The organism is Streptomyces beihaiensis, assembly GCF_026274175.1.
GTDB classification, from domain to species: Bacteria; Actinomycetota; Actinomycetes; order Streptomycetales; family Streptomycetaceae; genus Streptomyces; species Streptomyces beihaiensis.
This window is the reverse complement of the sequence record NZ_JAPHNL010000255.1, coordinates 1-50,148: the sequence shown is the minus strand read 5'-3', so window position 1 is coordinate 50,148 and position 50,148 is coordinate 1. Positions and strand designations below refer to the sequence as shown.

41 protein-coding genes, 2 tRNA genes and 2 pseudogenes are annotated in these 50,148 nt (G+C 71.8%); 20 read left to right on the top strand and 25 right to left on the bottom strand.

All coding sequences use genetic code 11. The features are described from left to right. The coding region (locus tag OFY01_RS20135) for an ABC transporter ATP-binding protein (RefSeq protein WP_266601864.1) at positions 1–1,960 on the bottom strand (1,960 nt) is incomplete at its 3' end. Positions 1,961–2,160: 200 nt separating this feature from the next. On the opposite strand from OFY01_RS20135, the gene OFY01_RS20130 reads away from it, so the two are divergent. The 3 genes from OFY01_RS20130 (at position 2,161) to OFY01_RS20120 (ending at position 5,634) form a co-directional block, all read left to right on the top strand. Then, entirely contained in the window at positions 2,161–4,443 is a 2,283-nt protein-coding gene (locus tag OFY01_RS20130) for a glycoside hydrolase family 3 N-terminal domain-containing protein (protein ID WP_266601860.1), read from the top strand. A 96-nt stretch (positions 4,444–4,539) separates the two neighbouring features. Beyond that, on the top strand, positions 4,540–5,349 hold the full coding sequence (locus tag OFY01_RS20125) for an SAM-dependent methyltransferase (RefSeq protein ID WP_266601858.1): 810 nt from the start codon (positions 4,540–4,542) through the stop codon (positions 5,347–5,349). A 108-nt stretch (positions 5,350–5,457) separates the two neighbouring features. Continuing rightward, the gene (locus tag OFY01_RS20120; protein WP_266601856.1) at positions 5,458–5,634 is read left to right on the top strand and encodes a hypothetical protein; all 177 of its coding nucleotides are present in this window, start codon (positions 5,458–5,460) and stop codon (positions 5,632–5,634) included. A 36-nt stretch (positions 5,635–5,670) separates the two neighbouring features. Here the strand turns inward: OFY01_RS20120 and OFY01_RS32650 are convergent, their stop codons facing one another. The 4 genes and pseudogenes from OFY01_RS32650 to OFY01_RS20105 form a co-directional block, all read right to left on the bottom strand. Further along, positions 5,671–5,748 carry a 50S ribosomal protein bL37 gene (locus tag OFY01_RS32650; protein ID WP_407700383.1) on the bottom strand — a complete coding sequence of 26 codons (78 nt, stop codon included), beginning with the start codon at positions 5,746–5,748 and terminating at the stop codon, positions 5,671–5,673. Positions 5,749–5,853: 105 nt separating this feature from the next. Beyond that, a pseudogene (locus OFY01_RS20115) lies at positions 5,854–6,760 on the bottom strand (YceI family protein). 404 nt (positions 6,761–7,164) lie between these two features. Next, positions 7,165–8,073 carry an aminoglycoside phosphotransferase family protein gene (locus OFY01_RS20110; protein WP_266601854.1) on the bottom strand — a complete coding sequence of 303 codons (909 nt, stop codon included), beginning with the start codon at positions 8,071–8,073 and terminating at the stop codon, positions 7,165–7,167. A gap of 96 nt (positions 8,074–8,169) precedes the next feature. Next, a tRNA-Pro gene (locus OFY01_RS20105) sits at positions 8,170–8,243 on the bottom strand. Positions 8,244–8,361: 118 nt separating this feature from the next. Between OFY01_RS20105 and OFY01_RS20100 the strand changes: the two genes are divergently transcribed. Both OFY01_RS20100 and OFY01_RS20095 read left to right on the top strand, forming a co-directional pair. Further along, a complete protein-coding gene (locus OFY01_RS20100) occupies positions 8,362–8,868 on the top strand; it encodes a DUF309 domain-containing protein (RefSeq protein WP_266601852.1) in 507 nt (168 codons plus the stop codon). A gap of 70 nt (positions 8,869–8,938) precedes the next feature. Next, positions 8,939–11,017, top strand: coding sequence for an MDR family MFS transporter (locus tag OFY01_RS20095; RefSeq protein WP_266601850.1), 2,079 nt, complete (start codon positions 8,939–8,941; stop codon positions 11,015–11,017). An 18-nt stretch (positions 11,018–11,035) separates the two neighbouring features. Here the strand turns inward: OFY01_RS20095 and OFY01_RS20090 are convergent, their stop codons facing one another. The 5 genes from OFY01_RS20090 to OFY01_RS20070 all read right to left on the bottom strand — a co-directional run bounded on the left by OFY01_RS20090 (position 11,036) and on the right by OFY01_RS20070 (position 17,297). Next, positions 11,036–11,800: a sulfite exporter TauE/SafE family protein gene (locus OFY01_RS20090; RefSeq protein ID WP_266601848.1), complete on the bottom strand. Its 765-nt coding sequence runs from the start codon at positions 11,798–11,800 to the stop codon at positions 11,036–11,038. A 23-nt stretch (positions 11,801–11,823) separates the two neighbouring features. Beyond that, entirely contained in the window at positions 11,824–13,341 is a 1,518-nt protein-coding gene (locus OFY01_RS20085; protein ID WP_266601846.1) for a long-chain-fatty-acid--CoA ligase, read from the bottom strand. 68 nt (positions 13,342–13,409) lie between these two features. Continuing rightward, on the bottom strand, positions 13,410–14,597 hold the full coding sequence (locus tag OFY01_RS20080; protein ID WP_266601844.1) for a thiolase family protein: 1,188 nt from the start codon (positions 14,595–14,597) through the stop codon (positions 13,410–13,412). A 310-nt stretch (positions 14,598–14,907) separates the two neighbouring features. After that, a complete protein-coding gene (locus OFY01_RS20075) occupies positions 14,908–15,546 on the bottom strand; it encodes a LuxR C-terminal-related transcriptional regulator (protein ID WP_266601862.1) in 639 nt (212 codons plus the stop codon). After that, positions 15,543–17,297, bottom strand: a complete 1,755-nt coding sequence (locus OFY01_RS20070; RefSeq protein WP_266601842.1) for a sensor histidine kinase — start codon at positions 17,295–17,297, stop codon at positions 15,543–15,545. The genes OFY01_RS20075 and OFY01_RS20070 overlap by 4 nt, the downstream gene beginning before the upstream one ends. 160 nt (positions 17,298–17,457) lie before the next feature. Between OFY01_RS20070 and OFY01_RS20065 the strand changes: the two genes are divergently transcribed. Continuing rightward, positions 17,458–18,306, top strand: coding sequence for a TetR/AcrR family transcriptional regulator (locus OFY01_RS20065; RefSeq protein WP_266601840.1), 849 nt, complete (start codon positions 17,458–17,460; stop codon positions 18,304–18,306). A 65-nt stretch (positions 18,307–18,371) separates the two neighbouring features. Here the strand turns inward: OFY01_RS20065 and OFY01_RS20060 are convergent, their stop codons facing one another. The 5 genes and pseudogenes from OFY01_RS20060 to OFY01_RS20040 all read right to left on the bottom strand — a co-directional run. Further along, a complete protein-coding gene (locus tag OFY01_RS20060; protein WP_266601838.1) occupies positions 18,372–19,304 on the bottom strand; it encodes a TauD/TfdA dioxygenase family protein in 933 nt (310 codons plus the stop codon). 309 nt (positions 19,305–19,613) lie between these two features. Further along, on the bottom strand, positions 19,614–21,077 hold the full coding sequence (locus OFY01_RS20055; RefSeq protein ID WP_266601836.1) for a glyceraldehyde-3-phosphate dehydrogenase: 1,464 nt from the start codon (positions 21,075–21,077) through the stop codon (positions 19,614–19,616). A 71-nt stretch (positions 21,078–21,148) separates the two neighbouring features. Further along, the gene (locus tag OFY01_RS20050) at positions 21,149–22,330 is read right to left on the bottom strand and encodes a GDSL-type esterase/lipase family protein (RefSeq protein ID WP_266601834.1); all 1,182 of its coding nucleotides are present in this window, start codon (positions 22,328–22,330) and stop codon (positions 21,149–21,151) included. Between the two features lie 57 nt (positions 22,331–22,387). Next, positions 22,388–22,984 carry a TetR/AcrR family transcriptional regulator gene (locus OFY01_RS20045; RefSeq protein ID WP_266601832.1) on the bottom strand — a complete coding sequence of 199 codons (597 nt, stop codon included), beginning with the start codon at positions 22,982–22,984 and terminating at the stop codon, positions 22,388–22,390. Between the two features lie 48 nt (positions 22,985–23,032). Beyond that, positions 23,033–23,658, bottom strand: a pseudogene (locus tag OFY01_RS20040) (glycoside hydrolase family 38 C-terminal domain-containing protein); the annotation flags it as partial. A 361-nt stretch (positions 23,659–24,019) separates the two neighbouring features. On the opposite strand from OFY01_RS20040, the gene OFY01_RS32645 reads away from it, so the two are divergent. Further along, positions 24,020–24,265: a type 1 periplasmic-binding domain-containing protein gene (locus tag OFY01_RS32645; RefSeq protein WP_407700382.1), complete on the top strand. Its 246-nt coding sequence runs from the start codon at positions 24,020–24,022 to the stop codon at positions 24,263–24,265. After that, the gene (locus OFY01_RS32640) at positions 24,232–24,609 is read left to right on the top strand and encodes a type 1 periplasmic-binding domain-containing protein (RefSeq protein WP_407700381.1); all 378 of its coding nucleotides are present in this window, start codon (positions 24,232–24,234) and stop codon (positions 24,607–24,609) included. The genes OFY01_RS32645 and OFY01_RS32640 overlap by 34 nt, the downstream gene beginning before the upstream one ends. Positions 24,610–24,615: 6 nt before the next feature. Here OFY01_RS32640 and OFY01_RS20030 read toward each other — a convergent pair. Then, positions 24,616–24,689: transfer RNA gene (locus OFY01_RS20030), tRNA-Pro, on the bottom strand. 160 nt (positions 24,690–24,849) lie between these two features. On the opposite strand from OFY01_RS20030, the gene OFY01_RS20025 reads away from it, so the two are divergent. Both OFY01_RS20025 and OFY01_RS20020 read left to right on the top strand, forming a co-directional pair. Beyond that, positions 24,850–25,554, top strand: coding sequence for a thiamine pyrophosphate-dependent enzyme (locus OFY01_RS20025; RefSeq protein ID WP_266601830.1), 705 nt, complete (start codon positions 24,850–24,852; stop codon positions 25,552–25,554). Positions 25,555–25,627: 73 nt separating this feature from the next. Next, positions 25,628–26,530: a transketolase family protein gene (locus OFY01_RS20020; protein WP_266601828.1), complete on the top strand. Its 903-nt coding sequence runs from the start codon at positions 25,628–25,630 to the stop codon at positions 26,528–26,530. A gap of 76 nt (positions 26,531–26,606) precedes the next feature. Here the strand turns inward: OFY01_RS20020 and OFY01_RS20015 are convergent, their stop codons facing one another. From OFY01_RS20015 to pulA, 3 genes are all read right to left on the bottom strand, one after another. Next, positions 26,607–26,966, bottom strand: a complete 360-nt coding sequence (locus tag OFY01_RS20015) for an MmcQ/YjbR family DNA-binding protein (RefSeq protein ID WP_266601826.1) — start codon at positions 26,964–26,966, stop codon at positions 26,607–26,609. Positions 26,967–27,034: 68 nt separating this feature from the next. Then, the gene (locus OFY01_RS20010) at positions 27,035–28,000 is read right to left on the bottom strand and encodes an alpha/beta fold hydrolase (RefSeq protein WP_266601824.1); all 966 of its coding nucleotides are present in this window, start codon (positions 27,998–28,000) and stop codon (positions 27,035–27,037) included. Between the two features lie 113 nt (positions 28,001–28,113). After that, the gene (gene pulA / locus OFY01_RS20005; RefSeq protein WP_323135536.1) at positions 28,114–30,813 is read right to left on the bottom strand and encodes a pullulanase-type alpha-1,6-glucosidase; all 2,700 of its coding nucleotides are present in this window, start codon (positions 30,811–30,813) and stop codon (positions 28,114–28,116) included. A gap of 239 nt (positions 30,814–31,052) precedes the next feature. Here pulA and OFY01_RS20000 point away from each other — a divergent pair, with 239 nt between their 5' ends. After that, positions 31,053–33,149: a carbohydrate-binding module family 20 domain-containing protein gene (locus OFY01_RS20000; RefSeq protein ID WP_266601822.1), complete on the top strand. Its 2,097-nt coding sequence runs from the start codon at positions 31,053–31,055 to the stop codon at positions 33,147–33,149. Between the two features lie 71 nt (positions 33,150–33,220). Here the strand turns inward: OFY01_RS20000 and OFY01_RS19995 are convergent, their stop codons facing one another. The 4 genes from OFY01_RS19995 to OFY01_RS19980 all read right to left on the bottom strand — a co-directional run bounded on the left by OFY01_RS19995 (position 33,221) and on the right by OFY01_RS19980 (position 38,266). Further along, on the bottom strand, positions 33,221–34,882 hold the full coding sequence (locus OFY01_RS19995) for a glycoside hydrolase family 13 protein (RefSeq protein ID WP_266601820.1): 1,662 nt from the start codon (positions 34,880–34,882) through the stop codon (positions 33,221–33,223). 82 nt (positions 34,883–34,964) lie between these two features. Beyond that, positions 34,965–35,879 carry a sugar ABC transporter permease gene (locus OFY01_RS19990; protein ID WP_266601818.1) on the bottom strand — a complete coding sequence of 305 codons (915 nt, stop codon included), beginning with the start codon at positions 35,877–35,879 and terminating at the stop codon, positions 34,965–34,967. Positions 35,880–35,897: 18 nt separating this feature from the next. After that, complete coding sequence (locus OFY01_RS19985) at positions 35,898–36,890, bottom strand: carbohydrate ABC transporter permease (protein WP_266601816.1); 993 nt, start codon at positions 36,888–36,890, stop codon at positions 35,898–35,900. A 101-nt stretch (positions 36,891–36,991) separates the two neighbouring features. Beyond that, positions 36,992–38,266, bottom strand: a complete 1,275-nt coding sequence (locus OFY01_RS19980; protein WP_266601814.1) for an extracellular solute-binding protein — start codon at positions 38,264–38,266, stop codon at positions 36,992–36,994. A 324-nt stretch (positions 38,267–38,590) separates the two neighbouring features. Here OFY01_RS19980 and OFY01_RS19975 point away from each other — a divergent pair, with 324 nt between their 5' ends. The 8 genes from OFY01_RS19975 (at position 38,591) to OFY01_RS19940 (ending at position 46,844) form a co-directional block, all read left to right on the top strand. Next, entirely contained in the window at positions 38,591–39,691 is a 1,101-nt protein-coding gene (locus tag OFY01_RS19975; RefSeq protein WP_266601812.1) for a LacI family DNA-binding transcriptional regulator, read from the top strand. 90 nt (positions 39,692–39,781) lie between these two features. Then, positions 39,782–40,270 (top strand): Lrp/AsnC family transcriptional regulator, encoded by a 489-nt coding sequence (locus OFY01_RS19970; RefSeq protein ID WP_266601810.1) that lies wholly within the window; start codon positions 39,782–39,784, stop codon positions 40,268–40,270. Positions 40,271–40,304: 34 nt separating this feature from the next. After that, positions 40,305–41,039, top strand: coding sequence for an HAD family hydrolase (locus OFY01_RS19965; RefSeq protein ID WP_266601809.1), 735 nt, complete (start codon positions 40,305–40,307; stop codon positions 41,037–41,039). 121 nt (positions 41,040–41,160) lie between these two features. Beyond that, positions 41,161–42,303 carry a Ppx/GppA phosphatase family protein gene (locus tag OFY01_RS19960; protein ID WP_266601807.1) on the top strand — a complete coding sequence of 381 codons (1,143 nt, stop codon included), beginning with the start codon at positions 41,161–41,163 and terminating at the stop codon, positions 42,301–42,303. A gap of 38 nt (positions 42,304–42,341) precedes the next feature. Further along, complete coding sequence (locus OFY01_RS19955; RefSeq protein WP_266601805.1) at positions 42,342–43,199, top strand: AAA family ATPase; 858 nt, start codon at positions 42,342–42,344, stop codon at positions 43,197–43,199. Then, the gene (locus OFY01_RS19950; RefSeq protein ID WP_266601803.1) at positions 43,196–44,611 is read left to right on the top strand and encodes a vWA domain-containing protein; all 1,416 of its coding nucleotides are present in this window, start codon (positions 43,196–43,198) and stop codon (positions 44,609–44,611) included. The genes OFY01_RS19955 and OFY01_RS19950 overlap by 4 nt, the downstream gene beginning before the upstream one ends. 141 nt (positions 44,612–44,752) lie before the next feature. Further along, entirely contained in the window at positions 44,753–46,126 is a 1,374-nt protein-coding gene (locus OFY01_RS19945) for a TrkH family potassium uptake protein (RefSeq protein ID WP_266601801.1), read from the top strand. Beyond that, entirely contained in the window at positions 46,119–46,844 is a 726-nt protein-coding gene (locus OFY01_RS19940) for a potassium channel family protein (RefSeq protein ID WP_266601799.1), read from the top strand. The genes OFY01_RS19945 and OFY01_RS19940 overlap by 8 nt, the downstream gene beginning before the upstream one ends. A gap of 136 nt (positions 46,845–46,980) precedes the next feature. Here OFY01_RS19940 and OFY01_RS19935 read toward each other — a convergent pair whose 3' ends face one another. Further along, the gene (locus tag OFY01_RS19935; RefSeq protein ID WP_266601797.1) at positions 46,981–47,772 is read right to left on the bottom strand and encodes a hypothetical protein; all 792 of its coding nucleotides are present in this window, start codon (positions 47,770–47,772) and stop codon (positions 46,981–46,983) included. Between the two features lie 213 nt (positions 47,773–47,985). Between OFY01_RS19935 and OFY01_RS19930 the strand changes: the two genes are divergently transcribed. After that, positions 47,986–48,501, top strand: a complete 516-nt coding sequence (locus OFY01_RS19930; RefSeq protein ID WP_266601795.1) for a hypothetical protein — start codon at positions 47,986–47,988, stop codon at positions 48,499–48,501. A gap of 49 nt (positions 48,502–48,550) precedes the next feature. Here the strand turns inward: OFY01_RS19930 and OFY01_RS19925 are convergent, their stop codons facing one another. Further along, entirely contained in the window at positions 48,551–49,825 is a 1,275-nt protein-coding gene (locus OFY01_RS19925) for a S53 family peptidase (RefSeq protein ID WP_266601793.1), read from the bottom strand. Between the last annotated feature and the right edge of the window lie 323 nt (positions 49,826–50,148).

Sequence of the window (50,148 nt, the reverse complement as noted above, 5' to 3'; positions counted from 1 at the left end):
CTCCCCCGGCAGCCCCGGCCGGCCCGGCAGCCCCGGCTGCCTCGACCGCGCCGGCCGCCCCGGCAGCCCCGCCCGCGGCGGCGACGGCCTGCGGCCCGTCCGCCGCGAACTGGGTGCGGTACAGCTCGGCGTAGCGGCCGCCCGCGTCGACCAGGTCCTCGTGGGTGCCGCGCTCGACGATGTGGCCGTCCTCGACGACCAGGATCTGGTCGGCGGAGCGGATCGTGGAGAGGCGGTGCGCGATGACGACGGCGGTGCGGCCTTCGAGGGCTTCGGTGAGCGCTTCCTGGACGGCGGCCTCGGACGTGTTGTCGAGGTGGGCGGTGGCCTCGTCGAGGATGACCACACGCTGGCGGGCCAGGAGGAGCCGGGCGATCGTCATGCGCTGGCGTTCACCGCCGGAGAGCCGGTAGCCGCGCTCGCCGACGACCGTGTCGAGGCCGTCCGGCAGGGAGCGGACCAGCGTGTCGAGGCGGGACCTGGTCAGGGCGTCCCACAGTTCGGCCTCGGTCGCGTCGGGGCGGGCCAGGAGCAGGTTGGCGCGGACGCTGTCGTGGAAGAGGTGTCCGTCCTGCGTGACCATGCCGAGCGTGGCGCGCAGCGAGGCGGCGCTCACGTCGCGCACGTCGACGCCGCCGATGCGCACGGCGCCGGCATCGGTGTCGTAGAGGCGCGGCAGCAGCTGCGCGATGGTCGACTTGCCCGCGCCCGACGAGCCGACCAGGGCGACGGTCTGGCCGGGTTCGGCGCGAAACGAGATGCCGTGCAGGACCTCGGTGCCGCCGCGGGTGTCGAGAGCGGCGACCTCCTCCAGGGAGGCGAGGGAGACCTTGTCGGCGGACGGGTAGCCGAAGCGTACGGCGTCGAACTCGACGGCGACCGGGCCGTCCGGCACCGCGCGGGCGTCCGGCCTCTCGGCGATCAGGGGCTCCAGGTCGAGGACCTCGAAGACCCGCTCGAAGCTGACCAGAGCGCTCATCACCTCGACCCGGGCACCCGCCAGGGAGGTCAGGGGCGCATACAGCCTCGTGAGCAGCAGGGCCAGGGAGACGACGGCGCCGGCCTTGAGGGTGCCGTCGAGTGCGAGGTAGCCGCCGAGGCCGTAGACGAGGGCGAGGGCGAGCGCGGAGACCAGGGTGAGGGCGGTGATGAAGCCGGACTGCACCATGGCCGTGCGCACCCCGATGTCGCGCACCCTGCGGGCGCGGGCGGCGAACTCGGCCGACTCGTCGTCGGGCCGTCCGAAGAGCTTGACGAGCGTGGCGCCGGGCGCCGAGAACCGCTCGGTCATCCGGGTGCCCATGGCCGCGTTGTGGGCGGCGGCCTCGCGCTGGAGGCGGGCCATGCGGGAACCCATGCGGCGGGCGGGGAGCACGAAGACCGGCAGCAGGAGCAGGGCGAGCAGGGTGATCTGCCAGGACAGGGTGAGCATGACGGCGAGGGTCAGCAGCAGCGTGACCACATTGCCGACGACGCCGGACAGGGTGTTGCTGAAGGCGCGCTGCGCGCCGATGACGTCGTTGTTGAGGCGGCTGACCAGGGCGCCGGTGCGGGTGCGGGTGAAGAAGGCGACGGGCATGCGCTGCACGTGGTCGAAGACGGCCGTGCGCAGGTCGAGGATGAGGCCCTCCCCGAGGTTGGCCGACAGCCAGCGGGCGAGGAGTCCGAGCCCCGCCTCGGCGAGGGCGATCAGGGCGATGAGGACGGCCAGGCGCACGACGGTCCCCTGGTCCTTGCCGCCCACGATGGCGTCGACGACGCGGCCGGCCAGGAGCGGGGTGGCCACGGCGAGCAGTGCGGTCAGGATGCTCAGCGCCACGAACTGGGCGATGCGGCGTCTGTGGGGGCGCGCGAAGGCGGCGATGCGGCGAAGGGTGGCGCGCGCGAAGGGGCGGCCGTTCGGGCCGCCGTTCTGCGCGTTCATGACGCTGTGCAGCTGCGTCCAGGCTGTGGTCTCCATGCTCATGTCCACCACGGTATGACCTCAACCAATGTTGAGGTGAAGAGCTGGGGCGCGGCACATCACGCGACGCCCGCGGGGCACGCGAGTGACGCCCCTGTCGCGCCGCTTGACCCTCTCATGCCCGAAACATAGCGTCGCTTCAATTCTTTCGCCCGACAGACAAGTTGTGGGCGCTTCGACCATCGGGAAGCGAAGACATGCCGGAGCTACCGAGGCGTACTCTGCTGTCCGCGATCGGCCTCACCGCCGCCGCGGGAGCGGCCACCACCAGGCACGCCACCGCCGCGTCCGCGGCGCGCGGGGCCTCCGTGCGGCCGTCCGCGGACGCCGACGGCAAGGTCAGGGCGCTGCTCGCGCGTATGACTCTCGAAGAGAAGCTGGGGCAGCTCCAGCAGCTGCCCTGGTCCTGGGACCTCAACCCGGGGTCGGGTTCCACCAGGGACGTCGAGGACGCTGCGCGGGCCGGACGGCTCGGTTCCGTGCTGAGCGTCTTCGGCGCGAAGACCACCAATGAGCTCCAGCGCATCGCCGTGGAGGAGTCACGGCTCGGCATCCCGCTGCTGTTCGGCCTCGACGTCATCCACGGCTTTTGGACCAACTTCCCCATCCCGCTCGCGCAGGCGTCGAGCTTCGACCCGCGAGTGGCCCGCACCGACGCCGAGACGTCGGCGCGTGAGGCCCGGTCCAACGGGGTGCACTGGGCGTTCGCCCCGATGATGGACGTCACGCGGGAGCCGCGCTGGGGCCGCGTCGCCGAGGGCAGCGGCGAGGACCCGTACCTGACCTCCCGCTTCGCCGCGGCGAAGATCGAGGGCTACCAGGGCTCCGGCTACGCGGACAAACGGACGCTCGCGGCCTGCGCCAAGCACTTCGTCGCCTACGGGGGCGCCGAGGGCGGCCGCGACTACAACACGGTGGACGTGTCCGAGTCGCGCCTGCGCAACCTCCACCTTCCGCCGTTCAAGGCCGCCGTGGAGGCGGGCGCCGCCACGGTGATGGCCTCGTTCAACACGATCAGCGGCGTCCCGGCGCACGCCAACGCCCACACCCTCACCGGCATCCTCAAGAAGGAGTGGGGCTTCGACGGGTTCGTCGTCAGCGACTACGCGGGCGTGCGGGAGCTGATCGCGCACGGCTTCGCCGAGGACGGCGCCGACGCGGCGCGACTGGCCCTGAACGCGGGCGTCGACATGGAGATGACCAGCACCGAACTGCGCACGCACGGCAGGAAGCTGCTGCGCGCCGGGCGGATCGACCGGCGCCGCGTCGACGACGCCGTCCGGCGGGTGCTGCGCCTCAAGCACGCGCTGGGGCTCTTCGACGACCCGTACGTCGACGAGGACAAGGCGATCGACGGCCCCACGGCGCGGTCGCGGGCGGCGGCCCGCACGGCGGCGGCGCGCTCGATGGTGCTGCTCAAGAACGACGACGGCCTGCTGCCGCTGAAGAGATCCGTCGGCTCGATCGCGGTGGTCGGCCCGTTCGGCGACTCGGGCGACCTGCTCGGCACCTGGGCGGTGCCGCAGTCGGCGCGCCGGTACCCGTCGGTCACGGTTCTCGACGCCGTCCGCGAGGCGGCGCCGGGCGCGAAGGTCACGTACGCGCGCGGTGTCGGCCCGCGAGGCAGGGACGTCACAGGCATCGGCGCGGCGGTCGCGGCGGCGAAGGCGGCGGACGTCACCGTGGCGGTCGTCGGCGAGCCGCCCGCGATGAGCGGCGAGGCGGCCTCGCGCAGCGACATCTCGCTGCCCGGCGCACAGGAGGAGCTGATCACGGCGCTCGCCGCCACCGGCAAGCCGTTCGTGGTGGTCCTCGTCAACGGCCGCCCCCTGACGATCGGCGGCTGGCTCGGCTCCGCGCCCGCGGTTCTGGAGGCATGGCACCCGGGGACGGAGGCCGGTCACGCCGTCGCCGACGTGCTGTTCGGCACGGTGAACCCCGGCGGCAAGCTTCCGGTGTCGTTCCCGCGGACCGTCGGCCAGATCCCCGTCCACTACAACCACGAGTCGACCGGCCGCCCCTACACCGCGGGCAACGCGTACACGTCGACGTACCTCGACCTCCCGCCCACCCCGCAGTTCCCCTTCGGGTTCGGGCTGAGCTACACGACGTTCGAGCTGGGCGCGCCGAAGCTGAGCCGCGGCAGCGTGGCCGCCCGCGCGCTCGGGCGAGGGGACACCGTCGAGGTGTCGGTGCCGGTGCGCAACACCGGTCCGCGGGAGGGCGACGAGGTGGTGCAGCTGTACGTGCGTGACGTGGCGGCGAGTATCACCCAGCCGGTGCGCCGCCTGCGCGGCTTTCGGCGCGTGACACTGAGGCCGGGGGACGCCACCACGGTCCGGCTGCCGCTCGGCAAGGACGACCTCGGTTTCTGGAGCAACGAGACGACTGGTGAATTCCGCCTGGAGAAGGGCACGTTCGAGCTGTATGTCGGCACCGACTCCACGGCGAAGGCGGAACTGACCCTGACCGTCACCTGATCACCGGCCGGACGGATCTCCTCGCGCGCCCCGCTCCGGTGCGGCAAGATGATCGGCAACCGGCTCGAACCCACCGCGTACATCAGGGAGTTGCCCATGACGGAGACGTCTTCCGCCGCGCCGCGCATCGACACCGGCAGGCCCCATCCGGCCCGGGTGTACGACTGGTTCCTCGGCGGCAAGGACAACTACCCGGTGGACGAGGAGCTCGGGCGCCAGATCATGGCGATGGAGCCGACCGCCAGGTACGGTGCGCGCCACAACCGTTGGTTCATGCAGCGGGCGACGCGGATGCTCGCGGCGCGCCGGGGCGTGCGTCAGTTCCTCGACATCGGCACCGGCATACCGACCGAGCCCAATCTCCACCGGATCGCGCAGGCCGCCGCGCCCGAGACGCGTGTGGTGTACGTCGACAACGACCCGATCGTCCTCGCCCACGCCCAGGCGCTGCTGCGCGGGACGCCGGAGGGGGCCACGCACTACGTGCAGGCGGACGCGCGTGATCCGCGCGCCGTCCTGGAGCAGGCGCGCGAGACCCTCGACTTCGATCGGCCCGTCGCGGTCTCGCTGATCGCGCTGCTCCACTTCATCCCGGACACGGACGGCGCGCCCGAGCTGATCAGCACCCTCGTGGACGCTCTGGCACCGGGCAGTTACCTCACGCTGTCGCAGCTCGCCTCGGACCACGACCCGGAGCGCACCCAGCGGGCCGTCGACATGTACGCGGCGGGCGGCGTGACGCTGGTGCCGCGCTCACGCGAGGAGACCGCCGCGTTCTTCGCCGGACTCGAACTGCTCGAACCCGGTCTGGTCTGGCTGCCCGAGTGGCATCCGGAGCTCGGCGTCGACGAGGAGCACGACGGCACGGCCGTCCCGCTGTACGGAGCCGTGGCCCGCAAGGTCTGACGGGCCGGCGGGGTGGCGGGTTGCTCGGGAATGGCGAACATCACACATGGCGATCCCCACGTGACGGACCGGAGCGGATTGTCGTACCGATCCCCTACCCTCGTTCACATGTCCTCCACCCCCACCCCGCGCGCAACCCGCTCCGCCGACGTGGTCAACGAGCAGATTCGTGACCTGTGGGCGCGCGCCGGCGGACAGTTGACGGCCGAGGACCGCGCGGAGTACGAGGCCCTGGTCACCGAGTGGGCGTCGGCCATCGATGAAGGAACCGCGCAGAGAGTCTGACCGGGACGGGAAGGCCCCGAGGGGCTCGGGCCGGACTCAGGTCTGGGGCCGCTTGCCGTGGTTCGCGGCGTTGTTGCGGCGGCTCTTCTTCTTGCGGCGTCGCTTCGAGGACATGGGACACCTCCTGGCAAAAGCGGACTTTCCCGACATCACTCCTGGTCACGATGGCACAGGAGCACGCGGGCCGCGATCCGGACGCCCCGCCCGGGGCGCCGCCCCCTACTTCGGCGGCGTGGGCGTGTCGTGAGTGCGGTGCATGGCCTGGACGTCCAGCTCCAGCTTCACCGTGGGCCCGACGACGGCGATGCCGCGCGCGAGCATGGTGCGCCAGTTGAGCGTTTAGTCCTCGCGGTGCAGCTCAGCCGTGGCGAGGGCGGCGCAGCGCAGCTCCTGCGCGTAGCCGCCGTTGACGACGCCGAGACAACCGGTGTCCAGGTCGACGGTGCGGCTGACGCCGTGCATGGTCAGAGCACCCTGCACGGTCCACTTCGAGCCGCCCCGGAAGAGGAACCTCTCGGAGGTGAAGCTGATCGTCGGATACCGCTCGACGTCGAGGAAGTCCAGCGAGCGCAGGTGATCGTCGCGGGTCTTGTTGCCGGTATCGATCGAGTCGGCGTCGATACGCACGTCGACCCGTGAGTCCGCCATGTCGGGCGCGATGCGGATGACGCCCTCGAAGCGGGTGAAGCGGCCGTGCACATGAGCCATGCCGACATGCTCGGCGATGAAGCGGTCGCCGTGTGCGGCGGGTCGAAGAGCCAGGTGCCGGGGCGCGGCAGCTCCGGGGCACGCCCGGTGTGCAGCTGCACGGAGGTGAGCGGAAGCGGCTCACCGGAGGCCACGTCGACGGTCTGCCGGTGCGGCTCGAGCCCGTCCGCCGCGATCATGACGCTGTACCGGCCGGGCGGCAGCGTCAGGAAGACCGGCCGTACGGGTCGGTCGTCGCCTTGACGGTCGGCCGCGCCGGGCTCCCGCACGGTCACGTCGGCACCCGCCATGGGCTGCCCCACCGGGTCGTAGACCGCACAGTGCAGCGTCCCGGCGCCGCTGGGCACCGGGTGGACCAGGCGCCCGCGCCCCGCGAGGCGGAACCGGACCGCTTCCGGCGGAACAGGGCGAGAGGCATGGTGGGCAGACCTTTCTGATGCTGATCCGGTGTGCTGCTTGCGGTGTGCTGCGTCCGGTGCCGCCGCCCACCCGGCCCGGCCACTTCACCGACGACGACACGGTGCGGGCCACCGAGCGCGTGGTGTGGGCGCGGGCGGGCGGCCGACGGCTCGTGGCGGCCTGCGGCCACGTGGTGGAGACAGAGCTGACCGAGCGTGAGCTCTCCGCGCTCGTCACCGTGCTGAACGGCGGCCGACCGGTGCCCGTGGCGGAACTCACCGCGTCGGCGCGGCGCTTGCTCGCCCGGGGCTCGCCGGGCTCCGCGCCGTCGAACGACGCTGAGGCGGCGGCGCGCCCGGGGGGTGTCCGGCGGATCTTGCCGGGGGCGCGGGATCACACCTGTCCGCGGCGTTGTTGCCGCGGTTACCGGCAGCGCCCCTGGGCGGCGTGCTCGGTCAGGACCTCCTCGATGACGCGGGCCGCGGTGTCGGCCATGAACCGGTTGGACTGCCGGTAGTACGCCAGCTCGTTGACGGCGATGGTCAGGGCCCAGCCGCGGCCGCGCGCCCAGGCCGCATCGTCGAGGTCGAGCCCCGCCCGGTACACGGCACGCTCCGGGGCGTCGAGCACGTACCAGGCCACGATCAGGTCGACGGCCGGGTCGCCCAGGCCCATGCAGCCGAAGTCGATGACGGCGCTGAGCCGCCCGTCGGCGACGAGCATGTTGCCGGGCTGGAGGTCGGCGTGGAGCCACACGTCGGGGCGGTCGCCGCGCGGGGCGGCCACGGCCGCGTCCCACACGGCCAGAGCGGTCTGCGTGTCGATCGTGCCGGCGAGTGAGCCGATCACCTCACGGGTGTCGGCGTCCCGCTCGACGAGCGGTCGGCCCCGGTACGACTCGGGCGCCCCCGCCGTGTCGACGCGCTGCAACGCGGTCACGAACGCCGCCAGGTCCTGTGCCAGCGCCGTGGGCCGCTCAAGGCGCCCGACCGTCGGGTTGACGCCGTCCAGCCACCGGTGGACCGCCCACGGCCAGGGGAAGCCGCGCCCCGGCGCGCCGACGGCGACCGGCTCGGGCACGGGCACCGGCACGCGCGGCGCGAGGAACGGCATCCAGCGGCGCTCTCGCTCCAGATCGGGAACGGAACCACGCACCCTGGGCAGCCGTACCACCCGCTCGTCCCCGAGCCGGAACAGGACGTTGGACGTGCCGTTGGAGTCGACGAGGGTGAGCGGAAGACCGGACCACTGCGGGAACTGGTCGTCGACCAGGGCGCGCACCAGCTTCTCGTCGATGTCAGGTTCGTCGTCGTGCAGCTTGCGGATGGCCATGGTCACCTCTGGCGTACGACAAGAGCCGCACCGTTCTTCCGGTGCGGCCCACGATCGACCTGCGACTTCGAAGCTTTCCTCTTCGACTTCGAAAAGTCGGGACGACAGGATTTGAACCTGCGACCCCTTGACCCCCAGTCAAGTGCGCTACCAAGCTGCGCCACGTCCCGTTGTCCACTGCCTTGCGGATCTCCGTCCGGCGGCGACAGGAAGAACAATACCCCAAGCTCACGGGTGGTTTGAAACCGCTTCGGGCGACAGCGGTCCGGGTGCGCGACAATGCCGGGCATGAGCACTGCGCACGGCGGCGACAGGGACCGCGACGAGGAGGGGCGGGCCCGTAACGCACGCCCCCGTGACGGCCTGGGCCGGCCGCTGCCCTACGGCGCCGAAGGCGTGCCCCGGCAGCCGGAGGGCGTGGTCCGCACGGCCGCCGGGACCGTGGCCGAGGCGCAGGCGCTCCTGGACGCCGGGCGGCCGTTCCACGCGCACGAGGTGTTCGAGGACGCGTGGAAGGCGGGCCCGGCCCACGAGCGGGCGTTGTGGCGGGGCCTCGCGCAGGTCGCGGTCGGGCTCACGCACGCGGCGCGCGGCAACGCGCGAGGCGGCGCCCGGCTGTTGCGGCGCGGCGCGCAGAGCGTGGCCTCCTGGACGGGCACGGCGCCCGACGGGCTCGACCCGGCCGCCGTGGCCGCATGGGCGCGGGAGCTGGCCGACGACGTGGAGCGGTCGGACCGCCCGGTGGACGCGGCGGCGCGTGCACCCCGCCTCGACGGGCGGACGGCGAGCGGCTGACCAGGGGTTCCGTCACCGGTCCGGCCGCCGTCCGCATGCGCGGGTCGGCCACCGGTGTGACGCTTCGAGCGTGACCACCACCCTCGAAGAGACCGCCGCTCCCGCACCTCCGGTCCTCGACCGTCGACGCCGCAACGTCGTCTTCGTGACGATCATGCTGGGCATGCTGCTCGCCGCCCTCGACCAGACCATCGTCGGCACCGCGCTGCCCACGATCGTCGCGGACCTGGGCGGGGCCGCGCACATGTCGTGGGTCGTCACCTCGTACCTGCTCGCCGAGACCGTCGCCACCGTCCTCGTCGGCAAGTTCGGCGACCTGTTCGGGCGCAAGGTCGTCTTCCAGGTCTCGGCGATCGTCTTCATCACCGGCTCGTTCCTGTGCGGGCTCGCCACGAACATGTCGCTGCTGATCGTCTGGCGGGCGATGCAGGGCGTCGGCGCGGGCGGTCTGATGGTGACGGCGATGGCGCTGATCGCCGACGTCATCCCGCTGCGCGAGCGCGGCAAGTACCAGGGCGCCATCGGGGCCGTGTTCGGCGTCGCGACGGTCATCGGACCGCTGCTCGGCGGCCTGTTCACCGACCACCTGTCGTGGCGCTGGGCGTTCTACGTCAACGTACCGATCGCGATCGTCGTGGTCGCGGCGGCCGCCCGCACCATCCCGGTGGTCAGGTCGGTGGTGCGTCCCGTCATCGACTACATCGGCATCGCGCTGGTGGCGGCCGGGGCGAGCGCCCTGATCCTGGCGACGAGCTGGGGCGGCAACGAGTACGCGTGGGGCTCGGGTGTCATCATCGGCCTGTTCGCGGGCGGCCTGGCGGCGCTCGGCCTGTTCTGCTGGGCCGAGACGCGGGCCGCCGAACCGATGCTGCCGATGCGGCTGTTCGCCAACCCGGTCTTCACGGTCTGCTCGATCCTGAGCTTCATCGTCGGCTTCGCGATGCTCGGCGCGATGACGTTCCTGCCGACGTATCTGCAGTACGTGGACGGGGACTCGGCCACCATCTCGGGGGTGCGCACCCTGCCCATGGTGATCGGGCTGCTCGCCGCGTCGATCTTCTCCGGCAACGTGGTGAGCAAGACCGGTACGTACCGGATCTTCCCGATCGTCGGGGCGCTGGTGATGGCGCTCGGGCTGTACCTGCTGTCCCTGATGGGCAGTTCGACCGGCACGTGGCTGGAGTCGCTGTACATGCTCGTGCTCGGTATCGGTATCGGCCTGTGCATGCAGGTGCTGACCATCGCCGTGCAGAACACCGTCGCGTACGCGGATCTGGGCACGGCCACGTCGGGTGTGACGTTCTTCCGTACGCTCGGCAGCTCCTTCGGGACGGCCGTCTTCGGCACGATCTACGCCAACAGCCTCAAGCCGAACCTGACGCAGGGCCTGGCCCGGGCGGCGCGGTCCGGGTCCGGAGTCGATCCGGCGGCGCTGGCGAAGGCGGCGCAGAGTCCGCAGGGGCTGCACTCGCTGCCGCCCGCGGCGCGGGGTCCGATCGTCGACGCGTACGCGGACTCGCTGCACACCGTCTTCCTGTGGACGGTGCCGGTCGCGGTCGTCGGGTTCGTGGTGGCGCTCTTCCTCAAGCAGGTCGAGCTGCGCGACAGCGCGCGGGCCGGGTCGGCCGACATGGGCGAGGGGTTCGCCCAGCCGACGTCCGGTGACTCGGCGCGGCTGCTGGAGCGGGCCGTGGGGAACATCGTGAAGACGACGAGTCTGGAGACGGCACGGCGGATCCTGCACTCCAGCGACACACGGCTCGACATCGCGGGCGCGTGGGCCGTCATGCAGGTGGAGTTCTTCACGCGGATGGTCGGGTACGCGAGCCTCGGCCTGATCGCGGCCCGGCGCAGGCTGCCGCCGGAGGTGCTCGTGCCGGTCTTCGAGCGGATGGTGGCCGAGGGGTATCTGAGCCGTGAGGGCTCGTACTTCTCGCACACGGCGGCAGGGCGGCGCGAGGCCGAGGTGCTGTCTCGGGCGTGGGGCGAGTGGCTGAGCGAGCAGGTGGAGGCCGATCTGGGCCGCCCCCCGGGGCTCGATCTGCGGGCCGCGGTCGACACGATCGCCAAGCGGCTGCTGGCCGAGGACCTGGCGAACGGCCTGCCGGAACGTACGGGCGGCGGCGAGCCGGAGCCCGTACGCGTCTGAGGCCGGGCCGGGGCGCCGTCAGCGCAGCAGCAGTTGCAGACCGCCGACGACGGTCGCGGCGATGACGAGCCGCTCGAACAGGCGCTGGTTGATGCGGTGGACCGCGGCCCGCCCGATGAGCGCGCCCGGCACGACGAACACGGCGAGGGCGGCGTCGAGCAGCAGCGAGTGACCGTCGATGAGGCCCAGGCCCGCGCTGAACGGCACCTTCGCGGAGTTGACGATGAGGAAGAACCAGGCGGAGGTGCCGAGGAAGCCGAGCTTGCGGAAGCCCGCCGACAGCAGATACATCGACATGACCGGGCCGCCCGCGTTGGCGACCATGGTGGTGAAGCCGCCGAGCACCCCGTACGAGCCCGCTTTGACGCGGGCCGCACGGGTGGGCTCGGACTCCGCTTCGGGCGTCTGTGCCGCGCGGCGCCGCCAGACGGTGACCGCGGCCATCAGGAGCAGGATCGCTCCGATGGACGTGCGCACGGCCCCGTCGTCGGCGAGGCCGAGGAAGACCGTGCCGACCACGACCCCCACGGCGACGGCCGGGAACAGCCGCCACAGCGTTGGCCAGTGGGCGTGCCGCCGGTAGGTGAGGACGGCCAGGACGTCGCCGCAGATGAGGATGGGCAGCAGGACGCCCACGGAGGCACGGGCGGGCAGGATCGCGGCGAAGATCGCGAGGCTGACGGTGTTGGCGCCGCTGACGGCCGTCTTGGAGAAGCCCACCAGGAGCGCCGCGAAGGCCAGCGCCGTGAACTGCCAGGGTGTGATCCCGAATATGTGGTGCATGGTGCGACCGATGCTATGCGCGTCTATCCTTCGCTGTACGTCGCCCGCAGCTCACGCTTGAGGATCTTCATGCTGGGGCCGAGCGGCAGCCGGTCGGTGAGTTCGACGCGGCGCGGGTACTTGTGGCGGCCCAGGTGTTCCTTGGACCAGGCGGTGAGCTCGTCGGTGTCGAGGGGGGTGTCCGGTTTCGGCACGATCACGGCGCACACCTCCTCGCCGTGCACGGCGTCGGGCAGACCGATGACGGCGACCTGTTCCACGGCGGGGTGGCGCATGAGAACCTCCTCCACCTCGCGCGGATAGACGTTGTAGCCGCCGCGGATGATGACGTCCTTCTTGCGGTCGACGATGCGCAGGAAGCCCTTCTCGTCCTTGGTGCCCAGGTCACCCGTGCGGAACCAGCCGTCGACCAGGACCTCGGCCGTGGCCTCGGGGCGGCCCAGGTAGCCGGAGAAGACGCAGTGGCCGCGCACCACGATCTCGCCGAGTTCGCCGGTGGGCAGCAGTTCGACGCGCTCGTTCAGCTCGGCGCGGGCGACTTCCACCTCGACGCCCCAGATCGGGTGGCCGACGGTGCCCGGCTCGACGCCGAAGCAGCTCTGGTTGACGGCGGCGACGGGCGAGGTCTCGCTGAGCCCGTAGCCCTCGTGGATGGTGGCGCCGTACAGCTCCTGGAAGCGTTCGAGGACGGCGACCGGGAGGGACGCGCCGCCGGACACGGCCACGTCGAGGCGCGGCAGTTCGGCGGCCTGCTCGGCGGCGGCCAGCAGATGCACGTACATGGTGGGCACGCCGTGGAACGTGGTGACCCGCTCGCGCACCATGGCCTCGATCGCCCTGGCGGCGTCGAAGCGGGGCAGCAGGACGAGTGTCTTGCCCGCGCGCCACACCGCGTTGAGGGAGGCGGTCTGGCCGAAGGCGTGGAAGAGCGGCAGGGCGCCGAGAACGATCTGGTCGGGGTCGTAGGTGTGGGCGTCGAAGGCGTCGACGGTCGCGTTCATCACGAGGTTGAAGTGGCTGAGGACCGCGCCCTTGGGGACACCGGTGGTGCCGCTCGTGTAGAAGACGACGGCCGGGTCGTCGGCGTCGCGCGTCGCGTACGAGGTGACGGGCTCGGCCGCGGCGGTGAGCCGTTCGAGCTCGCCGTCGTCACCGAGTTCGACCATGCGTACGCCGCACGCCTTCGCGGCCGCGGCGCCGACCGCCGCCTGCCCGGGGTGGCACAGCAGCAGCGTGGCGCCGCTGTCGCTCAGGACATGGCGCACCTCGTCGGCGGAGAGGAGCAGGTGGACGGGGACGACGACGGCGCCCGCGGTGAGCGCCGCGTAGTAGGCGCGCGGGAACTCGGCCGTGTTGGGCGCCATGAGCGCCACCTTGTCCCCCGGCCGCACGCCGAGACCGGCCAGGGCCGCGGCCTGCTTGCGGGCCTGGAGCCACAACTCGCTGAAGGTGAAGCGGCGTTCGCCCTCGACGAGTCCGGTCTTGTCGGGGTGGCGGCGGGCGGACTCGGCGAGGATCGCCGCGAGGGAGAGGGTGGCCATGAGGGGGTGGTGCTCCGTTTCCGTGCGGGCTGTGCGATCCGTGCGGGCTGTGCGGTCTTTACGGGTGGTCAGGCGCGCTCGACGAGCAGGGCGCTGCCCTGGCCGACGCCGACGCACATGGTGGCCAGGCCCCGGCCGGCGCCGGTGCGGCGCATGCGGTGCAGCAGGGTGGTGAGGATGCGGGCGCCGGAGCAGCCCAGCGGGTGACCGAGCGCGATGGCGCCGCCGGTGGGGTTGACCTGGTCGGGGTCGATGCCGAGGGTGTCGAGGCAGGCGAGCGCCTGCGCGGCGAACGCCTCGTTGAACTCGGCCTCCTGCACGGTGTCCAGGTCCCAGCCGACGCGGTCGAGCGCCTTGCGGGTGGCGGGCACCGGGCCGATGCCCATGACGTCGGGGTGGACGCCGGCCGAGGCGCCGGCGACGTAGCGGCCGAGCGAGGTGAGCCCCAGGTCGTTCAGGGCCTCCTCGCTGACCAGGAGCAGGCCCGCCGCGCCGTCGTTCATGGGCGACGCGTTGCCCGCTGTGACCGTGCCGCCCTTGCGGAAGACGGGGCGCAGGCCGCCGAGCTTGTCCAGGGAGGTGTCGGGGCGGATGCATTCGTCGGCGTCGACCACCACGCCGTCGGGCCGGGTGACGGGCAGGAGTTCCGCGTCGAAGAGGCCGTCCTTGCGGGCGGCGGCGGCGCGCTGGTGGCTGCGGAGAGCGAACGCGTCCTGCCGCTCGCGGGAGATGCCGTACCGGTCGGCGACCTCCTCGGCGGTCTCCCCCATCGACAGGACGCCGTGCAGCTCCTTCATCGCCGGGTTGACGAGCCGCCAGCCCAGTCGGGTGTCGTACGTCTGCATCGTGTGCGGGAGCGCGTCGTCCGGGCGGGGCAGGACGAACGGGGCGCGGCTCATCGACTCGGAGCCGCCCGCGAGCACGATGTCGGCCTCGCCCGCCGCGATGGTGCGGGCGGCGGTGGTGACGGCCTCGAGGCCCGAGGCGCACAGCCGGTTCACGGTGGCGCCGGGCACCGACTCGGGCAGGCCCGCGAGCAGGGCGGCCATCCGCGCGACGTTGCGGTTGTCCTCGCCCGCCTGGTTGGCGGCGCCCCAGTAGACGTCGTCGACGCGGGCGGGATCGAGGCCGGGCGCGTCGGCGAGCAGCCCCCTGAGCACGGTGGCGGCGAGGTCGTCGGGGCGCACGCCCGACAGGGATCCGCGCAGTTTGCCGATCGGGGTGCGGCGGGCGGCTGCGAAGTGGACGGGGCGCACGGTCGACTCCTCGACTCCTCGGTACCATCATTAATTAGCACTGCTAGTTTTGATGCCGTTCCGGACTATAGCCCCGGGCCGGGCCCGCTGGGAAGGGGGCGCGAAACGGGCATGCGGTGATCAAAGTGGTGCGCCTGGTTCCGGATCTCAGGGCTCACCCTGATGTCCGGCTCCCCCGCCCGGCCTACTGTGGAGGTCCGGCACCGCTCCGCGGACGACGTACGGGGGGCCACGGGGGAACGGGGGACACGGGGGGCCGCCGTCGTCTTCGGAGCGGACAGCCGGAACCTCCTCCGTATCGGCGCGTGACTCAACCGCGCAGATACGTGAGGACTGCCATGACCCGCCGGTGCTCGAGCAGGTCGGGTTCCAGGCGCAGCTTGGTGAAGACGTTACGGACGTGAGTCTCGACCGTCTTGCCGCCGATGACCAGTTTCTGCGCGATGGCCTCGTTCGAGCGGCCTTCGGCCATCAGGGCGAGCACGTCGCGCTCGCGCCCGGTCAGCTCGTCCAGGGGCCCCGGCGCGCGCGGCGTGTCGAGGAGCCGGGCCACCACGAGCGGGTCGAGGACGGTCTCGCCCGCCGCCACCCGCTGCAGGGCACCGCCGAGTTCGTCGATGTCGGCGACGCGCTCCTTGAGCAGATAGCCGAAGCCCTCGGGCCGCTCGGCGAGCGCCTGCACGGTGGAGGTCGTCTCCACGTACTGGGAGAGCAGCAGGACGCCGGTCGCGGGGTGCGCGGCGCGGATCGCGGCCGCCGCGACAAGGCCCTCGTCGGTGTGGGTGGGCGGCATACGGATGTCGAGCAGCACGGCGTCGGGGGCGTGCGCGGCGACGAGGCCGAGCAGGTCGGCGGTGTCGCCGCACTCGGCGGCCACCTCGAACCCGTCGTCGGTGAGCAGGCGCACGATGCCCTGCCTCAGCAAAGCCGAGTCCTCGGCCACGATCACCCGCACGGAAGCTCCGCTCTGATCCGGGTCCCGCCACCCACGGGACTCTCTATGTGCAGCACGCCGTCGACCGCGGCGATCCGGTCGGCGAGCCCGCGCAGACCGGTGCCGCGCGCGCTGTCGGCGCCGCCGACGCCGTCGTCGACCGTCTCGACGACGAGCCGGCCGCCTTGATGACGCGCCGTGACGCTGACGGCGCGCGCCTTGGCGTGCTTGGCCGCGTTGGTGAGCGTCTCGCAGACGGTGAAGTACGCGGTGGACTCCACGAGCGGGTCGTAGCGGCGCGGGTCGGCGGCCACGACGACGGGCAGCTCGGCCTGCCTGGCCAGCGCGTTGAGCGCCGGGGCCAGGCCCTCGCGGGTGAGGACGGCCGGGTGGATGCCCTGGGCGATGCCGCGCAGCTCCTCGATGGCCAGGCGCAGGCTGGACTCGGCCTCGTCGGCGGCCTCGCGCAGCGTGTCGTCCGGGTGTCCTTCCAGGCCCCGGCGGACCCGGCGCACCGCCATGAGGGCGAAGACGAGGCGGGTCTGCGCGCCGTCGTGCAGGTCGCGTTCCAGGCGGTCCCGCTCGGCGTCGGCGGCGCGCACGATGCGGGTGGCGACGTCCTTGGCGCGGGTGCGCAGCCAGGCGTTCTCCAGGGCGAGGCGCAGCGCGGCGGCGACGGAGTCGAGCAGCTCGGGGTCCTCGGCGAGGGCCGGGTCGTGGTGGAGCAGGGCGAGCGGTCGGCCGTCGGCGGCGGCGACCGGGGTGCGGCCCGGACCCTGCGGGTTGACCTCGCCGCCGGAGCCGTCGACGTAGGCGCCGCGCTCCTCGCGCCACATGCCGAGCCGCAGCGTCGGGTCGCCGAGGGCGCGGACGAGTGCGTCGCGCACCCGGGTGGCGTCGGGGTCGGTGCCGACGTCGATGACGAGGCCGCTGACCTCACCGCGCTGCATGTGCATGCGCAGCAGGCCGCCGAGGAACGCGAAGGGGACGCCGACCTGGGCGAGGTCCGACATCAGGTAGACGGCCTGCTCCCCCAGCGAGCCGACACCGCCGAACCACGGCACGACGTAGAACAGCATGTCCCACATCAGGAACACGACGGCGACGGCGATGCCGATCCAGGCTGGCAGCAGCGCCCGCCTGCGCGCGGCCGACGCCTGCCGCCAGCGCTGCACGACGGCGACGGCGACGAACACGGAGAGCACCCAGCCCGCCGCGTGATAGGCGGTGTCGACCGCCTCGAAGGCGCCCCGCCAGCCGCGCACGAGCAGCAGGTTGGGGCCGCAGCCCCGGCAGTCCAGGTACGTCGCCCCGGTGTCGGCCGCCGGGTCGAAGAGCAGTGTGCGCACGAGGCCGCCGACGGCGACCAGCGCGTACCCGGCCTGGGTGAGGCGCCGGGTGAAAACGGTGGTCAGGCGCCCTTCGGGGAACGACAGGATCAGGTGCAGCAGCACCGCCATGTTCAGCGCCTCGAACCAGGCGCCGAAGGCGAACAGCGCCGGTGCGGAGGTGCCCTGCAGGTTGCCGAAGAACCAGGTGACGCCCTCGATCACCATCAGGCGTCCGGTGTGGTTGGCGGGTCTGCTGCGCCAGGCGACGATGCCGGCGACCACGTAGGCCCAGCCGACCGCCAGGTCGCGCACGATGTCCGCGGCGGACGCGCCGGTGCGCGCGTAGGCCCATGACCCCGCCGCACCCGACACGACACCGAAGGCGGCGGCCACGGTCAGTTGCAGCCGAACCGTCCGCTCACCCTGGCTCTCCACGCGCCACACGGTAAGCCATTCGGGGGACCCCGTGGGAATCGGACATGGCTTGTTGTGGTCCTGACTGACGCATCAGTCAGGACCACAACACCGGTGCGTGTCCCGTGTTTGTGAGCACTCGTGTTGAGCTGGTCTCAACACGAGGTTAGGGTCGCGCCTCGTGGAGACCGACAAGGCCCGGCGCGGCGCGCCGACCGACGACACCGCCCTCCGCGTCCGTGAGGTCATCGCGGCCGCGGGGGTGAGCCAACGCGAGTTCGCCCGCCGTGTCGTCATGGATCCGTCCAAACTGTCGCGGTCGCTGAACGGCACCCGCCGCTTCACCGCCGCCGAGCTGGCACGGATCGCCGACGAGGGACGTGTGGACGTCGGCCGGCTGCTCGGGACACGGCCGCGCGGGGCGGCAGGTCCGCCCGCGGCTCCGGTCGAGGGCGGGCGCGCCGCGCAGATCGTCCGCGAGACGGTCCGGCTGATCGCCGAGCACGGTTTGCACGCGGTGCGGGTCGCCGACATCGCCCGCGCCTGCGCCACCAGCACGGCCGCGATCCACTATCACTTCCCGAGCCGCGCCGATCTGCTGGAGGCCGCGGTGCGCCGGTGCATGGACGAGGACACCGCGCACCGTGCCGCCCGGCTCGCCGAGACGGACGACGCGGCGGCGCAGTTGCGTCAGCTCATCGAGCTGCGGACGCCCCGCACCGCGCAGCAGCGCCGCCGGTGGGCGGTGCGGCTCGACCTGTGGGCCGAGGCCGTGCGTCACACGGCGGTCGGCCGCCTGCACACCGAGTACGACCGGCAGTGGCGGCAGACCGTCGCCGACGTCGTACGCACAGGTGTCGCGCGGGGCGTCTTCCGCGCCGACGCGGACCCCGGGGCGGCGGCGCTGACGTTGACCGCCCTGATCGACGGCCTGGCCACCCAGGTCCTGGCGTCGCCGCCCGGCGACGGCGGGGCGGCGGCGATGCACGCCGCGCTCACCGCGCACGTGCGGACGACGCTGCTGGCCTGAGCGACCAACGACGACCCCCGCGGCGGGCAGCCGAGAACGTCATCGCCGCCCGCGCCTGACCGCGCTCAGTACGGGCGGTCCCCCGCGATGGCGACACGCTCGGCGACCCGGCGGGCGTCACCGTAGTCGGCCACCGCGTAGTGCTGGGTGGCCCGGTTGTCCCAGAAGGCGATGTCGCCCGCCCGCCAGTGGAAGCGCACCTGGAACTCGGGCACGTGCGCCTGCTGGAACAGCAGCCGCAGCAGCCGGTCGCTCTCGGCGCGCTCCATGCCCAGGATCCGTGTGGTGAACGAGGTGTTGACGAACAGCATCCGGCGCCCCGTCTCGGGGTGGCGCCGCACGACGGGGTGGTGGACCGGCGGGAACAGTTCCTGCCAGGGAGCGAGCCGCTCGGGCCCGTAGAACCGGCTGAAGCCGGGGATGAAGTCGTGCTCGGCGACGGCCCCCTCGACGCTCCGCTTCACGTCGTCGGGCAGGTTGTCGTACGCGGCGGCCATGTCGGCCCACATGGTGTCGCCGCCGGACGGCGGCACCTCGCGCAGTTGCAGTACGGCGCCCATGGCGGGCCGTTCGCGGAACGTGACGTCGGTGTGCCACACGTTCTCGAAGCTGGGCACGGCCGCGGCGCTCTTGTCGAAGCGGACGACCTCGTCGCTGTCGCCGCGTTCGAGGAGCGGATTGGTCTCCAGATCGCCCCAGTTGCGGGCGAAGGCGCGCTGCGCGTCGCTGCTGAGGTGCTGGTCGCGGAAGAACAGCACCTTCCATTCGAGCAGGGCCCGGTTGAGTTCCTCGCGCAGCTCGGGCGTGAGCGGCCGCGACAGGTCGAGGCCGCGGATCTCGGCGCCGATGGTGGCGGCCTGCGGGAGGACCTCGAAGTGTTCGTAGGGCCGCTCCTGCCAGCCGTCGGGGGTGCGGCGCAGCAGGCGGCGGCCTTCGTACAGGCCGCCGTCCGGGACGGTGGCGCTGCGCAGCGGGGCGGACGTCAGGGACACGGACATGAGTGTTCTCCGGGGTGTGCGCGGACGTCGCCGGCACACGGATGTCGACACGTGTGCCCGCGTACGTGAGTGGAAGGGCGGCGAGGGACGGGAGGGGTCCGCTACAAGCCGCTGCGCGCACACCCGCAGCGGTCCGGCAGCACGGCCGGTCCGGCGAGAAGGGTGCGAAGCGTCGTCATGTGCTCATCTTGGGCCCCGGCCGATCTTGTGGTCAAGACGGCGGGAGGCACGGCGGGGAACGGCGGGGAACGGTCAGGGGGGAGGCACCCGACGCGGAGCGCCTCCCCCCTGGCCGACCGGGCGGGACCGTCAGGCCACCGGCACCGGGAAGGTCGGGTACTCGACGCCGGAGACGTGCTGGACGACCCGGATGACCTGGCACGAGTAGCCGAACTCGTTGTCGTACCAGAGGTAGAGGATCGCGTTGTCGCCGTCGACCTTGGTGGCGCCCGCGTCGACGATGGAGGCGTGGCGCGAGCCGATGAAGTCGCTGGAGACCGCGTCGGGGGCGCTGGTGAAGTCGATCTGGCGGCGCAGCGGGGAGGTCAGGGAGACCTCGCGCAGGTGGTCGAGCACCTCGTCGCGGGTGGTCTCGCGACCGAGCCGGAGGCTGAGGATCGCGATGGAGACGTCCGGGACGGGCACGCGGATCGAGCTGCCGGTGATGGGTGCCTTGAGGTCGGGCAGCGCCTTGGCGACGGCCGAGGCGGCGCCGGTCTCGGTGATGACCATGTTGAGCGGCGCGGAGCGGCCGCGGCGGTCGGCCTTGTGGTAGTTGTCCAGCAGGTTCTGGTCGTTGGTGAACGAGTGGACGGTCTCGACGTGGCCGCGCAGCACCCCGTACTCGTCGTCCATGGCCTTGAGCGGCGGCACGATGGCGTTGGTGGTGCAGGAGGCGCAGGACAGGATCTGCTCGTCCGGCTTGACGGTGTCGTGGTTGACGCCGTGCACGATGTTGGGCACGTCGCCCTTGCCGGGGGCGGTCAGGACGACCTTGTCGATGCCGGGGCGCAGGTGCTGCGAGAGGCCCTCGCGGTCGCGCCATTTGCCGGTGTTGTCGATCAGGATGGCGTTCTCGATGCCGTGCCGGGTGTAGTCCACCTCGGACGGGTCGTTGGCGTGGATCACCTTGATCGCATTGCCGTTGGCAATGATCGTGCGGCTTTCCTCGTCAACAGTGATCGTGCCCTGGAACTGGCCGTGGATGGAGTCGCGGCGCAGCAGCGAGGCCCGCTTGACGATGTCCTCGGCGGCCTTGTCGGTGTTCTCAGGGTTTCCGCGCACGACGATGGCGCGCAGCCGCAGCCCGTTGCCCGAGCCCGCCTTCTCGATGAGCAGCCGGGCGACCAGGCGGCCGATGCGGCCGAAGCCGTAGAGGACGACGTCGCGGCCGGCGCCGTGGCCTGCGGGGCGGGTGCCTATCGCGCCGGAGACGGCGTCGGCGGTGAACTCCTCGACGCTCAGTCCGCGCTCGTCGCTCTTGTACGTCGTGGCGAGCATGCCCAGGTCGATCTGGGAAGGACCGAGGTCGAGCGTGGTGAGGGCGCGCAGGAACGGCATCGTCTCGGCGACCGAGAGCTCCTCGCCGGCGATCTGACGGGCGAACCGGTGGGTCTTGAGGATGCTGACCACCGACTTGTTCACCAAGGAGCGGCTGTGCAGCAGGACGTTGACGTCCCGCTCGCGGTGCAGCTTCCCGATGATCGGGATCATCGCCTCCGCGGTCTCCTCGCGGTGCTTCCAGTTGGTGAACGAGTCGTCGTTGACAGTCACGGATATCTCTTTCGAGCTAGGCGGCGCTCATATGCTAACCCGCCCGCTCGGCACCGCTCCGGCGCCCCCGGTCACCGCCCGGAACCGGCCGGCGCGAAGGCCCCGCCGGGGCCGAAGACGCGCGTCGCGAAGCGCTCACCGATGCGGCGGTGGGTGGCCGCGTCGGGGTGGAGCGCGTCGGGCAGCGGCAGCTCGGCGTGGTCGGCCTCTCCGTAGAGGCCGAGGCCGTCGAGGTGGTGCAGGTTCGGGTCGTCGGCACGGCGCTGGGCCACGATACGGGCCAGCTCGGTACGGATGGTGGCGAGCGTCAGCTTCCCGTGCGCGGTCGCGGCGGGGTCGCCGGTCGCCATGAACCGGACCTGTCCGGTGGCGAGGCGTTCGGTGTCGGGGGCGCAGGGCCCCGGGGTGTCCTCGTGGATCGGGCACAGCAGCGGCGAGACGACGAGGAGCGGCGCGGTGGGGTGCCCCTCGCGGAGGGTGTCGAGGAACCCGTGGACCGCGGGACCGAAGGCTCGCATGCGCATCAGGTCGCCGTTGACGACATTGATTCCGATCTTGACGCTGATCAGGTCCGCGGGCGCGTCCCGCATGGCACGTGCCGTGAACGGGTCGAGGAGGGCTCCGCCGCCGAAGCCCATGTTGACCAGTTCGGCGCCGCCCAGGGCGGCGGCGAGCGCGGGCCAGGTGGTGGTCGGGCTCGCGGCGTCGGAACCGTGGCTGATGGAGCTGCCGTGGTGCAGCCACACGGGCCGCCCGCTCGCCCGCGCGGCCTCGACCGGGGCGTTTGTGCGCAGGGCGACGAGTTCGGTGGTCTCGTTGTGCGGCAGCCAGATCTCGACGTCCTTCATGCTGTCGGGCAGCCCGCTGAAGCGGAGGCTGCCGGGCGTGCCGGGGGTGTGCTCGAAGGTCCCGGCCGTCATGTCGACGGTCAGGGTGTGGCCCCCGGTCACCGAGCCTTGCGCCACGAGCCGGCCGTCGACGACGAGGTCGTACAGGCCGTCGGGGCGCGGCGGGGCGCCCACGTAGACCCGCTTGGTCGGCACGGTGTCCAGCTCGACGGCGCTGGCTCGGGTGCGGAAGACCAGACGGACCCCGGAGGGCTGGGACTCGGCCATGGCGAGCTGCGCGTCGGTGTTCTGGGCGCGCGCCCGCGCGGGCAGCCGGTGCGGGAGCAGCCCGAGGCCGGTGCGCTCGACGTCGACGGCGCCGCGCAGCATGTCGGCGCGCAGGGGTGTGGTGATCCAGTCGGTCATGGTGTTCGTGGCCTCGCTGTGTCGGGCATGTCCATCAGGTTGCGTTGAACATGTTGATCAAGTGGTGGACTGCGCGGCCGGAGTCGTCCGGTTCCGCAACAGGGCGTCGAGAGCGTCCAGGGACCACGTCCAGCTCTCGTCCGAGGAGGGCGCGCTGTGGCTGAATCCGCCGGCCGCCTCGAGGCTCACATAGCCGTGGAAGACGCTGCCGAGCAACCGCACCGCGTGCGTCTGCTCGGGTTCGGCCAGGTCGTAGCCGCGCAGCACCGCCCGGGACAGCTGTGCGTGCCGCGCCCCGGCGCTCGCCGCCGCCGCGTCCGGGTCGAGCCGGTACCGGGCGGCGGCGTAGCGGCCGGGGTGCTCACGGGCGTAGTCGCGGTAGACGTCGGCGAGGGCGAAAAGGGCGTCCTTGCCGGCTCGGCCCGCCAGGGCCTCGGCGGCCCGGTCGGCCATCTCCTCCAGGGCCAGCAGGGCGATGCGCGTCTTGAGGTCGTGGGAGCTCTTGACGTGTGAGTAGAGGCTCGCGACCTTCACGTCGAAGCGCCGGGCCAGCGCCGAGACGGTCACCCGCTCGAATCCGACCTCGTCGGCCAGTTCGGCGCCCGCGCGCGCCAGCCGCTGCGCGCTCAGCCCCACCCGTTCGCCTCTCACCATGACCTTCCTCCCTCTTAGCCATGATGATTATGCAGCAACCTAAAGGTCTTAGGCAAATCGCGAGAAGCATAGAGTCACCATCTCGAAGGGCCGCAGCGCCGGCGCCAGGACGTTCCCGACCAGCTCGGGGCGCGCCTCGTCGGGCAAGGGCGGTCCAGGAGATCGGTGCGGTCCACCTCCGTCGCGTCGAAGCCGAGGGTGAGCCGCGCGCGGGCCCGCGCGCCGGTGGACTCGTGGAGCCGTTCGACGACGTCGCCGCTGCCGTCGTCGGCCGGCTTCACGGCGCTGACGACGACCGCGTCCCGATCCACGTCGACCAGGGGCCGCGCGGGTCCCCCGCCGCCGGCGACCCGCCGCTCCGGCAGGTTCACGGCGTACCCCTCGCGCGCCGCCTCGCCGACGCCCGCTCCCGGCACGAGCGCGTGCCGGAACCGGTGCACGCCCTGGTCCGCCTCCGGGTCCGGGAAGCGCGGCGCGCGCAGCAGCGAGGCCCGCACGGTCGTCGTCGTGCCGCGGTCCTCCGCGCGCACGGTCCGTGTGACGTCGTGCCCGTACGTCGAGTCGTTGACCAGCGCCACACCCCAGTCGGGCTCACCGACGTGGACGAAGCGATGGTTGCATGCCTCGGACTTGGCGGCGCCCCAGGAGGTGTTGGTGTGCGGGGCACGGTGGAACGGGCGAGCGTCTTGATGTCGCGGGTGCCGCCCAGCGGGATGCGTCCGGCGAGCGGGCGGTCGATGGCCGAGCGGATGCGCCACTGGATCCGGCCGCGCTGTCGGTGGCTCAGTGCCATGCCATCCGGCCTTTCCGGCTGCCGTGTCGATCTCTTCGAGAACCCGCACGGACCGCTCGCGCTCGGCTCGCAGCCGGACCTTCTCCGCCGGTGAGATGCGAGGGCTGGTCAGCAGGACGACGCCGTCGTCGGCCGCGGCCTGCCAGACGGAACGGTGAACGACGTGGTGCGTGGCCTGCGGGCAGCGGGAGCCGTCACACAGCCCGGTCGGCGGAGCTGCCGCGGGCCTGGCGCGGGCGAGCTTGAGACCTGCCGACTCACTCGGCGCCGACCCGTTCTTCCTCCGGCTGATCGCGGGCGTCCAAGAGGTGCTCTCGGAGCGGCACCCGGGCCTGCCCTTCCGGGGCGTGGACGACGTGTCGGACGAACGCGCCCTCTATCGCCGATGGTGGGCCGAGCGGCGCGTCGACGGCGTCCTGGTCGTGGTGCGCGCGTCGGCGCCCCGCGCCCCGCCGTGCTCGACGGACCGGCCCTGCCGGGTGTGGTGATCGGCGGACTCGCGGACGGCTCCGAGCATTCGGTCCTGTCCCAGCCGCGAGCGGACGGCCGGGGCTCGATGGCCTCGGTCGTCGACCGTCTGCACACGCTCGGCCACCGCCGCATCGCGCACATCGCGGGCCTGCCCTCCCTGACCCACACCGAGCGCCGCATCCGCACCCTGCGCGAGGAGGCGGCACACCGCGGCCCGACCGGTAAGCGGTCGCCCAGCACGGAGTTGGGGCGCGGGCACGTTCGCGCCCGTACGGCGTCCACCCCAAGCCGAGGTCCCTCCAGCACCGCGACGGCAGAACGCAACCAGCGGGCCTGCCCTTGTCGACAGACCCGCTGGTGAACACCGTCGGGACGACAGGATTTGAACCTGCGACCCCTTGACCCCCAGTCAAGTGCGCTACCAAGCTGCGCCACGTCCCGGTACCCGTTGACCTGGGGATTCACCCCCGGCCGAACGCGCACAGAAACCATACCGCACTCGGGGCGGTGGTCGTGCATCCCTTTCCCGCGCTCCTTCCCGCGCCCCGCCCTCCTCGGCAGCCTTGACCTCAACCAAGGTCGAGGTCGCACTCTCCTTCGTATGACGACGACAGCGCAACGACAGACATACGGGTACGCCGACCTGCCGCGCCTGATGAGCGTGATGACCGGTGACGAGAAGCACGGGCCCGCCGCCACCTCGACTCTCGACGTGGTCTGGGTGCTCTACGACCGGGTGCTCGGGGTCACCCCGGAGACGGCCGACAGCCCCGGACGTGACCGGTTCCTGCTCTCCAAGGGACACGGGCCCATGGCGTACTACGCCGTGCTGGCCGCGAAGGGGTTCGTACCGGTGGAGTGGCTGGACGGGTTCGGGGGGTTCGACTCGCCGCTCGGGCACCATCCGGACCGTACGCTCGTGCCGGGGGTCGAAATCGGCAGCGGGTCGCTCGGGCACGGTCTGCCGATCGCGGTCGGCACGGCGCTCGGCCTGCGGGCGCAGGGACTCGACGAGCCGGCCGTCTGGACACTCGTCGGCGACGCCGAGCTGGACGAGGGCAGCAACCACGAGGCCATCGCGTTCGCCGGGGCGTTCGGGCTGGAGCGGCTGCACACGGTCGTGGTGGACAACGTCTCCGCCACCTACGGCCGGGCCGGGGGCATCGCGGCCCGGTTCGAGGCGGCCGGGTGGTCGACGCTCACCGTCGACGGGCGTGACCACTGCGCCCTGTACGAGGCGTTCTGCGCCCCGCACCCGGGGCGGCCGCACGTGGTCGTCGCCCGCGTCGAGCCGAAGTTCGCGTGAGCCGTCGGCATCCGACCGGCACCGATCGACGTTCGTCCCAGCAGCCTTCGCATCCCCGGAAGGGAACCTCCCCATGGACACCATGCGTGACCGATTCGCCCCTGTCCTCACCCGGCTGCTCGACGAGGACCCGCGTGTCGCCGTCGTCCTCGCCGAGATCGGGCTCGCCCCGTTCGCGGCCGCCGCGCGGCGCCACCCCGACCGGGTGATCAACGTCGGGATCCGTGAGCAGCTGCTCGTCGGTGCCGGGGCAGGGCTCGCGCTCAGCGGTATGCGGCCCGTCATGCACACCTTCGCCAGCTTCCTCGTGGAGCGGCCGTTCGAGCAGGTCAAGCTGGACTTCGGGCACCAAGGCGTCGGTGGGGTGCTGGTCAGCGCCGGGGCCTCGTACGACGTGGCATCGGGCGGCTACACGCACATGGCGCCGGGTGACGTGGCGCTGATGGACACGCTGGAGGGCTGGCGCGTGCACGTGCCCGGACACCCGGACGAGGCCGAGACGCTCCTGCGGCACGCCGTCGCGGCGGGCGACGAGCGCGTGTACGTACGGCTGTCCGCGCAGGCCAACCAGGAGGCGCTGGCCGTGGACGGGGAGCGGTTCACGGTCGTGCGGGACGGGCGCCGGGGCGTCGTCGTCGCGGTCGGCCCGATGCTCGACAATGTGCTCGCGGCCACCGAGGGGCTCGACGTGACCGTCCTGTACGCGGCCACGGTGCGGCCCTTCGACGCGGGCGCGCTGCGCCGGGCGGCGGGCGTGGCCGACGCCGCCGACGTCGTGATCGTCGAGCCGTATCTCGCGGGGACCTCCACCGCCGCCGCCAACGACGCCCTCGCGGATCTGCCGCACCGCGTGCTCGGCCTGGGCGTGGGCCGCCGTGAGCTGCGCCGCTACGGGCGGGCCGAGGAGCACATCGCCGCTCAGGGGCTCGACGCCGCCTCGCTCAGGGAGCGGATCGCGGGCTTCCTCAGCTCTTGAGGCTCCCGGACTCCGGAAGCTCCCCGACTCCGGAAGCTCCCCAGCTCCTGAGGCTCCCAGCCCTTGAAGCTCCCTGTCAGTCCCCCGTCGGGAGGCCCAGCTTCGGGTGGGCCTCCAGCAACCGGGGCGGGGCGGCCTGGCGCCAGGAGTCGGCGAGGATGTCGCGCAGTTCCGCCGCGTCCTCCAGCGCGGCGAGCCGGACACGGACCCAGGCGAAGGTCGCCTCGTGGCCGGCGATCCAGAACTTGTCCGGCTCGGCCAGGACCAGTTCGTCGCGCTCGTCCTTCGGGCAGCGCACCGCGATGGACGTCTCGTCCTCGGGCAGGGTGGCGAACATCTTTCCCGCCACCCGGAACGTGGGCATGCTCCAGGCGATCTTCTCCGTCGTGTCCGGCAGGGACAGAGCGATGGTGCGTACATCCTCGGCGTCGGGCATGGCAGGAACCTAGCCGAGGGCACTGACATCGAGACGGGGGACAGCACCGCTCGGGGCCCCGTCAGCCCTTACGGCACGCGCTTGTCCAGCCACGCCGTGAGGTCGGCCTGGACCTCGGCGCGGTTGGTCTCGTTGAGGATCTCGTGGCGCGCGCCCTCATAGCCCTTCCAGGTCAGATCGGTGACGCCGACGTAGCGCAGGTCCTCCAGGAGTTCGTGGACGAGCGTCATCCGCTGGTTGCAGGGGTCCTCGGTGCCGACGGCGATGTGGACGGGCAGGTCGGCCGGGATGCGGGCCAGGTTCGCCGGGGCGTTGATCCGGCGAACCGCTCGCACCCAGTCCAGCGCGAGCCCCGCCGAGAAGGCGAAACCGCAGCGCTCGTCGGCCACGTACGCGTCGACCTCCGCCGGGTCGCGCGAGAGCCACTCGAAGCCGGTGCGGTGCTCGTCCGGCGCGTTGTACGGGTCGTTGAAGGAGGCGAAGAGGCCGGGGACGTAGGACGAGATCGCCGCCCGGCCGCCGCGCGCGATCTGTGCCTCCAGGTCCGTGACGGCGCCCTCGATGTCGGCGCCCGGCAGCGAGCGGAACGTGCCGGAGAGGATCAGCCCGGTCAGATCGTCCGCGTACCGCTGCGCGTAGTCGCGGGCGAGCATCGAGCCGAGGCTGTGGCCCAGCAGCACGAACGGGGTGTGCGGGTGGAGGGCGCGCGCCCGGTCGCCGATGGCCTTGAGGTCGTCGACGATGGCGAGCCACGCGTCGGTGGTGCCGGGCTCCGCGTCGTCCGTGACGCCGTAGCCACCGGTGGAGGCGGCGGTGGCCCCGTGCCCACGGTGGTCGGAGGCGATGACTCCGTAGCCGTGTGCGGTCAGATGGCGGGCGAACCGGTCGTAGCGCAGTGCGTGCTCGGCGGCGCCGTGCGCGATCTGCACGAACGCGCGCGGGCCGGCGTCGGCGGGCAGCCAGGTGTACGTGGCGACGGCCGCGCCGTCACCCGTGGTCAGCGCGCTCGTCGTGGGGGCCTGCTGGTCGGTCATGGGGCGGCTCCTGATCGGTTCGGCCCGGAGGGCGGGAGAGACGGGGGGCTCCTGGTGTGTGGTGCCCTGCGTCTCCCCCGCCCGGTGGGCCGTCATGCGTCAGGCGCGCCGGCTCAGCGCCGCTTGAACACCGCCACCGTGCGTCCCGGCACCGTGAAGGTGCCCGTGCTCGGTGCGTAGGTCGCCTGCTTGACCGTGGCGTCCGCGCCCGCCGCCTGCACCGGGTGCAGGCGGTACGCCTGGCCCGCCGCCCCGGGAACGGTCTGGCGCTGCTGTCCGGGTGTCGCGTTGAAGACGATCAGCAGGTCACCGAGGCGCATCGTGATGACGCCGGGCGTCTCGTCCTTCCCGGAGAGCGGGAAGGAGAGGGCGCTCTGCACCTGCGCGGCCGTGGCCAGATGGAAGACCGGCTCGGTGGTGCGGATGCGGAGCAGGTCCTGGTAGGCGGCGGACGTCCGGCGGATGGTGGCGCAGCCGGGCACCGGCACCGACGTCAGCAGGGGCTTGGCGTACGACCACTTGGACTGGTTGTCCGGCGCCGGCGGCAGACCTCGGGCGAAGCCGTTGCCCTGGCGGCAGTCCCAGTGGATCGCGTTGAACCAGTCTCCGCTGTCGTACGAGTTGCGGTCGAGGGACTTGGAGCGCAGCAGGTCGCTGCCCGCCTGGGAGAGCGCCGGGCCCTGCGAGAGCGCGGCCGTGGCCATCGCGAGTACCTGCATGCGGGAGCGGCCCGCGGTGCTGGTGGTCACGGGCAGCTTGTAGGTGAGCGCGTCGTAGAGGGACTCGTTGTCGTGGGCGTCGGTGTAGGCGAGGGCGTCGCCGGGGGCGTCCGCGTAGCCCGCGGGCTGGCCGTTGTAGTCGACCTCCGCGCCCTTGACCTTCTTGCCCGTGCTGTCCGTGAACCGGTACGCCGCCAGGTTTCCCGACAGGCCGACCTCGATGAGGTCCTGGTAGTGGAGCAGACGGGCGCGCTGCTGGGCCGGGCTGCCGTTGGCGGTCGAGGTGTTGGGGTCGGTGTAGAGGCCGGAGGCGAAGCCCTGCACCCCGGGGTCCGAGTCGAAGGGGCTGCCGCCGCGCACGGCGTCCCGGGCGCGGTCGGAGAACGTGGCGATGCCGGTGCCCGCCATGTTCTGCTGCGTGGCCTGGACGAAGCGGGCGTCGTTGGCGACCTCGCCGAAGTTCCAGCCCTCGCCGTAGAGGATGATCTTCTTGCCGTCGACGCCGTCCTTGGCTGGCGTCAGCGCGTCGAGCGCCTTCCTGACCGCGAGGATGTTGGCCTTGGGGTGGTGGCCCATCAGGTCGAAGCGGAACCCGTCGACCTTGTACTCCTTGGCCCAGGTGACGATGGAGTCGACGACGAGCTTGCCCATCATGGTGTGCTCGGGCGCGGTGTTGGCGCAGCACGTCGAGGTCGCCACCGAGCCGTCGTCCATCAGCCGCTGGTAGTAGCCGGGCACGATCCGGTCGAGGACCGACGTCTTGGCCTGGCCGCTGGCCGCGGTGTGGTTGTAGACGACGTCCATGACGACGCGCAGCCCGTCGTGGTTGATCGCCTGCACCATGCGCCGGAACTCGACGGTGCGGCGGGTGCCGTTCGGGTCGGTGGCGTAGGAGCCCTCCGGGACCGTGAAGTGGTACGGGTCGTAGCCCCAGTTGTAGGCGTCCTTCGCGGCGGTCTTCGCCACGCACGCCTGCTGCTGGTCGCTGTCGGGGGCGTAGGAGGACAGGTCGCAGCCGGGGACGGCCTGTTCGGACTTCCTCTCGGGGACCGTGGTGAAGTCGAAGGCGGGCAGCAGGTGGACGAACGACGTGCCCGATGCCGCCAGGCGGCGCAGGTGGCGCGAACCGTCGCTGTCGCGGTCCGTGAAGGCCAGGTAGGTGCCGCGGTGGCGGGCGGGCACCGTGGTGTCGGCGACCGAGAAGTCGCGGATGTGCAGCTCCTGGATCTGCGCATCCTTCATGGCGACGGCCTTCGGCTTGCGCAGGTGGGTCCAGCCCGCCGGGGCGAGCGCCGGGTCGTCGAGGTCGGCGACGACGCTGCGCCGTGAGTCGGCCGTGAGCGCCACCGAGTACGGGTCGGTGACCTTGTTGGTGACGAGCCTTTGGACCGTGGGGGCCCAGACGGTCACGGCGTAGCGGTAGGTCCTGCCGCGCCAGGCCGCCGCCGGGCCGGTCGCGGACCAGACGCCGGTCGACGGGTCGCGGCGCATCGCCACGGTGGTGCCGTCGAGGTCGAGGCGCACGTCACGCGCGGTGGGCGCCCACACCGACAGGGTCACCTCGCCGCCCTTGAAGACCGGCCCCAGGGCGGCGTTCTTCGCCGCGCGGCCGTACAGGGCGTCGAGCGCTCCGGGGATCTGGACGCCCGTCGCGGCGAGCAGCGCGCCGTCCGCCGCGCGCTGCGTGGCGATCACCTGTCCGCGCAGGGCGGTACGGACCCTGCCGCGGTCGCGCCGCGCGATACGGAACGCCGGGAAGTCCTTGAGGTTGGGGTACTGGGCCTTCTGCGCGTCCGTGAGGGAGGCCGGTCGCAGGGCGATGCGGTGGCTGTCGGCCCCGTCGATCGTCCCGTTCTCGGCGCGCAGGCCGCCGCGGGCGGCGTACAGCAGTTGCTCGCTGGTCCCGGCCGGCGCGCTCACCTTCCACACAACGGTGTCGGCGTCGATCCACTGCGCGCGGGCCGCCGAGAGGTCGACGGCCGGGTCCGCGCCCGCCGCCGCGGCCGTGAGGGTCTGGAGCAGTGCCACGACGAGGGCGAGGGCGACCGCCCACGCGGTCGCCCGCGTCCGTGGTATTCGGCTGGTACGTCTCACTGTGTGAACTCCTCGCGGCCTGAAGGTCCTTGGGTGACTGCACAACCGGGCCGAGCGGCTCCGGTCCGCCGCGCGACCGTACCGCTCGCCGTAACCTTGCAGCAAGACTCCTGAAACTCATAGCAAGAATTTTCAGCACGTACCTTGACGTGCCCTTCTCAACTCGCGCACGCTCACGGTGCGTCACACGCGCACCGGACGTCATCGACCGTCCGGAAACCCCACATCCAGGAGCCGCAATGCGTCATTCCCCTGCCCGACCACCCCGCCCGAGACGGCGCACCGCCGCCGCCTTCGCCGTCGGCGCCCTCGCGCTCGGCGGCCTGGTGGCCCTGCCCGCCTCGGCCGCCCCCGCCGCTGCCGCCACCGCGACCGACACGGGAGTCAAGAACGGCGACGTGATCGCCAACCTGTGGGAGTGGAACTGGAAGTCGGTGGGCAAGGAGTGCACCGACGTCCTCGACCCGGCGGGCTACGGCGCCGTCCAGGTCGCCCCGCCCGAGGAGTCGCTCAAGCAGGCGAACTTCTACTGGTGGGACGTCTACCAGCCGTACTCGTACAAGCTCAACAGCCGGTTCGGCAACGAGACCGACTTCAAGAACATGATCGACACCTGCCACGCGGCGGGCATCAAGGTCATCACGGACGCCGTCATCAACCACACCGCCGCGCAGACCGGCACGGGGTACGACGGCACCACGATCACCGACAAGTACACGACCCCGGACTACAGCCCGCCGGACAGCGACGACTGCACCAAGACGATCTCCGACTGGACCAACCAGTGGGAGGTGCAGCACTGCGAGCTGCTCGGCATGCCGGACCTGGACACCAACGAGACCCACGTCCGCAGCACCCTCGAGGGCTACCTCAACAAGCAGATCGACATGGGGGTCGACGGCTTCCGCGTCGACGCGGCCAAGCACATCGAGGCGGCCGACCTGTCCGCCATGTTCGGCGCGCTGCACACCACCACGTCGGGCGAGAAGCCGTACATCACGCAGGAGGTGTACCCGGGCGAACCGCCCGCCCTGAGCGACTACTACGGCACCGGTGACGTCATCGACTTCACCTACGCCTCGAAGCTCAAGGACCAGTTCAACGGCGGCGACATCGCCAACCTCAAGACGTTCGGCAGCAGTTGGGGCCTGGCCGACGAGGCCCACTCCAACACGATGATCACCAATCACGACACCGAGCGCAACGGCTACTCGCTCAGCTACAAGGACGGCGACGCCTACAAGCTGGCCAACCTCTACCAGCTGGCGCGCGGTTACGGCCGCCCCTCGGTCTTCGCCTCCTGGACGTTCGACCAGAGCGACCAGGCGCCGCCGAACGACGGCAACGGGTTCGTCACGGACACGAACTGCTCCAGCAGCGCCTGGAACTGCTACGACCGCGACACCGCGCTCACCGGGATGGTCGCCTGGCACAACGCGGTCTCCGGTGACGTCGCCAACTGGCAGTCGCCCGCGTCGAACGTGATCGGCTTCAGCCGCGGCACTACCGGTTTCATCGCGCTCAACAACTCGTCCTCCGCGAACACCTACACGTACACGACGGGCCTGCCCGACGGCACGTACAAGAACGTCATCGACGGCGGCGCCACCTCGGTCACCGTCTCCGGCGGGAAGGCGGAGCTGACGGTGCCGGCGAAGGGCGCGGTCGCGTTCTACGTCGGTGGCTACACCTGCACCGTCGGCTGCGGTGGCTCCAGCGGCGGTTCGGGCGGAACGAGCGGTGACACGGTCACCGCGACGTTCGACGAGTACGCCTCCACGACGTCCGGCACCAATGTGTACGTCGTCGGTTCCGTGCCCGCGCTCGGCTCGTGGGACCCGGCGAACGCCGTGAAGCTGTCCTCCACGGACTACCCGATCTGGAAGAAGGACATCGCCGTCCCGGCCTCATCCTCCATCGAGTACAAGTACATCAAGAAGGACGCGTCGGGGAACGTCACCTGGGAGACCAATGCCAACAGGGCGCTCACCACGGGCACTTCGGCCGTCACGGTGAACAACTCCTGGAACGTGGCGAACGCGGACGCCACCGCTGTCACGTTCACGGTGAACGCGACGACGGCCTACGGCACCAACGTCTACGTCGTCGGGTCGATCCCCTCGCTCGGCTCCTGGAACACCGACGACGCGATCGCGCTGTCGTCGGCCGCGTACCCCTCCTGGGGCGGCACGGCCATCGTTTCGAAGTCGACGTCCTTCGAGTACAAGTACATCAAGAAGGACGCGTCGGGGAACGTGACGTGGGAGTCCGGTTCCAACCGGTCCTACACGACCGGTACGAACGCCGCGTACTCGACGAGCGACACCTGGCAGTAGCGGACGAAGAGCAGGCGAAGGGGGCCGGTGCCACGCACCGGCCCCCTTCTGGTGTACCTGTTCCCCGGCGGTCAGGTGGTCTCCCACCACACCGTCGTGTCGGCGGGCAGTTCGATGTGACCGTCGGCGACCGTCACCGGCGAGGAGGCGAGCAGCACCCTGCCGGGCGCGGGGATGCGGGCCGGTCCGCCGGTCGTGTTGACCGTGCAGGCGAAGCCGGGCCTGCGGAAGACGAGCAGGCCGCCCGGGACGCCCTCCTGCCACTCGACGCGGTCGCCGGCCCCGAGCCCCGGCTGTTCGCGCCGCACGGCGAGGGCGGCGCGGTACAGCTCAAGGGTGGAGTCGGGGTCGCCGGTCTGCGCCTCGACGCTGAGCGCGCCCCAGGTGCTGGGCTGCGGCAGCCAGCTGCCGCCGTCACCGAAGCCGTACGAGGGGCCGTCCACGGTCCACGGGATCGGCACCCGGCAGCCGTCGCGGAAGCCGTCCTGCCCCTGGGCGCGGAAGAACGACGGGTCCTGGCGCACCTCGTCGGGCAGGTCCGTGACGTCGGGGAGGCCCAGTTCCTCACCCTGGTAGAGGTAGGCGGAGCCGGGCAGCGCCAGCATGAGGAGAGTGGCGGCGCGGGCGCGGCGAAGGCCGAGCGCGCGGTCACCGGGGGTGCGGATCTGGGTGCCGAGGCCCTGCGGGTTGGCGTAGCGGGTGGCGTGCCGGGTGACGTCGTGGTTGGACAGGACCCAGGTGGCGGGGGCTCCGACCGGGCGCATCGCGTCGAGCGAGCTGTCGATGATGGCGCGCAGCTCGCCCGCCTCCCAGGGAGCGCCCAGGTACTGGAAGTTGAACGCCTGGTGCAGTTCGTCGGGGCGGACGTAGTTCGCCGTGCGCTCGACGGTGGGGGTCCATGCCTCGGCGACGAAGATCCTGTCGCCGTCGTACTCGTCGAGGATCGTGCGCCAGGAGCGGTAGATGGCGTGGACGCCGTCCTGGTCGAAGAACGGCATGACGTCGTTGCCGAGCAGCTTGAGCTGGTCGCCGCCGCCGATGTCGGGCAGGCCCTCCGCCTTGACCATGCCGTGGGCCACGTCGACGCGGAAGCCGTCGACGCCCATGTCGAGCCAGAACCGCAGGATGGAGCGGAACTCGTCGGCGACGGCCGGGTGTTCCCAGTTGAAGTCGGGCTGTTCCGGTGCGAAGAGGTGGAGGTACCAGTCGCCGTCGGGCAGCCGGGTCCAGGCGGGGCCACCGAAGATGGACTCCCAGTCGTTGGGGGGCAGTTCGCCGTGGGCGCCCTTGCCGGGACGGAAGTGGTAGCGCTCGCGCAGCGGTGAGCCGGGGCCCTCGGCGACGGCGCGGCGGAACCATTCGTGCTGGTCGGACGAGTGGTTGGGGACGAGGTCGACGATGACGCGCAGGCCCAGTCCGTGGGCGTCGCGGATCACCGCGTCGGCGTCGAGGAGCGAGCCGTACATCGGGTCGACGGCCCGGTAGTCGGCGACGTCGTAGCCGCCGTCGGCCTGCGGCGAGGCGTAGAACGGGCTGAGCCAGACGGCGTCGACGCCGAGGTCGCGCAGGTGCGGCAGACGGCGGCGGATGCCTTCGAGATCACCGGTTCCGTCGCCGTCACTGTCGGCGAAACTGCGCGGGTAGACCTGGTAGATCACCGCGTCGCGCCACCAGTCGGTGGCCTCGCGGGTGGCGGGGCGTGCCTCGGTGGCGTCCGTTGAGTGCTGGGTCATGGTGTCCTTGCTGCGTGAAGGAGCCGGCAACTGGTCGGGGTGCAGGGGTAGGCGAGCTTCACAGCTCGTGAGCTGGTGCGGGTCAGCCCTTGGTTCCGCCGGCGGTGAGGCCGGTGACCAGGTGTTTTTGGACAAGGTAGAAGAACGCGGAGACCGGTACGGCGATCAACACCGCGGTGGCCGCCATGTAGTTCCACTGGGCGTCGTGCTCGCTGATGAAGCTCTGCAGGCCGACGGCCAGGGTGTACTTGGAGTCGTCGAGCATGAACGTGGTGGCGAACGCGACCTCGCCGAAGGCCGTGATGAACGAGTAGAACGCGGCGACGGCCAAACCCGGCCGGGCCAGCGGCAGGATGAGGCGCACGTACGCGCCGAACGGGCTGAGCCCGTCGACGCGTCCCGCCTCGTCGATCTCGAACGGGATCGTGTCGAAGTACCCCTTGAGCAGCCACGTGCAGTAGGGCACGGCCGTGCCGCAGTAGACGAGGATCAGACCGAGGTAGTTGTCGATGAGACGCAGGTCCGTGAGGATCTGGTACATCGGCACGATCAGAACGGCGATCGGGAACGCCTGCGTGAGCAGCAGCACCCACATCAGGCCCCGGTAGCCGGGGAAGCGCATGCGCGAGACCGCGTAGCCGGTGGTCGCGGCGAACAGGACGCCGATGAACGCGGTGCCGCACGCCACGATCAGCGTCGACTTGAGCCACTCGAAGAACTGCGTGTGTTCGAGGACGAAGCTGTAGTTGGACAGCGATGCCTTGTGCGCGATGCCGCCGGGGTGCAGGTAATCGTTCTTGTCCGGTCCCAGGGAGAGCAGGACCAGCCAGGCGATCGGGAGCAGCGCGATCAGACCGGCGACGATCAGTGCGGCGTGCGAGAGGACGGTGGCGAGCCTGCTGCGCTCCCCGCGCCGCCGCACCCGGCGGCCGGTGGATTCGGTCGCGGTCGGCCGCGGCCCGCTGCGCGAGGGCGTGTCGAGGGTCGAGGTGCTCATGGTGCGGCTCCTGCGGCGTCAGACGGCGGGCTGGTCGTCGCGGACCAGCCAGCGGCGGTAGGCGGTGGTGAAGACGGCCAGGATCGACAGCAGCAGGACGCCGTAGGCGGCCGACTGCGCGAAGTCGCGTGGCTGCTGGCCGAAGCCGAGGTAGTAGGCCCAGTTCACGAGGATCTGCACATCGGGGTTGTTGTTGCCGAAGAGCAGGAAGATGATGATGAACTGGTTGAAGGTCCAGATGACGCCGAGCAGCACCACCGTCGAGCTGACCGACTTCAGGCCCGGCAGGGTGACGTGCCGGAAGCGCTGCCAGGCGCTCGCGCCGTCCATCTCGGCCGCCTCGTACAGGCTCGCGTCGATGGACTGCAGACCGCCGAGGAGCGAGACCATCATGAAGGGCACGCCGCACCAGGTGTTCACCATGATCGCGGTGAACCGCTGCCAGAAGACGTCCTCCAGCCAGGCGGGCTGCGGCAGATGGAGCGCGCCGAGCACCTGGTTGATGGCGCCGCCGTCGGAGAGCATGATGCGCCAGGAGAAGACGGTGACGAAGGTGGGGACCGCCCACGGCAGGACGAGCAGCAGCCGGTAGAAGGTGCGGCCGCGCAGCTTCTGGTTGAGCAGCATCGCGAGCGAGAGCCCGATGGTGTAGTGGAGGGCGACGCAGGCCACCGTCCACACCACGGTCCAGATGAAGTGCGACCAGAACCGGTCGTAGGCGGTCGGGCCCCACAGGATGTCGGCGTAGTTGTGCAGGCCGACGAACTTGTAGGTGGCGTCGATGTGGTTGACGCCGATGGTGCGGGCGGAGTTGAGGCTGGTGGCGTCGGTGAGCGTCAGGTAGAGGCCCCGCACCAGGGGGTAGCCGACGAGGGCGCCGAGGACCACGACGACCGGGGCGATCATCGCGTACGCGTACCAGTACGTACGGTAGGAGTCCTTCAGACGCCGGATCGGTCCCGGGCGCGGCTCGCGGCTCTGGGTGGCCGGTGGGTCGACGGCGAGGGTCATGGCGGGCACCTTCGGGGAGTTCGGGTTCCGCGACGGCCTCAGGCCGGTCCGTGCCTCCCCCTCCGGGGGCACGGACCGGCCCGACTACGCGGAACGGACGGTCACTTGGAGAAGCCGGGCACGAGCTTGGCGAACGACGTCTCCAGGTTGCCGACGCCCTTGTCCAGGGACTCCTTGCCGGTGGCGATCTTCGGCAGCTCCTGGTCCATCGGCCCCCACAGCGAGCTGTACTCGGGCAGCTCGGGCCGCGGCTGGGCGGCGCCGAGCACCTTCTCGAAGCCGGCGATGCCCGGGTCGGCGGTGACCTTGGCGGTGAAGGCGTCCGAGCGCGTCGGCAGCGTCGAGTTCTTCAGCGCGATCTGCTCCTGCGACGACGCCGACGTCATCCACTTGACGAACTTGAGGGACGCGGCCTGGTGCGCCTTGTCCGAGCCCGCGTACACCGACAGGTTGTGGCCGCCGGTCGGGGCGCCCGCCTTGCCGGCGGAGCCGGCCGGGACGGTGGCGATGCCGAGGTTGGACTTGTCCTTGAAGGCCGAGCCCTTGTAGATGTTCGTGATCTCCCAGGGGCCCTGGATGATCGAGGCGACCTTGCCGTTGACGAAGGCGTCCTCGATGTGGGCGTAGGCGTCGGCGGTGATGTCCGCCTTGTGCAGGCCCTTGCCGTGGAACAGGCTCTGCCAGGTGGCGAGCCCCTTCTTCGCCGGGGCGGAGCCGATGGTGATCTTCTTGGCGGCCGCGTCGACGGTGTCGGTGCCCTCGCCGAACAGGAACGGCATCGAGTAGTAGCCCGCGGTCGAGCCCCAGTAGCCGTCGGCGCCGGTCTTCTCCTTGACCTTGGCGGCGTCGGACTTCAGTTCCGCCCACGTGGTGGGCGCCTGGGTGATCCCGGCCTTCTTGAAGAGGGCCTTGTTGTAGAGGAAGGCGAGGGTGTCGGTGACCAGCGGGACACCGTAGGTCTTGCCCTGGTACTGGGCCTGCTTGATCAGGTTCGGCTGGAACTTCGACTTGTCGGCGAGGGCCTCCGTGCCGTCCAGCGGGAGCAGGTAGCTCTTCTTGGCGAACGCCGGCGTCCAGCCGACCTCGGCGCGCAGCACGTCCGGGGCGCCGCTGGCGCCGGCCGCGGTGTCGAACTTGTTCTGTGCCTGGTCGAAGGGCACGTTCACGTACTTGACCTTGATCTTCGGGTTCGCCTTCTCGAACTGCTTGATCAGGGCCTTGTAGGTGGGTGCCTCGTTCGTCGCGTTCGAGGTGTCCCACCACGTGATCGTGACCGGGCCTGACGCCTTGCCGCTGCCGCTGTCACTGCCACCGCAGGCCGTCGCCGCGATTGCGAGGGACGCCACCACCGCGGTGGCCGCTATGCCACGCCGCATGAGATCTCCTAGAGAGTGAAGGCCCGTGAGTGGGCGAGGAGCGGTCCCGTCCGCTCCGCTGGCCGACTTGCCGACTGCGCCGTTGCCGCCGCCGGGCGACGTGAACGTAACAGCGTGGAAGTCTCGGCGAAAGACCTTGCAGCAAAAAATTGCAGCCAACGTGGCTAGTTATCGCTTCGTGACCGACAAGATGTCGCGCGATCGGTGAAGTTATGCCCGATTAAGTAGCGGTTTGCCATACTGCAAGGCTCTGCAAGGTCTTGCCATCGAGGTGTGACGCGGGGAATCATCGGCCCAGACCACACCATCCTTACGAGGAGTGCGATGACGCAGCAGCCCGCGCAGGCCGCCCGGCCGGTGCCGTCCCCACCCGCGACCGCGCGGCTCGCCGACATCGCCGTGCAGGCGGGGGTGAGCGAGGCGACGGTCAGCCGGGTCCTCAACGGCAAGCCCGGGGTCGCGGCGGGCACCCGCCAGTCGGTGCTCGCCGCCCTCGACGTGCTCGGCTACGAGCGGCCGGTGCGGCTGCGGCAGCGCAGCGAGGGCCTGGTCGGACTGATCACGCCGGAGCTGGAGAACCCGATCTTCCCGGCGCTCGCCCAGGTGATCGGGCAGGCCCTGACCCGCCAGGGGTACACACCGGTCCTGGCCACGCAGACACCGGGCGGCTCGACCGAGGACGAGCTCACCGAGATGCTCGTGGACCGGGGCGTGACCGCCATCATCTACGTCTCCGGGCTGCACGCCGACACCACGGCCGACACCCGGCGCTACGAGCAACTGCGGGCGCAGGGTGTGCCGTTCGTGCTGGTGGACGGATTCTCGCCGAAGGTGCGGGCGCCGTTCATATCGCCCGACGACCGGGCGGCGACGCAGTTGGCGGTGACGCATCTGGCCGCGCTCGGGCACACGCGGATCGGGCTCGCGCTCGGGCCGAAGCGGTTCGTGCCGGTGCAGCGCAAGATCGAGGGGTTCGTGCGCGCCATGCAGGAGCGTTTCGGCCTGCCGGCGGCGGAGGTCGAACGGGACCTCGTCCAGCACTCGCTCTACACGCTGGAGGGCGGTCAGGCCGCCGCGGCGGATCTGCTCGACCGCGGCTGCACGGCGATCGTCTGCGCCAGCGACATGATGGCGCTCGGCGCGATCCGCACGGTCCGCCAGCGCGGCCTCGAAGTGCCCGACGACGTGTCGGTGGTCGGCTTCGACGACTCGACGCTGATCGCCTTCACCGACCCTCCGCTGACGACGGTGCGCAAGCCGGTGCAGGCGATGGGGCAGGCCGCGGTCCGCGCGGTGCTCGAGGAGATCGGCGGCACGCCCGCGCCGCACACCGAGTTCGTGTTCATGCCGGAACTGGTGGTGCGCGGCTCCACGGCGTCGGGACCCGGCGTCACCGGGGCCGCGGGGGCCGCCGGGGCTCGCTGAATCGGGAGCAGGCGGCTGCCATGAGGCGGAACCACTGGGCCATTGGTACAGTCGGGCGCGATCGACAGCGCCACCGAAGGAGTCCGCCCGATGGCCGTGGACCAGCTCGACACCCGCATCCTGCGGCTCCTGCTCGAACAGCCCAGGACGAGCGTGCGCGAGTACGCACGCATCCTGGGCATCGCCCGGGGCACACTTCAGGCCCGGCTCGACCGCCTGGAGCGCGACGGCGTGATCACCGGTTCGGCGCCCACCCTCTCCCCCGCGGCGCTCGGCCACCCGGTCCTCGCCTTCGTGCACATCGAGGTCACCCAGGGCCATCTCGCGGACGTCGGGGACGGGCTCGCAGCCGTGCCGGAGATCATCGAGGCGCACTCGATCACCGGCGCGGGCGACCTGCTCGCCCGGGTGGCGGCCCGCGACGCCGAACACCTGGAGGACGTCGTGCAGCAGCTCAACCGGCTGCCCGGCGTGGTCCGCACCCGCACCGAGGTGGCCCTGCGCGAGCGAGTGCCGCACCGCGTTCTGCCGCTGGTCGAGTCGGTGGGGCGGGCGGCCGCCACCACGGACGGCGGCTGAGTCGATTCAGGCGCCTTCCTGCATGCTGGAAGGCATGAACGACCGACATGCCCCGTACGACGCGGACGCCCCCGCGTACCGCTTCGGCCGCGTCGCGGTCGTCTTCGACCTCGACGGCACCCTCGTCGACAGCGAGCCCAACTACTTCAAGGCATCGCTCGGCACCCTCGCCCGGTACGGCGTCACGGACTTCACCTGGGCCGACCACGAGACGTACGTCGGCATCTCCACCTTGGAGACCATCGAGATCTGGCGGCGCCGGTACGGGATCGAGGCTCCTGCCGCCGAGATGCTCGCCGACGCCAACACCCGCTATCTGGAGTTCGCGCGCGCCGACACCCACGTCTTCCCGCAGATGCGACTGTTCGTGGAACACCTGCGCGAGGCGGGCGTGCCCATGATCGTGGCGTCGGGTTCCTCGCCGGAGGCGATCGACGCGATCCTGACGGGCACCGGACTCGCCGGCCCGCTGCCGCTGCGCGTGTCGGCGGACGAGGTCGGCCGGGGCAAGCCCGCCCCCGACGTGTTCCTGGAGGCGGCCCGCCGCCTGGGCGTGCGGCCGGGGTGCTGCGTCGTCATCGAGGACGCGGCGCCGGGGGCCGCGGCGGCGCACGCGGCGGGGATGCGGTGCATCGCGGTGCCGTATGTCGCCGCCCAGGCGGACGATCCGGCGTTCACCACGGTCGACCTGTTGTTCAAGGGCGGGCAGGAGGAGTTCACGGCGCGGGCCGCGTGCGAGTGGCTGGAGCGGTCGGCGTCGGCGGCTTGACCACGGCACACCACCGCGAGCGGGACCGCGCCGCTCGCAAACCGCCCGGCGCGGCCGTCCGACGGGGCCGCTCGGCGGGCCGCTCGGCTTGGGATTCGCTCGTTCGGGTACTCGAACGATCATGCGTATCAGTGTGATCGATGTCGGCTCGAACACCGTGCGGCTCGCGGTCGCGGACGTACGAGACGGCGCACCGCTTCCGGTGCACACGGCCAAACGGCGGCTACGGCTGTCCGAACAGGTCGACGGCGACCGCAGACTCGGCCCACGCGCCGTGGAGCGCGTCGTGGAGGCGGTGGGCGAGGCGTGCGCACAGGCCGAACGGTGGGGCAGCGACGAGCCGTTCGCGTTCGCGACGGCCATCGTCAGGGACGCGCCCAACCGCGCGGAGGTGCTGCGGGCCGTGGCGGAGGGGACCGGGGTGCGGCTGCGGGTACTGCCCGGTGAGGTGGAGGCGGAGCTGACGTTCCTGGCCGCACGGCGCTGGATGGGGTGGCGGGCCGGACCGCTCGGTGTCCTCGACATCGGCGGCGGCTCCCTCGAAGTGGCGTTCGGGCGGGGCCGCCTTCCGGACTTCGCGGTGTCGCTGCCACTCGGGGCGCGGCGCCTGACCCGCGAGCATCTGGCGGACTCCCTGGAGGGGCGGCCCACCGACGACGCCCTCAAGGCGTTGCGCCGGCATGTGCGGCATCAGCTCAGGGACGTGGCCGCGCGGATCCGCTGGGAGGGCCCGATCACCGCCGCCGCCACCTCCCGCACCTTCACCCAGCTGGCCCGGCTGTGCGGGGCGCCGCCGGGACGGCACGGCCCGTTCGTGGCGCGTACGCTGCGGCGCGGCGCGCTGCGCGCGGCGGTCGCCGAACTCGCGGCGCTCGAACCGGAACGGCGCGCCGAACTGCCCGGCATCTCGGCGCCGCGCGCCCACCAGTCGCTGGCCGGGGCGCTGGTCGGGCACACCGCGATGAAGCTGATGGGCATCCGGGAGCTGACGATCTGCCCCTGGGCGATCCGCGAGGGGATCCTGCTCAGGCGCATCGAGGGCGACACCGAGTGGTGGTCGGGCCCCCAGACGCCCCTGTCCCACCAGCCCCACTTGCCCCATCAGCCCCACCTGTCCCATCACCCGTCCGCACAGCCGCCGTTGCCGCGCCGGGCCACGTCGCTGACGCTCGGCACGGCCGGGGTGCCCGTGGGCGCGGCGGACGGCGGACGTGACATGCGCCATGATCGGCCCGACTTCGTTGTGGGCTCCGCCCGGACCTGATCAGCTGGGCCTCACCGACGCTCGTCCAGGAGGCCCCGTTGTTCCGTTCCGTCGACGATGTCACCGCACGGCTCGCCGAGACCGGATACCTTGCCTCGCCCGCCGTGGCGACGACCGTGTTCCTCGCCGCCCGGCTCGGCAAGCCGCTGCTCGTCGAGGGCCCGGCCGGCGTCGGCAAGACCGAGTTGGCCAAGGCCGTCGCGGCGATCACTGACGCGCGGCTGATCCGGCTGCAGTGCTACGAGGGCGTCGACGAGTCGCGGGCCCTGTACGAGTGGAACCACGCCAAGCAGTTGCTGCGCATCACGGCGGGCCGCGACGAGACCTGGGACCAGACCCGCACGGACATCTTCAGCGAGGAGTTCCTGCTGCCGCGCCCGCTGCTCGCCGCGATCCGCGGCGACGACGCGAAGGTGCTGCTCATCGACGAGATGGACAAGGCCGACGTGGAGGTGGAGGGCCTTCTCCTGGAAGTTCTCAGCGACTTCCAGGTGACGGTCCCCGAGCTGGGCACGGTCACCGCGACCCGTCACCCTTTCGTGGTGCTCACCTCGAACGCGAGCCGCGAGCTGTCCGAGGCGCTGCGCCGCCGCTGCCTGTTCCTGCACATCGACTTCCCCGACGAGGAACTCGAACGCCGCATCGTCGCCCTCAAGGTCCCCGGCCTCGACGAGGTCCTCACCGCGTCCCTCGTCCGCGTGGTGGGCGCGCTGCGCGCCATGGACCTGCGCAAGGCGCCGTCGGTGGCCGAGACGGTGGACTGGGCGCGCACCCTGCTGGCGCTCGGCGCGGACCGGCTCGACGAGGAGGTCGTACGGGCGTCTCTCGGGGTGGTCCTCAAGCACCAGGAGGACGTGCGGGCGGCCGCGGCGAAGCTGGACCTGGACGCCGTATGAGCACACCCGCGCACTCCACCGCCGCCACGGTCCCCGACCGGGTCACCTCGCTCGTACGGGCGCTGCGCACGCACGGCATCCGGATCGGCACGGGCGAGAGCGTGGACGCGGCGCGCGCCGTGGCGGTGCTCGGCCTGGCCGACCGGGACCAGTTGCGTGAGGGGCTCGCCGCCGCGCTCCTGCACGACCGGGGGCAGCGCGCCGTGTTCGACCCGGTCTTCGACCTGTACTTCCCGCGGCGTGTCGGGGCGCCGGGCGGGGACGGCCCTGGGGACGGCGCGCGTTTCGAGGAGAAGGACTTCGACCGGGACGGGCTGCGCGACCGGCTCGCCGAGGCCCTGGCCGCGAGTGATCGCGCGGCGATGGCCGCGCTGGCAGCCGAGGCGGTCGACGGGCTCGGCGGGTACGGGTCGGCGCCCGGCTCGGACGGTTTCTCGGCGCAGCAGACCCTGGAGCGGCTGCGCCCGCAGACACTGCTGGCGCGTGTGCGGGCCGCTCTGCGGGCGGGCGGCGGCGAGAGCGAGAGCGGGGCGTTCACCGACCGCGTCGAGGCCGACGAGATCCGCCGCCGCATCGAGGACTTCCGCGAGCTGGTACGCGCCGAGGCGCGCCGCCGGGTCGCCGAGCGGCGCGGTACCGACGAGATCGCCCGCCGCATGGTGGTGCGCACGGCCGACCGGGCGGACTTCCTGTACGCGGGCCGGTCCCAACTGGCCGAGCTGCGCCGCGCCGTGCATCCGCTGGCCCGGAAGCTGGCGACTCGCCTTGCCGCGCGCAGGCGCCGCGCCGCCCGCGGCCACATCGATCTGCGCCGCACGTTGCGCGGCTCGCTCTCCACGGGCGGGGTGCCGATGCGGCCGGTACTGCGCAGGCGCCGTCCGGCCCGGCCCGAGCTTGTGCTGCTGTGCGACGTGTCGGGCTCGGTCGCGGGGTTCGCCAACTTCACGATGCTGCTGGTGCAGGCGTTGCACGACCAGTTCAGCAGGGTCCGGGTGTTCGCGTTCGTCAACCGGGTCGACGAGGTGACCGAGCTGATCGCGCGGGGCGCCGCCGACCCCGAGGGCCTTGGCGGGCGGATCACTACCGAGGCGGCGGTGACCGGTTGGCACGGCAGCAGTGACTACGGCGGCGCGCTCACCGAGTTCGTGGAGCGCCACGCGGCGGCGCTGACCTCGCGGTCGTCGGTGTTCGTCCTGGGCGACGCCCGCACGAACCAGATGGATCCGGGCCTGGCGGCGCTGCGCCGCATCGCCCGCATGGCCCGGCGTACGTACTGGCTCAACCCTGAGCCGCGCTCCCAGTGGGACACGGGGGACTCGGTGGCGGGCGCGTACGGGCAGATCGTGCCGATGTACGAGTGCCGCGACGCACGGCAGCTCAGCGCGCTGGTGGGGCGGCTCCTGCCGGTCTGAGTCGCGCCGTGACATGTCGCACAGGCCACCAAGGGCTCGTCAAGCGCGCGACAACAACACGTCAAGTTACGATGTCCGGCGCCGTTCGCACGGACGGCGTGACCAGGGACGACGTGGACGAGGACGAGAGGGGCCGCAGCGGTGGCAGCACGGATGCCGCGGTCGTTGGGGTCCGTGTTCACGGCCCACCCCGCGCGCACGGTGGTCATGGCGTTCGCCGCGGTGATCGTGGTGGGCACGGTGCTGCTCTCGCTGCCGATGGCGTCCGAGGGCGGTGCGTCCACGCGTCTCGTAGACGCCTTGTTCACGTCCACCTCCGCGGTGTGCGTGACCGGGCTCGCGGTGGTCGACACCGGGGCGCACTGGAGCGGGTTCGGCGAGGGCGTGATTCTCGCGCTGATCCAGGTGGGCGGCTTCGGGATCATGACGCTGGCGTCGTTCCTCGCGCTGCTCGTCTCGGGGCGGCTGCGGCTGCGGATGCAGTTGACGGCGGCGGCCGAGACGAAGAGTTTCGGCATCGGTGACGTACGCAAGGTGCTGCTCGGTGTCGCCGGGACGACGCTGGTCGTGGAGCTCGCCGTCGGCGCGATGCTCTCGCTGCGGTTCAGGTTCGGCTACGGCGAGAGTGTCGGCGAGGCGCTCCACCAGGGCTATTTCCATGCCGTATCGGCCTTCAACAACGCCGGTTTCGGCCTGCGCCCCGACAGCGTCACCCGGTACGCGGACGACCCCTGGGTCGTCCTTCCCCTCGCCGCCGCCGTGATCCTGGGCGGGCTCGGCTTCCCCGTCCTGCTGGAACTGCTGCGCCACCGGCACCGGCGGCGCACGACGGGGCGGCGCGGCTGGTCGCTGCACACGAAGCTGACCGTGCTCACCACGGTGGGCCTGCTGATCACTGGGACCGTCCTGACGTGTCTGCTCGAGTGGTCGAACCGGGCGACGCTCGGCCCGTTCGACTGGGGCGACAAGCTGCTGCTCGGCTTCTTCCACTCGGCGATGACCCGCACCGCGGGCTTCAACTCGGTGGACATCGCCTCGATGCACTCCTCGACGCTCCTGCTGACCTGCATGCTGATGTTCATCGGCGGCGGCAGCGCCGGAACGGCGGGCGGCATCAAGGTCACCACGTTCGCGGTGCTCGCCGCCGGGATGGTCGCGGAGGTGCGTGGCGAGCCCAACGCGGCGGTCCTCGGCCGCCGCCTGGCACCCCATGTGCTGCGTCAGGCGCTGACGGTGTCGCTGCTGGGCATCGGCGTGGTCATGTCGGCGACGCTCGCGCTGCTGACCATGACGAAGGACTCTCTTGAGCCGGTCCTGTTCGAGGTGGTCTCGGCGTTCGGCACGGTGGGTCTGTCCACCGGGATCACCGGTGATCTGCCGACGGACGGGCGTCTCGTCCTCGTCGCCCTGATGTTCATCGGCCGGCTCGGTCCCATCACCCTCGTCTCGGCGCTCGCCCTGCGCGAACGCACCCGACGTTACGAACTTCCCGAGGAGCGACCTGTCATTGGGTAACTACCTGCACTCCCTGCGCCGTCGTCGCCACAAGCGGCTGACCGAGCAGTACGCCCACTCCGACCACAGCGACCAGCGTGTCGCCGTGATCGGCCTGGGCCGGTTCGGCAGTTCGCTCGCCAACGAGCTGATGCGCCGCGGCTGGGACGTCCTGGGCATCGACACCGACCCGCGGCTGATCCAGAGGTGGAGCGACTCGCTGACCCACTCGGCGGTCGCCGACTGCACCGACCCCGAGGTGCTCAAGCAGCTGGGCGTGGCCGAGTTCACCAGCGCCGTCGTCGGCATCGGCACCGACATCGAGGCCAGCATCCTCGTCACGTCCAACCTTCTCGAGGCCGACGTGCCCAACATCTGGGCGAAGGCGATCAGCCGCCAGCACGGCCAGATCCTGGAGCGGCTCGGCGCTCACCACGTGGTGCTGCCCGAGCACGAGATGGGCGAGCGCGTCGCCCACCTGGTCACCGGCCGGATGCTCGACTTCATCGAGTTCGACGACGACTACGCGCTGGTCAAGACGCTCGCCCCGGAGTGCACCACCGGGGTCGCGCTCGGGCAGAGCCTGGTCCGCAGCAAGTACGGCGTCACCGTCGTCGGCATCAAGCGGCCCGGCCAGGACTTCACGCACGCCACCGCGGACACGGTCGTCGAGCAGGGTGACGTCGTCATCGTCACCGGTCGTACGTCGAAGGTGGAGGCCTTCGCCGAACTCATGTGAGCACAGAGGCCACTGATGTGACGCTGACATGGCAGCGGGACATGCCCAGCGGCCCGGTGCGGGACCGGTGATCGGCGAGGTACCCGTCGGCTGAGTGGGCCCGCGGCCCGGGGCACCGCCCGGAGCCCCGCAGCGCTCACGCGTCGCGGCGGTCGGGATCGACGCCCGTGTCCGTGCCCGCGCCCGTGTGGGCGGTCGGTGTGCCTCCGATGAGGTCGATGGCCTTGAGGCGCAGCCGGCTCCAGCGGCGGTCGTGGCGGTAGGCGCGGCGTGCGGCGCGGGCCCGTGCCCGTGGGCGGCGCCGGTACAGGTGCTTCGCCCACGGCGAGCCGGGCCGGGCCAGACGCACCGCCGCGAAGAGCGCCACGAACGGGACGAGCACGCCGACGACCGCGAGCCGGAGCTTGCCCTTCACCAGCGCGATCAGGCAGAACAGCAGCCGTACGCCGACGAACAGGATGACCGTGCCGCGGCTGCGCAGTTCCTGGTCGTCGAGGCCGTTGACGCCGAACGGCGCGAAACCGGCGAGCAGCAGGCCGGTCAGCGCGACGACGACCAGTACGATCTCGACGCTCTTGGTTCCTTCCTTCGTCCAGTAGACGTCGCTGAGGTGCAGCACCAGGGCGAACTCGTCGAGCACCAGCGCGGCGCCGGCGCCGAACACGGCCGCGGCGACGGCGGACCCGAAACCGTGGCGCCCTCCGGCTATCACGGTGAACCCGCCCACCGTCATGAGGACGATGCCCGGCACCACGTGGTGAACGTGCAGCCCGCCGGGCGAGATGTTGCGGAACGGTCCTCTGCCCGCGCGGATCAGCCGGGTGATCAGCCGGGTGACGGCGAACGTGACGACGAACGCGAGAAGGGCGAGAAGCAGCGGCAGCTTGCCCGGCTCGACGATGTCGCGGTGCCACCAGCCGTCGTTCACGTGGCCATGATCCCCGCGCGCGCGGCGCGCGGCAGCGGGGGCCGGTCCGCACGGGTGAAGCGGAGGGCGGCCCGCGGACGGCTGCCCCGTTCGGCCCCCGCCCGATGGCCGGTGGCGCGCAGCGTCCATAACGTCGCAGTCGTCGAGGAGGCTCTCCGGACCCGCGGGGATCAGGCTTCGCGGGCCCTCTTCGGCGCGTTGCAGAGGATGCTCATGCGTTCCATATCCCTGGCCCCGTCCCTGGCCTCGACCGCCGCCGCTTCCCTCGCCGTGCTCGCCCTGTCCACGCCCCTCGCCATGGCCGACGACGGCGGGCGGCAGTCGAACATCACGTCCTTCGGCTTCAGCGTCACCCCGTCCACGGTGGCCCCCGGCGGCACCGTCACTCTCAACGCCACGGGCTGCGAGGTGCCGACCGTCACCGTCGACTCGCCGGTCTTCGACTCGACGCAGTTGAACGAGGGCCACTCCGCGATCGCGACGGTCTACCCCGACGCCAAGCCGGGCGCGCAGTACGACGTCATCTTCGACTGCGACGGCGAGAAGGGCTCCACGACCCTCACCATCAGCTCGGGCGGCACCAATCGCCCGCACGGCGTCAGGGCCGGTGTGGGCGGCAGCATCGGCGAGGCGAGCCCGTCGCAGATCGCCGCCGGTGCCGCGCTGATCGTCGGCTCCCTGGCCACCGCCGTCCATCGCGGCCGCAGGCGCCGTACGGACGGTTCCTGACGCCCCGCCGGGTCGACCCGCATCACCGGGGACGGCGGCCGGTCCGGCGTCACCGGGCGAGCGCCGGGACGAGTCTGACCGCGTCGACGGTGCCGAGCCCGGACGCCAGGTCGTAGCCGTCGCCCGCCCGATGGCCGCCGGCGCCGTTGATGCCGGACGTGACGTCGACGACTCCGGCTCTCGCGCCCTCGCCCGGGGTCGGGGCGAGGGCGTACAGGCGCGTGTTGACGTCGCCGAGGCCGCCGCCGTGCCGCTGGTCGGCGAGGGCGACGACGCCGGCGAAGAGCGGGGCGGCGAGACTGGTGCCGCCGAGTGGCTGCCATGAACCGCCGTGGGCGTCGGTGATGTAGACCATGGTGCTGCCGTCGCCGGAGGCCGTCATGGAGATGTCGGGGACGGCGCGCCGGCCGCCCGCGACTGCGGCCACCCTGCCGCCGGCCTGGAAGCGGGGCCGGTCGAACACCTTGGACAGGCCGCCGCCCGAGGCTCCCAGGTCGTCGTTCCAGACGGTGTCGGGCCCGGTCCTGCGGCCCTTGTCGTCGAGGTGGAGGCGGGTGCCGCCGACGCCTGTCACGTGCGGGGCGCTCGCCGGCCACTCGGTGGTGCGTACGTGGGTGCCGTCGTCCGAGGCGTTGGGGTCGAAGACCCCGTTGTCGCCGGAGGCCGCCACGAACGTCATGCCGGTCTCGTTTCCGAGCCGGAAGAGCTCGGACGCCTTCTTGTAGTACGTGTCGTGGCCGCGCGCGCCGGAGCCTCGTTCGGGAAAGCCGAGGCTGAGCGAGACGACGTCGGCCGACCTGTGCTCGACGATGTCGCCGAGCACCTCGATCAGGGCGGCGAACGCGTCGGGGGACAACTGGTCGTCCACGTCCCGCGGGGCGGCGCCGATCTGGTGGAGGACGAGTTTCGCCTCGGGCGCGAAGGCGTGGACGGCCTCCAGGTCCATGGTGGTCTCCTCCGCGCTGCTCGCCATCGTGTCGTTCTTCCAGTCGAAAGGCGCGGCGGGGCCGTCGTGCGGCGCGTGGTGCACGATCCTCAGGTCGGGTGCGGGCAGCCCCAGCCGGTCGCTGAACGTCTGGAGGTCCTTGCGGACGCCGGGCGCGCCGATGAAGTCGACGACGGCGACGGTGCGGCCTGTGCCGGTCAGGCCCTGTCGGGCGAGCCGGTCGATGCCGTAGGCGGTGCGCAGCTGGCCGAACGTGTAGCAGTCCGTGCCGGTCCGCTGCTCGCAGGCAAGACGGTCGGGGTCGTTCACCGCCGTGACCGCGGTGGTCAGGACGGCGGCGAGCAGCGGCACGGCGAGGAGATGTGCTCTGCGGATCATGGAGGGCGTCCTCTCCCGGCTCCCCGAGCCCTCCACCAGATTCACCCGGACGGCCTTGTTCCGCCACGCGGGGCGGTCGGTCGGGCGGGCGGTCCTGCCGGCCGGTGAACGGGGCGGTGTGCCCGTCGGCGCAGTGCGCGCCCGGTGCGGGCAGGCACGTGGTGAGGATGTGCCGGGACACCGCGGCGATGCCGAACGGGGTGACGACGCCGTGGCCGGGGCCGGGTGATCGGCAGCAGGGCGGCGGTGGCGCCCTTGTCGGCCGGGGCGGGCGGACAGGGCGCCGGGGGACGCCGGGCGCCGGGTCGACGACTCCGCCGCCG

Coding starts and splice junctions, on each gene's coding strand:
- OFY01_RS20100 (WP_266601852.1), top strand. CDS start 8,362: ATGAGCACTGCGCACGGCGGCGACAGGGACCGCGACGAGGAGGGGCGG.
- OFY01_RS20010 (WP_266601824.1), bottom strand. CDS start 28,000: ATGACCGACCAGCAGGCCCCCACGACGAGCGCGCTGACCACGGGTGAC.
- OFY01_RS19965 (WP_266601809.1), top strand. CDS start 40,305: ATGAACGACCGACATGCCCCGTACGACGCGGACGCCCCCGCGTACCGC.
- OFY01_RS32650 (WP_407700383.1), bottom strand. CDS start 5,748: ATGTCCTCGAAGCGACGCCGCAAGAAGAAGAGCCGCCGCAACAACGCC.
- OFY01_RS19975 (WP_266601812.1), top strand. CDS start 38,591: ATGACGCAGCAGCCCGCGCAGGCCGCCCGGCCGGTGCCGTCCCCACCC.
- OFY01_RS20120 (WP_266601856.1), top strand. CDS start 5,458: ATGTCCTCCACCCCCACCCCGCGCGCAACCCGCTCCGCCGACGTGGTC.
- OFY01_RS20085 (WP_266601846.1), bottom strand. CDS start 13,341: ATGGCCACCCTCTCCCTCGCGGCGATCCTCGCCGAGTCCGCCCGCCGC.
- OFY01_RS19950 (WP_266601803.1), top strand. CDS start 43,196: ATGAGCACACCCGCGCACTCCACCGCCGCCACGGTCCCCGACCGGGTC.
- OFY01_RS20110 (WP_266601854.1), bottom strand. CDS start 8,073: ATGGCCATCCGCAAGCTGCACGACGACGAACCTGACATCGACGAGAAG.
- OFY01_RS20025 (WP_266601830.1), top strand. CDS start 24,850: ATGACGACGACAGCGCAACGACAGACATACGGGTACGCCGACCTGCCG.
- OFY01_RS20050 (WP_266601834.1), bottom strand. CDS start 22,330: ATGACCGACTGGATCACCACACCCCTGCGCGCCGACATGCTGCGCGGC.
- OFY01_RS19970 (WP_266601810.1), top strand. CDS start 39,782: ATGGCCGTGGACCAGCTCGACACCCGCATCCTGCGGCTCCTGCTCGAA.
- OFY01_RS19980 (WP_266601814.1), bottom strand. CDS start 38,266: ATGCGGCGTGGCATAGCGGCCACCGCGGTGGTGGCGTCCCTCGCAATC.
- OFY01_RS19995 (WP_266601820.1), bottom strand. CDS start 34,882: ATGACCCAGCACTCAACGGACGCCACCGAGGCACGCCCCGCCACCCGC.
- OFY01_RS20045 (WP_266601832.1), bottom strand. CDS start 22,984: ATGGTGAGAGGCGAACGGGTGGGGCTGAGCGCGCAGCGGCTGGCGCGC.
- OFY01_RS19990 (WP_266601818.1), bottom strand. CDS start 35,879: ATGAGCACCTCGACCCTCGACACGCCCTCGCGCAGCGGGCCGCGGCCG.
- OFY01_RS20020 (WP_266601828.1), top strand. CDS start 25,628: ATGGACACCATGCGTGACCGATTCGCCCCTGTCCTCACCCGGCTGCTC.
- OFY01_RS19985 (WP_266601816.1), bottom strand. CDS start 36,890: ATGACCCTCGCCGTCGACCCACCGGCCACCCAGAGCCGCGAGCCGCGC.
- OFY01_RS19925 (WP_266601793.1), bottom strand. CDS start 49,825: ATGATCCGCAGAGCACATCTCCTCGCCGTGCCGCTGCTCGCCGCCGTC.
- OFY01_RS20130 (WP_266601860.1), top strand. CDS start 2,161: ATGCCGGAGCTACCGAGGCGTACTCTGCTGTCCGCGATCGGCCTCACC.
- OFY01_RS19960 (WP_266601807.1), top strand. CDS start 41,161: ATGCGTATCAGTGTGATCGATGTCGGCTCGAACACCGTGCGGCTCGCG.
- OFY01_RS20015 (WP_266601826.1), bottom strand. CDS start 26,966: ATGCCCGACGCCGAGGATGTACGCACCATCGCTCTGTCCCTGCCGGAC.
- OFY01_RS19930 (WP_266601795.1), top strand. CDS start 47,986: ATGCGTTCCATATCCCTGGCCCCGTCCCTGGCCTCGACCGCCGCCGCT.
- OFY01_RS20000 (WP_266601822.1), top strand. CDS start 31,053: ATGCGTCATTCCCCTGCCCGACCACCCCGCCCGAGACGGCGCACCGCC.
- OFY01_RS20060 (WP_266601838.1), bottom strand. CDS start 19,304: ATGTCCGTGTCCCTGACGTCCGCCCCGCTGCGCAGCGCCACCGTCCCG.
- OFY01_RS20125 (WP_266601858.1), top strand. CDS start 4,540: ATGACGGAGACGTCTTCCGCCGCGCCGCGCATCGACACCGGCAGGCCC.
- OFY01_RS20090 (WP_266601848.1), bottom strand. CDS start 11,800: ATGCACCACATATTCGGGATCACACCCTGGCAGTTCACGGCGCTGGCC.